Annotated in this window: 54 protein-coding genes and 6 tRNA genes (1 of these 60 cut by a window edge); 52 read left to right on the plus strand and 8 right to left on the minus strand. The window is 60.2% G+C overall.

Going from position 1 to position 55,813, the window contains the following annotated elements:
• Nucleotides 1-209 precede the first annotated feature (209 nt).
• Nucleotides 210-1,286 carry a M24 family metallopeptidase gene (locus ABVS03_RS05830; RefSeq protein WP_368018412.1) on the minus strand — a complete coding sequence of 359 codons (1,077 nt, stop codon included), beginning with the start codon at nt 1,284-1,286 and terminating at the stop codon, nt 210-212.
• A 207-nt stretch (nt 1,287-1,493) separates the two neighbouring features.
• Here ABVS03_RS05830 and ABVS03_RS05835 point away from each other — a divergent pair, with 207 nt between their 5' ends.
• The 3 genes from ABVS03_RS05835 (at nt 1,494) to ABVS03_RS05845 (ending at nt 2,878) form a co-directional block, all read left to right on the plus strand.
• On the plus strand, nt 1,494-1,784 hold the full coding sequence (locus ABVS03_RS05835; RefSeq protein WP_330972332.1) for a Veg family protein: 291 nt from the start codon (nt 1,494-1,496) through the stop codon (nt 1,782-1,784).
• 114 nt (nt 1,785-1,898) lie between these two features.
• Nucleotides 1,899-2,786: a 4-(cytidine 5'-diphospho)-2-C-methyl-D-erythritol kinase gene (locus ABVS03_RS05840; RefSeq protein WP_368018413.1), complete on the plus strand. Its 888-nt coding sequence runs from the start codon at nt 1,899-1,901 to the stop codon at nt 2,784-2,786.
• A 15-nt stretch (nt 2,787-2,801) separates the two neighbouring features.
• A tRNA-Pro gene (locus tag ABVS03_RS05845) sits at nt 2,802-2,878 on the plus strand.
• A gap of 165 nt (nt 2,879-3,043) precedes the next feature.
• Here ABVS03_RS05845 and ABVS03_RS05850 read toward each other — a convergent pair.
• The gene (locus ABVS03_RS05850; protein WP_368018414.1) at nt 3,044-3,742 is read right to left on the minus strand and encodes a hypothetical protein; all 699 of its coding nucleotides are present in this window, start codon (nt 3,740-3,742) and stop codon (nt 3,044-3,046) included.
• Between the two features lie 648 nt (nt 3,743-4,390).
• Here ABVS03_RS05850 and ABVS03_RS05855 point away from each other — a divergent pair.
• On the plus strand, nt 4,391-5,074 hold the full coding sequence (locus ABVS03_RS05855; protein ID WP_368018415.1) for a VanZ family protein: 684 nt from the start codon (nt 4,391-4,393) through the stop codon (nt 5,072-5,074).
• A gap of 45 nt (nt 5,075-5,119) precedes the next feature.
• On the opposite strand, the gene ABVS03_RS05860 is transcribed toward ABVS03_RS05855, so the two are convergent.
• Both ABVS03_RS05860 and ABVS03_RS05865 read right to left on the minus strand, forming a co-directional pair.
• Nucleotides 5,120-5,320: a hypothetical protein gene (locus ABVS03_RS05860; RefSeq protein ID WP_330972328.1), complete on the minus strand. Its 201-nt coding sequence runs from the start codon at nt 5,318-5,320 to the stop codon at nt 5,120-5,122.
• 23 nt (nt 5,321-5,343) lie between these two features.
• Nucleotides 5,344-5,700 carry a DUF1304 domain-containing protein gene (locus ABVS03_RS05865; protein ID WP_368018416.1) on the minus strand — a complete coding sequence of 119 codons (357 nt, stop codon included), beginning with the start codon at nt 5,698-5,700 and terminating at the stop codon, nt 5,344-5,346.
• A 222-nt stretch (nt 5,701-5,922) separates the two neighbouring features.
• Here ABVS03_RS05865 and ABVS03_RS05870 point away from each other — a divergent pair, with 222 nt between their 5' ends.
• From ABVS03_RS05870 to ABVS03_RS05880, 3 genes are all read left to right on the plus strand, one after another.
• The gene (locus ABVS03_RS05870) at nt 5,923-7,275 is read left to right on the plus strand and encodes an MATE family efflux transporter (protein ID WP_368018417.1); all 1,353 of its coding nucleotides are present in this window, start codon (nt 5,923-5,925) and stop codon (nt 7,273-7,275) included.
• Between the two features lie 111 nt (nt 7,276-7,386).
• Complete coding sequence (locus tag ABVS03_RS05875; protein WP_368018418.1) at nt 7,387-7,878, plus strand: DUF3955 domain-containing protein; 492 nt, start codon at nt 7,387-7,389, stop codon at nt 7,876-7,878.
• A gap of 14 nt (nt 7,879-7,892) precedes the next feature.
• Nucleotides 7,893-9,032, plus strand: coding sequence for a DUF3810 domain-containing protein (locus ABVS03_RS05880; RefSeq protein WP_368018419.1), 1,140 nt, complete (start codon nt 7,893-7,895; stop codon nt 9,030-9,032).
• Here ABVS03_RS05880 and ABVS03_RS05885 read toward each other — a convergent pair.
• Nucleotides 9,029-10,612: an alpha-amylase gene (locus ABVS03_RS05885; protein ID WP_368018420.1), complete on the minus strand. Its 1,584-nt coding sequence runs from the start codon at nt 10,610-10,612 to the stop codon at nt 9,029-9,031. The genes ABVS03_RS05880 and ABVS03_RS05885 overlap by 4 nt on opposite strands.
• A gap of 224 nt (nt 10,613-10,836) precedes the next feature.
• Here ABVS03_RS05885 and ABVS03_RS05890 point away from each other — a divergent pair, with 224 nt between their 5' ends.
• From ABVS03_RS05890 to ABVS03_RS05915, 6 genes are all read left to right on the plus strand, one after another.
• The gene (locus tag ABVS03_RS05890; protein ID WP_368018421.1) at nt 10,837-11,346 is read left to right on the plus strand and encodes a MarR family winged helix-turn-helix transcriptional regulator; all 510 of its coding nucleotides are present in this window, start codon (nt 10,837-10,839) and stop codon (nt 11,344-11,346) included.
• Nucleotides 11,324-13,099, plus strand: a complete 1,776-nt coding sequence (locus tag ABVS03_RS05895; protein ID WP_368018422.1) for an ABC transporter ATP-binding protein — start codon at nt 11,324-11,326, stop codon at nt 13,097-13,099. Before ABVS03_RS05890 ends, ABVS03_RS05895 begins: the two co-directional genes overlap by 23 nt.
• Complete coding sequence (locus ABVS03_RS05900; protein WP_368018423.1) at nt 13,086-14,948, plus strand: ABC transporter ATP-binding protein; 1,863 nt, start codon at nt 13,086-13,088, stop codon at nt 14,946-14,948. Before ABVS03_RS05895 ends, ABVS03_RS05900 begins: the two co-directional genes overlap by 14 nt.
• 389 nt (nt 14,949-15,337) lie before the next feature.
• Complete coding sequence (locus tag ABVS03_RS05905) at nt 15,338-16,807, plus strand: APC family permease (protein ID WP_330972319.1); 1,470 nt, start codon at nt 15,338-15,340, stop codon at nt 16,805-16,807.
• Between the two features lie 78 nt (nt 16,808-16,885).
• Complete coding sequence (locus ABVS03_RS05910; protein WP_330972318.1) at nt 16,886-18,133, plus strand: amidohydrolase family protein; 1,248 nt, start codon at nt 16,886-16,888, stop codon at nt 18,131-18,133.
• Between the two features lie 352 nt (nt 18,134-18,485).
• Nucleotides 18,486-19,340 (plus strand): LysR family transcriptional regulator, encoded by an 855-nt coding sequence (locus tag ABVS03_RS05915; RefSeq protein WP_330972317.1) that lies wholly within the window; start codon nt 18,486-18,488, stop codon nt 19,338-19,340.
• Between the two features lie 78 nt (nt 19,341-19,418).
• On the opposite strand, the gene ABVS03_RS05920 is transcribed toward ABVS03_RS05915, so the two are convergent.
• Complete coding sequence (locus tag ABVS03_RS05920) at nt 19,419-20,717, minus strand: alpha-amylase family glycosyl hydrolase (protein ID WP_368018424.1); 1,299 nt, start codon at nt 20,715-20,717, stop codon at nt 19,419-19,421.
• A gap of 249 nt (nt 20,718-20,966) precedes the next feature.
• Here ABVS03_RS05920 and ABVS03_RS05925 point away from each other — a divergent pair, with 249 nt between their 5' ends.
• The 6 genes from ABVS03_RS05925 to ABVS03_RS05950 all read left to right on the plus strand — a co-directional run bounded on the left by ABVS03_RS05925 (nt 20,967) and on the right by ABVS03_RS05950 (nt 27,922).
• A complete protein-coding gene (locus ABVS03_RS05925) occupies nt 20,967-21,977 on the plus strand; it encodes a LacI family DNA-binding transcriptional regulator (protein ID WP_330972315.1) in 1,011 nt (336 codons plus the stop codon).
• Nucleotides 21,978-22,022: 45 nt separating this feature from the next.
• Nucleotides 22,023-23,363 (plus strand): extracellular solute-binding protein, encoded by a 1,341-nt coding sequence (locus tag ABVS03_RS05930; RefSeq protein ID WP_330972314.1) that lies wholly within the window; start codon nt 22,023-22,025, stop codon nt 23,361-23,363.
• 106 nt (nt 23,364-23,469) lie between these two features.
• Nucleotides 23,470-24,357, plus strand: a complete 888-nt coding sequence (locus ABVS03_RS05935) for a sugar ABC transporter permease (RefSeq protein ID WP_330972313.1) — start codon at nt 23,470-23,472, stop codon at nt 24,355-24,357.
• Complete coding sequence (locus ABVS03_RS05940; protein WP_330972312.1) at nt 24,357-25,220, plus strand: carbohydrate ABC transporter permease; 864 nt, start codon at nt 24,357-24,359, stop codon at nt 25,218-25,220. Before ABVS03_RS05935 ends, ABVS03_RS05940 begins: the two co-directional genes overlap by 1 nt.
• A 10-nt stretch (nt 25,221-25,230) precedes the next feature.
• Nucleotides 25,231-26,721 carry a 4-alpha-glucanotransferase gene (gene malQ / locus ABVS03_RS05945; RefSeq protein ID WP_330972311.1) on the plus strand — a complete coding sequence of 497 codons (1,491 nt, stop codon included), beginning with the start codon at nt 25,231-25,233 and terminating at the stop codon, nt 26,719-26,721.
• 1 nt (nt 26,722) lies between these two features.
• On the plus strand, nt 26,723-27,922 hold the full coding sequence (locus tag ABVS03_RS05950) for an ABC transporter ATP-binding protein (RefSeq protein WP_330972310.1): 1,200 nt from the start codon (nt 26,723-26,725) through the stop codon (nt 27,920-27,922).
• Nucleotides 27,923-28,202: 280 nt separating this feature from the next.
• Here the strand turns inward: ABVS03_RS05950 and ABVS03_RS05955 are convergent, their stop codons facing one another.
• Complete coding sequence (locus tag ABVS03_RS05955; protein WP_368018425.1) at nt 28,203-28,658, minus strand: hypothetical protein; 456 nt, start codon at nt 28,656-28,658, stop codon at nt 28,203-28,205.
• Between the two features lie 266 nt (nt 28,659-28,924).
• Between ABVS03_RS05955 and ABVS03_RS05960 the strand changes: the two genes are divergently transcribed.
• The 8 genes from ABVS03_RS05960 (at nt 28,925) to ABVS03_RS05995 (ending at nt 35,639) form a co-directional block, all read left to right on the plus strand.
• A complete protein-coding gene (locus tag ABVS03_RS05960) occupies nt 28,925-29,632 on the plus strand; it encodes a TIGR00730 family Rossman fold protein (protein WP_368018453.1) in 708 nt (235 codons plus the stop codon).
• Nucleotides 29,633-29,931: 299 nt separating this feature from the next.
• A complete protein-coding gene (locus tag ABVS03_RS05965) occupies nt 29,932-31,014 on the plus strand; it encodes a hypothetical protein (RefSeq protein WP_368018426.1) in 1,083 nt (360 codons plus the stop codon).
• Between the two features lie 6 nt (nt 31,015-31,020).
• Nucleotides 31,021-31,716 carry an ATP-binding cassette domain-containing protein gene (locus ABVS03_RS05970; RefSeq protein WP_368018427.1) on the plus strand — a complete coding sequence of 232 codons (696 nt, stop codon included), beginning with the start codon at nt 31,021-31,023 and terminating at the stop codon, nt 31,714-31,716.
• A gap of 528 nt (nt 31,717-32,244) precedes the next feature.
• Nucleotides 32,245-33,111: a transporter substrate-binding domain-containing protein gene (locus ABVS03_RS05975; protein WP_368018428.1), complete on the plus strand. Its 867-nt coding sequence runs from the start codon at nt 32,245-32,247 to the stop codon at nt 33,109-33,111.
• Between the two features lie 68 nt (nt 33,112-33,179).
• Nucleotides 33,180-33,839 carry an amino acid ABC transporter permease gene (locus tag ABVS03_RS05980; protein WP_368018429.1) on the plus strand — a complete coding sequence of 220 codons (660 nt, stop codon included), beginning with the start codon at nt 33,180-33,182 and terminating at the stop codon, nt 33,837-33,839.
• Nucleotides 33,832-34,596 carry an amino acid ABC transporter ATP-binding protein gene (locus ABVS03_RS05985; RefSeq protein WP_368018430.1) on the plus strand — a complete coding sequence of 255 codons (765 nt, stop codon included), beginning with the start codon at nt 33,832-33,834 and terminating at the stop codon, nt 34,594-34,596. The genes ABVS03_RS05980 and ABVS03_RS05985 overlap by 8 nt, the downstream gene beginning before the upstream one ends.
• A 95-nt stretch (nt 34,597-34,691) precedes the next feature.
• A complete protein-coding gene (locus tag ABVS03_RS05990; RefSeq protein ID WP_368018454.1) occupies nt 34,692-35,231 on the plus strand; it encodes a GIY-YIG nuclease family protein in 540 nt (179 codons plus the stop codon).
• Between the two features lie 114 nt (nt 35,232-35,345).
• Complete coding sequence (locus tag ABVS03_RS05995) at nt 35,346-35,639, plus strand: DUF1292 domain-containing protein (RefSeq protein WP_330972298.1); 294 nt, start codon at nt 35,346-35,348, stop codon at nt 35,637-35,639.
• A gap of 65 nt (nt 35,640-35,704) precedes the next feature.
• Here the strand turns inward: ABVS03_RS05995 and ABVS03_RS06000 are convergent, their stop codons facing one another.
• Nucleotides 35,705-36,439 carry an HAD family hydrolase gene (locus tag ABVS03_RS06000; protein WP_368018431.1) on the minus strand — a complete coding sequence of 245 codons (735 nt, stop codon included), beginning with the start codon at nt 36,437-36,439 and terminating at the stop codon, nt 35,705-35,707.
• 250 nt (nt 36,440-36,689) lie between these two features.
• Between ABVS03_RS06000 and tatA the strand changes: the two genes are divergently transcribed.
• The 25 genes from tatA to ABVS03_RS06125 form a co-directional block, all read left to right on the plus strand.
• Nucleotides 36,690-36,992, plus strand: coding sequence for a twin-arginine translocase TatA/TatE family subunit (gene tatA, locus ABVS03_RS06005; protein WP_368018432.1), 303 nt, complete (start codon nt 36,690-36,692; stop codon nt 36,990-36,992).
• A 61-nt stretch (nt 36,993-37,053) separates the two neighbouring features.
• Nucleotides 37,054-37,521: a transcription elongation factor GreA gene (gene greA / locus ABVS03_RS06010; RefSeq protein ID WP_330972295.1), complete on the plus strand. Its 468-nt coding sequence runs from the start codon at nt 37,054-37,056 to the stop codon at nt 37,519-37,521.
• 87 nt (nt 37,522-37,608) lie between these two features.
• Entirely contained in the window at nt 37,609-39,963 is a 2,355-nt protein-coding gene (gene lysS, locus ABVS03_RS06015; protein ID WP_368018433.1) for a lysine--tRNA ligase, read from the plus strand.
• A gap of 78 nt (nt 39,964-40,041) precedes the next feature.
• Entirely contained in the window at nt 40,042-40,569 is a 528-nt protein-coding gene (locus ABVS03_RS06020) for a heme-binding protein (RefSeq protein WP_368018434.1), read from the plus strand.
• A 171-nt stretch (nt 40,570-40,740) separates the two neighbouring features.
• Nucleotides 40,741-43,329: an ATP-dependent Clp protease ATP-binding subunit gene (locus tag ABVS03_RS06025; RefSeq protein WP_368018435.1), complete on the plus strand. Its 2,589-nt coding sequence runs from the start codon at nt 40,741-40,743 to the stop codon at nt 43,327-43,329.
• Nucleotides 43,330-43,543: 214 nt separating this feature from the next.
• Nucleotides 43,544-44,584, plus strand: a complete 1,041-nt coding sequence (gene disA / locus ABVS03_RS06030; RefSeq protein WP_330972349.1) for a DNA integrity scanning diadenylate cyclase DisA — start codon at nt 43,544-43,546, stop codon at nt 44,582-44,584.
• Nucleotides 44,581-45,399 carry a 2-C-methyl-D-erythritol 4-phosphate cytidylyltransferase gene (ispD, locus tag ABVS03_RS06035; protein ID WP_368018436.1) on the plus strand — a complete coding sequence of 273 codons (819 nt, stop codon included), beginning with the start codon at nt 44,581-44,583 and terminating at the stop codon, nt 45,397-45,399. Before disA ends, ispD begins: the two co-directional genes overlap by 4 nt.
• A complete protein-coding gene (ispF, locus tag ABVS03_RS06040) occupies nt 45,399-45,902 on the plus strand; it encodes a 2-C-methyl-D-erythritol 2,4-cyclodiphosphate synthase (protein ID WP_368018437.1) in 504 nt (167 codons plus the stop codon). The genes ispD and ispF overlap by 1 nt, the downstream gene beginning before the upstream one ends.
• 80 nt (nt 45,903-45,982) lie before the next feature.
• The gene (gene cysS / locus ABVS03_RS06045; RefSeq protein WP_368018438.1) at nt 45,983-47,458 is read left to right on the plus strand and encodes a cysteine--tRNA ligase; all 1,476 of its coding nucleotides are present in this window, start codon (nt 45,983-45,985) and stop codon (nt 47,456-47,458) included.
• 3 nt (nt 47,459-47,461) lie between these two features.
• The gene (rlmB, locus tag ABVS03_RS06050) at nt 47,462-48,412 is read left to right on the plus strand and encodes a 23S rRNA (guanosine(2251)-2'-O)-methyltransferase RlmB (RefSeq protein ID WP_330972288.1); all 951 of its coding nucleotides are present in this window, start codon (nt 47,462-47,464) and stop codon (nt 48,410-48,412) included.
• Nucleotides 48,409-48,966 carry an NYN domain-containing protein gene (locus ABVS03_RS06055; protein ID WP_368018439.1) on the plus strand — a complete coding sequence of 186 codons (558 nt, stop codon included), beginning with the start codon at nt 48,409-48,411 and terminating at the stop codon, nt 48,964-48,966. Before rlmB ends, ABVS03_RS06055 begins: the two co-directional genes overlap by 4 nt.
• A gap of 18 nt (nt 48,967-48,984) precedes the next feature.
• Nucleotides 48,985-49,059: transfer RNA gene (locus ABVS03_RS06060), tRNA-Thr, on the plus strand.
• A gap of 554 nt (nt 49,060-49,613) precedes the next feature.
• Nucleotides 49,614-49,697, plus strand: a tRNA-Tyr gene (locus ABVS03_RS06065).
• A gap of 1 nt (nt 49,698) precedes the next feature.
• Nucleotides 49,699-49,774: transfer RNA gene (locus ABVS03_RS06070), tRNA-Thr, on the plus strand.
• Nucleotides 49,775-49,787: 13 nt separating this feature from the next.
• A tRNA-Met gene (locus tag ABVS03_RS06075) sits at nt 49,788-49,864 on the plus strand.
• A gap of 96 nt (nt 49,865-49,960) precedes the next feature.
• The gene (gene tuf, locus ABVS03_RS06080) at nt 49,961-51,151 is read left to right on the plus strand and encodes an elongation factor Tu (protein WP_330972286.1); all 1,191 of its coding nucleotides are present in this window, start codon (nt 49,961-49,963) and stop codon (nt 51,149-51,151) included.
• Nucleotides 51,152-51,359: 208 nt separating this feature from the next.
• Nucleotides 51,360-51,509, plus strand: a complete 150-nt coding sequence (rpmG, locus tag ABVS03_RS06085; protein ID WP_330972285.1) for a 50S ribosomal protein L33 — start codon at nt 51,360-51,362, stop codon at nt 51,507-51,509.
• Nucleotides 51,510-51,524: 15 nt separating this feature from the next.
• A tRNA-Trp gene (locus tag ABVS03_RS06090) sits at nt 51,525-51,600 on the plus strand.
• 76 nt (nt 51,601-51,676) lie between these two features.
• The gene (gene secE / locus ABVS03_RS06095) at nt 51,677-52,036 is read left to right on the plus strand and encodes a preprotein translocase subunit SecE (RefSeq protein ID WP_368018440.1); all 360 of its coding nucleotides are present in this window, start codon (nt 51,677-51,679) and stop codon (nt 52,034-52,036) included.
• Between the two features lie 2 nt (nt 52,037-52,038).
• Nucleotides 52,039-52,584, plus strand: a complete 546-nt coding sequence (gene nusG, locus ABVS03_RS06100; RefSeq protein WP_368018441.1) for a transcription termination/antitermination protein NusG — start codon at nt 52,039-52,041, stop codon at nt 52,582-52,584.
• Between the two features lie 91 nt (nt 52,585-52,675).
• Complete coding sequence (gene rplK, locus ABVS03_RS06105) at nt 52,676-53,107, plus strand: 50S ribosomal protein L11 (protein WP_330972282.1); 432 nt, start codon at nt 52,676-52,678, stop codon at nt 53,105-53,107.
• Nucleotides 53,108-53,226: 119 nt separating this feature from the next.
• Complete coding sequence (gene rplA / locus ABVS03_RS06110) at nt 53,227-53,931, plus strand: 50S ribosomal protein L1 (RefSeq protein WP_330972281.1); 705 nt, start codon at nt 53,227-53,229, stop codon at nt 53,929-53,931.
• A gap of 342 nt (nt 53,932-54,273) precedes the next feature.
• A complete protein-coding gene (rplJ, locus tag ABVS03_RS06115; protein WP_330972280.1) occupies nt 54,274-54,789 on the plus strand; it encodes a 50S ribosomal protein L10 in 516 nt (171 codons plus the stop codon).
• An 82-nt stretch (nt 54,790-54,871) separates the two neighbouring features.
• The gene (gene rplL, locus ABVS03_RS06120; protein WP_330972279.1) at nt 54,872-55,249 is read left to right on the plus strand and encodes a 50S ribosomal protein L7/L12; all 378 of its coding nucleotides are present in this window, start codon (nt 54,872-54,874) and stop codon (nt 55,247-55,249) included.
• Between the two features lie 276 nt (nt 55,250-55,525).
• Nucleotides 55,526-55,813 carry the start of a DNA-directed RNA polymerase subunit beta gene (locus tag ABVS03_RS06125; RefSeq protein ID WP_330972278.1) on the plus strand. 3,228 nt of this gene lie beyond the right edge of the window, so 288 of the gene's 3,516 nt are visible here — the first part of the coding sequence; its start codon is at nt 55,526-55,528; its stop codon lies off the right edge, out of view.

A 55,813-nucleotide genomic window follows, 5' to 3' on the forward strand; every position in this document is an offset into this window, starting at 1 on the left:
CCGCGCCAGGGATGATGCCCTGAGCTGCCATGGCATGGAGCGCCCTATGCTGCCCTGCAGAGGCTGGGACAGGGCGCGGAGGCAGCGCCTCCACATCGGGCGCTTGCGATGCCCTGGACATTTCCAGAAATCCGGTGCAGAGAATGCAGCCCCGTCCCGGAAAGATCCGGGACGGGGCTGCCCTGCTCTTTGGAAGGATGGACTGTCTCTCAGAGATCGACGACCTGGATTCCCTTCGGGTAGGAGTTCAGGACTTCGCAGCCGTCCTCGGTCACGATTACGAGATCCTCGATGCGGACGCCGATCCTGCCCGGGATATAGATGCCCGGCTCGATCGAGAAGCACTGGCCTGGACGCACTGCCTCATCGTGCGTTGCGGAGACATCTCCCGGCTCGTGGTCGTTGAGGCCGATCTGGTGTCCCAGACGGTGCGTGAAGTAGGGACCATACCCTGCGTCCTCGATGATGTGGCGAGCGCAGAGGTCGATCTCTGCAAACGTGACGCCTGGCTTCACGAGGGCCTCTGCCGCCTCGTTGGCATGACGCACGGTCTCGTAGACACGCTTCTCCTCTTCGGTCGGCTCTGCCGTGAAGAAGGTACGGGTCATATCGGAGCAGTAGGCATCCTTCCTGCAGCCCACATCGTAGAGCACCATGTCGCCACGCTTGAGGACGGTGCCATCCGGCTCGTGGTGAGGATCTGCCGCATTGGCGCCGAAGCTCACGATCGGGGCGAATGAGTGGTCCTGGGCACCAAGCGAGCGGTAGGTGCCAAGGAGGCCCTCTGCGATGCTCTGCTCGGTAACGCCCTCTTTGATCTGGCTCTTGAGCCACTCCATTGCCTTGTCGTTCACGCGCGAGGCTTCGCGCATGAGCTCCTGCTCTTCAGCGCTCTTGATAGAGCGTGCGTCGTCCACGGCTTTGGAGGCAAGAATGAAGGACGGAGCTGCCTTCGCATCGATCAGGGGCAGCACCCAGCGTGCCGGGAAGATCTTGTCGAGGCCGAGCGCGGAGGTGTGGTCGATGTGCTCGATCAGTGCCGGCAGCGGATCTTCCGTATCGTCGTGCACGACGACCTCGGGGCAGAAAGGCGTGGCGTCCGGGAAGAGGCGGTTCGCGAAGAGCACGCACTCCTTCGGGCTCACGTAGAGCGCAAGGAAGCGCTCGTAGGGCTCCGTGTAGTAGCCCGTGAGATAGAAGATGGATGTGGGGTCAGAGACCACGGCCTGATGGCAGCCCTGCTTCTCCAGGTTTGCCAGCACGGCCTGGATGCGTTCCTGATGCATAGGATGCACTCCTTCATACACTGTCTGTTTGCTAGACAAGGCGAGTGTACACCTCTTGTGCAATACGGTGAGACCTTTAAGCTTTGCAGCGCCTCTTCACGCTTCCGCCAAGGTCAGAGGCCCAGAATGTGAAGGGTCTATGGACAGGTGTAAGATAGCATCTTGCTGAATTTTGAACAGCCGTACAGAAAGTCAGGAGGCCGTTTCATGGATATCGATATGCCGCCCGTCAACCGTGTGGACGAGATTCACGACAAGCTCAAGTCACTCGAGGGCCAGCGCATCAAGGTGCGTGCCAACATGGGCCGTTCCCGTATTGTAGAGGGAACCGGCGTCCTTGTACAGGTGCATCCGTCGCTGTTCGTCGTCGAGATCGAGGAGCGCCGCGGCCGCAAGGACCGCCAGTCCTATCAGTATGTCGATGTGCTGACGGGCGGTGTGGAGGTCTTCGACGCCGATACCGGCGAGCGCCTCTTCGACTACGTCGCAGAAGAGTAGCCTGCATGTGCGCTGCAGCCCTCTAAGATAGAGGGAAGCAGCTGAGAACCCCTGATGCCCCGGAGCAGCTGTTCCGGGGCATCTCTTTTTGCATACATGAATCTCGGAGCGGAGGTGCGCAAGGTGGATATCCTCGCCGTGAAGGCGCCTGCCAAGATCAATCTCTATCTCGGTGTCCATACAGACAGGGACGAACGTGGCTATCACCGCGTCGATTCTGTCATGGCGGCCCTCGACTTCGGCGATGTGGTCACGCTCACGCCTGCTGAGGGACTGAGCGTCACCTGCGAGCCGGGCATCAGGGCGCATATGGACGATACGACGACCTATCGTGCCGTAGAGGCGCTTGGAAAGGCGTTTGGGCATGATCCTGCCTTTGCGGTCCATATCGAGCGCCATATCCCCGAAAGAAGCGGCATGGGAGGGTCCTCGACCGATGCGGGGGCAGCGCTGCGTGGCGCCTGCCAGCTCTGGGGCATAGACCCGGAAGATGCCCGTGTTGTGGATATCGCCCGAAGCATCGGAGCCGATGTCGCGTTCTTCCTGAAGCCCGACGTGAGCTATCTTGCCGGCGCGGGCGATGTGCTCCAGGAACAGTTCCCGACGCCTCAGCTCGCACTTGCGGTCGTACGTCCTCCTGTCATGGGATCCTGTGCCCAGGATGCCTATGCAGCCTTCGACCGCGACCCTCAGGCACTGCCGCCGCTTGTGCCCTATCTCGAGGCACTCAAGACAGGCAATCAGGATGCGATTGTGGAAAAGTCCACAAACAATCTTGCTGCCGCAGCGATTGCTCTCGAGCCGGAGCTCGGGCGTGCGCTTGCGTGGCTGAGATCTCGCCCTCATGTCCTGAATGCGCAGGTCAGCGGCTCAGGAGCCTGCCTTTTTGCTATCTGCGACAGTGCCTCTGCAGCCGAAAAAGTGGCCTGCGACGCAAAAGAAAACAGAAATTGGTGGGCAATTTCTTCAAAAGTGGTCGACTCGAGCCAGATTTTCTGTTAAAGTACCGTCTGCTGACGGGTTGTGGCTCAGCTTGGTAGAGCGCTCGGTTCGGGACCGAGAGGTCGCTGGTTCAAATCCAGTCAACCCGACCATTTGAAATGATAGCCGGAGGGAGCAATTCCTCCGGCTTCTTTCATAAGAAGGCGAGAAGGCCTTTGCAGATTCCGCCCCCTTCGAGCTTCTCCTCTATGAATGCCCGCCACCCTGGCAGCTCGAAGCTTGCCTTTCCGCGTCCGGACATGCCGATGACGCCCTCCTCAAGCAGGCGCCTGCGGTATTGGGAGGCATAGGCCGAGCTTTCCCATGCGTCTGGCAATCTCGGCGGTCGAGCTGGGCCCTTCGCCGGGAAGCATCGCCTCTATGAAAGCGATATCCATATCGGAAAGCTCCTGATAGGTGGTCTCCAGGATGTTCATGCGCATTTCCTGCTGCGCGGTCTCGATGCCACGTTCGGCTGCAGAAAGATCGATTGCATCTCCTTCAGCCTGGGTCCGCATGCGGTAGCCGACGAGCTGCATCATGAAAGGGAAGCCGCCTAAAGCATTCATGGCTGCTTCGAGGGCATATGCTTCGATTGTCCTGCCGCCGCTTTCGATGGTCCCTGCGGGAGCCTTCCGCATGTCCGCGTCGTCGATACGGCCAAGATGGTAGCGTGTGGCTCTGCGAAGGAAAGAGATTGGCTGGTCATTGAGGATGCGCGACACCTCAGAGGGAAGGCCCGCCATAAGGAGTGAAATCCTTCTGCCTGCAGATACAAGATGCTGATAGACCGATGCAAGCTGCACCATCTCATCAAAGTCGCGCACGTCGTCGACCATTATCAGGAGACCTGTGCCGGAAGCTTCAAGAGCATCGAGCAGGCTCTCAAGACGGGACCTCCAGTTGCGGCCGTCCTCTTCCTGTCCCAGCGTGCCGGCTTCCCTCGTGCCTATAGAGCTGATGCGTGCGCGAGACATCGTCAGAGCGCCCCTTTCCCGCCTGCACGAGGATGTCTTCCAGCGTGCCAGGAACAGCTGAAACACGTGCAGCAATCCAGCCGCGCTCTTCTGCTGCATCTGCAGGCAGCGTCAGAAGCGCTGTCTTGCCGGCTCCGCGTGCGCCGTCAAAGATGCCTGTCAGGTTTGGGTCCCCAGGGCCATTCCGGAAGGCATCTTCGATGCTCTCTATCGCATTGCCGTAGCCTGCCATGACAGGCGAGACCCGACCGGATCCAAGTGTGAAGGGATTGATGCGTGCTGCCACTGCATCCCTCCTCTCTGCCAACGCTTCCTTGATATCTTTTGCAATCTTAGGAAAACTATGCTTGCTAGAAATTTCAGGAAACCTGGCAAGCCGTCTAAGAGGCCAGCGGATGTGCCGTACGACTCTGTTGGGGAAAGCGACAAGGGGCAAGCGGAAGAGCAGGCGGCAAGCGGATAAGCGGCAATTGGAAAAGGTGGCCAGAACTGGGAATCCGGAATGCCGGAAACCTTGCGGTGTGGCGCAGAGCGATTATGGATATGGGCAGCCTGGTCACTTCCTGTGTGATAAGGATGCAGGCAGCCTCTCTGCTGCTATGCTTGCCTCTCCGAGAGCGAATCTGAAAGCGGAGGAGGCAGACATCCATGCGTGCAATCGTGGCACTTGGCTATGAGGCAGTATGCGCTCTTGTCCCTTACGCAATCGCTTCCGGCGTGAATGCGCACAGGAGCCATGTCTCCGCTCGCCGCAAGCAGACGTCCGCGTCCAAGCGGCCCAGCATGTGGGCGCATCGGCTGGCGGTCGCCCTCTTCGGTATCTGTCTCTTCTCCATTCTCTGGATCTGCGGGGTAGGGACCTTCGCAGATCTCTGGCGTGGCACATCGCTCCGGACGATGCTGAACATCAATCTCGTGCCCTTCGATGCCTATCTGAACTGGACGGCCTGGGCACTCAATGTCGTGCTCTTCGTGCCGCTCGGGCTCCTGCTTCCCTGCTGCTGGGAAGGCTTCGACCGGATCGGACATGCAGCGCTCTTCGGCTTTCTCTTCTCGCTTGCAATCGAGCTCTCGCAGCTCCTGAACTTCCGCGTCACGGACATCGACGACCTCATTGCCAATACCTTGGGCGCTGTCATCGGCTGCCTCATCTTTCTCGCTCTCAGGGCTGTCTTCCCGAGATGGTGGGGAAGGCACCTGGGACCTCAGACGCTCGAGCCCCGCAGCAATGCTGCCAAGGATGCGGCAGCGCTCTTCCTGGGAGTCTTTTTCCTCTATGCTTCGAGGCGACATGCCGAGATGGGCATTGTGAACTTCCTCGACAGGCTCTGAGCATGAAGAAGGAGGGCGGAGCCTGAGCTCCGCCCTCCTGTGCTCTTACGGCCTGTAGCGCAGAGAGACTTCCAGAAACTCTGCCTTGCCCTCTATGTAGTCTGAATAGGCTTCGGTCGGGTCCTGCCCATGGTAGGCAGCGCAGAAGCCGCACTGGTCGCAGTCTGCGATGCAGGGGAAGCGGTCCTTTATATACCAGAGCCTGTCAGACCGTGTGGACTCCTCGATGCTTGGCGCTGGCTTCATGGCATGACACTTCTTCCTGATGCTTAGAGGATGATGCAGCTCAGGAGGCAGAGAATGGCAAGGCCGCCCTGCTGGAGCAGGATCTTCGGATTCGAGCTCACAGCTCCGTAGGCTGCTACGCAGATGATATAGAGCATGAGGAAGATGAGCGCAAGGGGGCTCTGGAGGAGAAGCGCGCAGATTACAAGCACGGCAATGAGACCGTTGTAGACGCCCTGGTTCTTGAAGAGGGTGGAGACGGAGTCGCGCGAAAGCTCCTCTTGAGTCATGTTGAAGACCTTGGCGGTGCGGGCAGAGGTCGTGGCGATGGTCTCGAGATAGAAGATGAAGCAGAACTCCGCTGCGACAAGCACGGCGAGAATGATGGTGATGGGCGACATAGGTCCTCCTTGAGAGCTTGGCTTCTTTTCGAGGATAATATAGCGCAAAATATAATTGCGCACAATATAAAATTGAAGAAGCGAGGAAATGCGCCGACTTCTTGAAATCGGGACCCGTACTCTGGCAGAAACCTGATGCGCGTACCATGGGACACTATGAAGAACTTGAAGCAGATGCTCGTGGCACGTGCCGCCATGCGAGCAGAAGAGAGATACAGGGAGATGACGGAGAGGCCGGTCGGCCCCCTCGTCCTGTCGATGGCCTGGCCATCGATCCTCTCGAACCTCGTGACTGTGGTCTACAACCTCGCCGACACCTATTTCGTCGGCAGGATCAATACTTCGGCCTCTGGCGCCATAGGCATCGCCTTCGTCGCAATGACGGCTATCCAGGGCGTTGGCTTCTACTTCGGCCAGGGCACAGGCAATGCAATCTCGCGCGACCTCGGGGCCCACCGGGAAGAGGATGCCTGCGTGATGGCATCCACGGGCATTGTCTGCACGTTTGCCTGCGGCATCCTGATTGCGCTTCTGGGAAATCTCTTCCTCGGGCCCCTCTGCCGCGTCGCAGGAGCGACGCCCACGATACTTCCTTATGCCAAGTCCTTCATCGGCATCATCCTTCTCGGCGCTCCCTGGATGTGCAGCTCCCTCATGCTCAACATGCAGCTGCGCTTCGAGGGGGAGAGCCTCTTCTCGATGCTTGCGATCATGTGCGGCACCGTGCTCAACATCTTCCTCTCGCCTCTCCTCATCTTCGGGGCGGGCATGGGGATTGCGGGCTCTGCGCTTGCGAATATCATCTGCCAGTTCATAAGCTTCTGCCTCCTCGTCGCGGAGATGCAGAAGATCGGCACGACCCCGCTCTCGAGGAAATATGTCCGCTTCTCGAAGGCCCTCTTCCGGGAGATCAACAACGGCGGCGTGCCGTCGTTCGTCCGCCAGTGCATGCTCGGTGTCGCGACGACGCTCCTGAACGATGCGGCGGCCCCCTTCGGTGATGCGGCCGTTGCCGCTATGGCGGTCGTCCAGAGGATCACGGGCGTCGGCAACTATGTGCAGATCGGCATCGGCCAGGGCTACCAGCCAGTCCTTGGCTATAACATCGGCGCGAAGCGCTATGACCGCGTGCGCAAGGGGTACTTCTTCTCGCTCAAGGCAGCTTCCATCTCGGTCCTGGCCATAGGCATCGTCACCTGCATCTCCGCACCGAACCTCATCGGCTTCTTCCGGGACGACCCTGAGGTCGTCGCGGTAGGCACGCTGACGCTCCGGCTTGCGTCGTTCTCGATCGCGCTTACCGGTGCCTCCATGATCACGAACTTCATGCTCCAGACCTCTGGACATATGTGGAGCGCCACGATTCTCGGCGCCTGCCGCTTGGGGCTTGTCCTTGGTCCCGTCGTCACGATCCTCTCCCACACGCTTGGCCTCTTCGGTCTCCAGATCGCGCAGCCCGTCTCCGATCTCATCACCTTTGCCGTGACGATACCCATGGCAAGAGGGTGCCTGAAGAGCTTCGATGAGGCAGAGAAAGCGGCTGAGGCAGAAAGCGCTGCAGTGCATAAGGCCTGATACAAGGCAGAGCAAGCACGCCTTGCTGGGCTTAAGGCCGCATGCAGGGGATGCTTTCCTGTATGCTGGACTGAGCTTCTCCATGCTCATCCGAGGAGAGGAGGGAGTGCCATGGCAGAGATCATAGAAGCACTGAAGGAGCTGCGTGCAGAGCATCATCTGACACAGCAGGAGCTGGCAGATGCGCCCGGCGTGACGAGGCGGCCGGTCTCGAACTGGGAGCGGGGCAAGAACCTGCCCGATATCGAGGCGATCGTGTGCATCTCTGAGGCCTATGGCATCTCTCTCGACACCCTGATCCTCGGAAAGGATGGAAAGAGCGAGATGAAGGAAAAGCTTGTACGTGATGGAGCAGACGGTGCGAGGGAACAGCGTTTCGAGCTGGCAGCTGCCATGGGTGCCGTGCTCATGCTCGCAGGAATTGCGCTCTGGTTCGTGAAGGCGCATGCCGTGGAATATATCGATGCAGAGGGCATCCTGCATGAGAGCTTCTGGCTCATCCCGGCAGGTTGGCTCTTCGTCTTCCTGGGTGCCTCTGTCGTGCTGGTCTCTGTGATCGGATTCGTGCGTCTCAGGAAGCGCGGGAACAAAGAGGAAGACTAGCTGGAAAGGAAACGATGGGGAAGAAGAGGAAAGGCACGCGCAGACGTACCAAGAAGGAGGAGCGCCCGGTCTGGGCGCGTGTGCGTCTGGCTCTGGCCTGCGTCCTTCTTGCCTCCTGCCCCATCCTGATGCTTCTTTTTTCTAGTTCGCCGGACTCCTATTTCCCGGCCTACCGCGACTTCTCGAGGAGCCTTGCCTCCGTCCTTGCCGGGCTTACATCGTGGGCACCTTTCGCTCTCTGGGACTTCGGCCTTGTGGCAGCGGCCATCTGGATTGTCTTCACGCTCATACGGAGGCTCTGGAAGCGCGAGAAGCTCCTTCCGTGGGCATCCTGGACGCTTCTTTTCCTGGCGGCTGTCGCAGCGCTTGCCGTGGACGGGTGGGCGCTCAACCACTATGGGCCGACGCTTGCAGAAGAGATGGACCTGCCCGTGCATGAGTACTCGGAAGACGAGCTTGCAGAAGCTACAGGCTACTACCTGGGGCGTGCCGCCGATGCAGCTGCGTCTGTCTCCAGAAACGACGACGGATCGCTCGCAGAGCAGGACTTCTCCGAGCTGGGACAGATTGCCGGCTCCTCATACACTGTGCTCTCGGAGCAGTATCCCTTCCTCTCGGGCAGCACGGCGCCCGTGAAGGAGCTTGTGCTCTTCGGAGAGCCGCTCCTCTATAGCGGACATACCGGCATGTATTGGGCGGCAACAGGCGAGGCGAGCGTGCCTGCCGATGATGCAGCGGCAGAGCTGCCATTCACGATGTGCCATGAGGCGGCACATCGTCTCGGCATCGCAAGCGAGGAAGACGCCAATTTCGCAGCCTTCCTCGCATCCAGCACGAGCGAGGATGTCCGCTTCGTCTACTCGGGCTATTATGACGCCTTTGCCTACTGCCTGAATGCCCTCTACTCCCAGGATTCGGCACGTGCCCAGGACGTGGTCGCAGAGGCGCTTTCTGCCAATGAGAGCGGCACAAGGCTTGTCTTTGCGGACCGTGCCGCCACGCAGGAGCACTATGCGGCCTATGAGGGGACGTTCGAAGAGGTCGGAACCTCTGTCAACAACAGCTATCTCAAGAGCTTCGGCGAGACCGAAGGTGTCAAGTCCTACGGCCTCGTCGTGGACGATCTCATTGCGTGGTACGAGATGGGACTCTAGGCCTCAGTGCCGTCGTCCTCTGCCTTCTCCTCGAACTTCTCTGCGAGGTGGAGGGCTTCTTCAGGCGTCGGCAGCTCCTTCGTGAGGTCGCGGGGTGCATCGCGGCTGTAGCGGATCGTGTCGTTTGCCAGCACCTCTGCTGCACGTTCGGGCAGATAGACGCTCATGGATCCCGGTGCACAGGTACAGTCGATGCAACCATCGTCACCGACGATGGGGAAGTCTTCAGGGCCGATGACAGAGCACCAATGCTCGCCTGTGTGGTTCGGCCCGATATACATATGCTTCCTGCCGCCGTTCCTGTCCGTGAGGATGACGGCGAGGCCCGCCATGCCGTGGTCGGCGTCGCCTTCGCGTGTCCAGCCGATCGTGTCGGGATCGTCGAGGTAGTCATACTGCTGCCCATAGGCAAAGCGCTGCCTCAGCTCCATGAGAAGTGGCAGCTCGCGGACAGCCGGGATGTTGCCGTCGTTCGGCATGCCAAAGAGGTCGCCGTAGAAGACACAGGGATAGCCATCCTGGCGAAGGAGGATGAGCGCATAGGCAGCTGGCTTGAACCAGCTCTGCACGAAGGACTGGAGGGCCTGTCCCGGCTGCGTGTCATGGTTCTCGACGAATGTGACAGCGTGCCAGGAATCTGCCGAGACGAGCGTGCCTTCGAAGAGGGTCCTGAGGTCGAAATCGCCGAAGGAGCTCGAGGCGGCAAACAGGTGGTAGTGGAGCGGCACATCGAAGAGGCTCATGATCTTCTCCTGGCCAAGGTAGCTCTCGAGCTCGCCCACATCGGGAGACCAGTATTCGCCGACCGTGAAGAGCTCGCGGCCGAACTCGTAGCGAAGGGTCGGGAGCCAGTCGAGGTAGAACTGCCTGTCCATATGCTTGCAGGCATCGAGACGGAAGCCATCGAGGTCGCAGGCCGTGAGATACCATCTGCCCCACTTCAGGAGCTCGTTGTAGACCGGCTCATACATCTCGTCGACATCGGCACCCATGAGGTAGTCGTAGTTGCCGTTGTCGCGGTGGTCGACCTGCTCGCTCCAGTGCTTGCCGGAGAAGAGATAGATGCCGCTTCTCTTTGTGGCCTCGTCCCAGTCCACCGCGTGGAAGTCGTTCCAGTCCCATTGGAAGTCGGAGTACTTGCCGTGGCGTCCCGGGAATGTGAAGCGGGTCCACGCCTGGATCTGGCGGGGCGCTGCGATGGGGTTCTCGCGATTCCTCGAGTCCATCTCCTGGGCTGTGACCTCTTCAGTCGCATCTGCGCCGAGCCGGTGGTCCAGCACGATGTCGCCGAGCGCCTGGACACCTGCATCATGGAGGGCATTGATGGCAGCCTGGTATTCTTCCTTCGTGCCGTACTTCGTGCGGACAGATCCCTTCTGGTCGAACTCGCCCAGATCGTAGGTGTCGTAGACGCCGTAGCCGACATCCACCCCGCCGGCAGAGCCCTTGTAGGCCGGAGGCAGCCAGACGGCTGTGATGCCATTGTCGGCAAAGAGCTGCGCATCCTCGGCGATGCGGCGCCAGTGCGTGCCATCCGCATCGAGGTACCACGAGAATCCCTGCAGCATTGTTCCGTTCATGGTGCACCTCCAGCCGCAGCGGCGCTGCGGTATTGAAATCTTCTTCTGATGGATTACGTGCCCTCATTCGGGGTGCATATACCGAGGCCAGGGCAAGACACCGGAATCGGGATTTCTGGAGTTCGGAAGAACCTCAAGAAAGTTCCAGCAGCTCATTGACAATTGTCCGGATACGGATTAATGTACCTTCCGCATTGTCCGAAACCGGATGAAAATGAGGAACGATGGAGAGGGAAGACGGGCAGGAAACTGCCCACGCACCGACCGCACGAGATCTCGACGTGCTCTACCGCGAGTCGGACCGCCTCTACTATGAGCTGGCACGGGGCTGCGGGCTGTCTGATGCTGCCTACTGGATGCTCTATGAGATCGTCTACTGCGGCGGCAAGGCGACGCAGCGCTCGCTTGCGCAGTCCTTTGCCTACTCGCGGCAGACCGTCAATACGGCTATCAAGTCGCTCGAGGCAAAGGGGCTTGTGCGCCTCGAGTTCGAGGAGGGAAGCCGCAAGTGCAAGGTCGTGCTCCTGACCGAAGCGGGACGTGCCCTCTGCGAGGAGCGGCTCGTTCCTGCCATGGAGGCAGAGACGCGGGCATTTGCGGGCCTTTCGGCCCATGACCAGGAAGAGCTTGTCCGCCTCGTCGGGGCCTATGCGGAGGCAATCGACCGTCAGATCGATGCTCTGAGAGAGAAAAGGAAGGAGGAGACAGAAAATGGAAATGACGAAAGCCGCTGAGAGGAAGTCCTCATGGGCGCTTCTCGTGAAGCTGGCACGTCCCTACAGAGGGATGGCTGTAGCTGCGCTCGTGCTTCTGCTCTGCGATATCTGCGGCATGCTCTTCATTCCGACAGAGCTCTCTGCTCTCATGAATGCTGCCATTGAGGGGGCAGGAACGCCTGAGCTCATCCACCATGGCACAGCCATGCTGCTTGCTTCGGTCATAGGCTCGGGAGGATGCGTCGCCTCATACTGGATAGCCTCGCGCTTTGCTGCCAATGTGGGACGCGATCTGAGGGTGGCGGTCTATAAGAAGTCGCTCGACCTTTCCGGCACGGAGTTTGCCCAGATCGGCACGGGCTCCATGATCACGCGCACGCTCTCTGATGCCAACGTCGTGCAGCAGACGCTGCTCATGTCATTCGTGATGCTTGCCCCCTTCCCGGTGACCTGCGTCGTCGCAATCGTGCTTGCCTATTCGACAGACGCCGTGATGGGACAGCTCCTCCTTCTTGTGACGGCTGTGATCCTTGCAATCTCCGCCCTTGCCATCAAGAAGTCGGCACCGATCTTCCTTCGGCTCCAGGGCTTCATCGACCGCATGAACGCGCGCCTGCGCGAGGCCATCACCGGCACGCGCGTGATCCGTGCCTTCGGCAAGGAGGAACATGCCAAGAAGCGCCTCGACGAGACGTTCGAGGACTATGCCAGAAACGCCATCCGCGTGAACTTCATTTTCGCAATCACGGATGCCACCTGCTTCTGCTTCATGAACTTCGTCGAGTTCGCGATCTTCTGGCTCGGCGCCGATCGTGTCGGCGCCCATGCGATGCAGATTGGCTCGATCTCGGCGCTTGTGCAGTACGCGATCCTCATCCTCTGGTTCTCGATGATGGCGCAGTTCGCGCTTCTGCAGATGCCTCGAGCCATGGCATGCATGGCGCGTGCGCAGGAAGTGCTCACGGCTGTGCCTGCCATCCAGGACCCCGTAACGCCGGAAGAGCTCGATGGCACAGACGTCCAGGACGTCGCCTCCTTCGACCATGCCTCCTTCCGCTTTGCGGATGCCTCGGAGGATACGCTCAAGGACATGGACTTCACGATTCCGCGTGGTGCTGTCACTGCCATCATCGGCAATACGGGATCGGGCAAGTCGACGATTGCAAAGCTCCTGCTGCGCTTCCACGATGTGACGGAAGGCAAGGCGGAGTTCCTGGGCCACGATATCAGGAACATCAGGCAGAAGGATCTGAGGTCCCGCATCGCCTATGTGCCGCAGACAGCCTGGCTCTTCAGCGGCACCATTGCAGAGAACCTGCGTGACGGCGCACTCGAGGCCACACTCGACGAGCTCTGGCATGCGCTCGATATCGCGCAGGCCAGCTTCGTGCGAGAGCTTCCCGAAGGGCTCGCAGCTCCTGTCGCCCAGGGCGGCAAGAACTTCTCGGGCGGCCAGCGCCAGCGCCTGGCGATTGCACGTGCGCTCACAAGGAAGGCAGATCTCTATATCTTCGATGACTCGTTCTCGGCACTTGACTACAAGACCGATGCAGCTCTTCGGCATGCCCTTTCGCATGAGCTTTCCGATGCGGCGGTCCTGATCATTGCCCAGCGCGTCTCGACGATCCGCGATGCAGCGAAGATCGTGGTCTTGAAGGACGGCGAGATCTCCGGCATCGGCACGCACGACGAGCTCATGGAGAGCTGCCAGGACTATCGAGACATTGTCGAGTCCCAGGAGAGGGGAGGTGGCGCAGATGCAGCGCGCTGAGAAGAAGCATGAAGGCCGAAAGAATGAAGAGCAGAAGAAGGCCCTTTCCCTTTCCGACGAAGAGCTCGAAGAGGAGGTGCCCGAGCACCCCTGGGAGACCGCGAAGCGTCTCTGGGAGGTTGCAGGAGACCAGAGGTGGCGCCTTGTCGTGGCATCGATCTCTGCCATCTTCTATGTGGTGGGAACGCTCTGGGCGGTCGCCTACTCGGCGGGCCTTGTGGACCTCATCTGGAAGAACATCCAGGCTGCGTTTGCAGCAGGAGAGGTCTATGTCGTGAGGATCGGTGATGGCGGGGAGGAGATCTTGGCCTACCTTGGCATCTGGACCTTCGCCTGGGCTTTCTATGCCCTCCAGTCCCTGGTCATGCAGTCCTTCGCAGAGCGCCTCAACCTCAAGCTCCGCGAGCGCATTGCAGACAAGCTCGGGCGTCTTCCGCTTGCCTACTATGATGCACACCAGCCGGGAGATACGATCTCGCGTGCGACGAACGACCTCGACAAGATCTCCGAGGTCCTGCAGCGCGGGCTCCTCCAGCTCATCATCGCGGCCACGATGCTTGCAGGCTCCGTGATCATGATGCTCACCTACAACATCTTCCTGACGCTTGTCTTCGTCGCCTTTGCGGCAGCCACGTTCCTCGTGACAAAGATCGTGGCAGGACGCACGATCTATGTGGCAGCAAAGCGCCAGGCACTGCTCGGCACGCTCACGGGCTCTGTCGAGGAAGCCTATGCAGGACGTGCCGTCGTTGCCGCCTATGGCCTCGAGGCCAAGACCGAGGCTACGATCGAGGCGGAGGCAGAGGCGCTTGCCCGTGAGAGCGCGCATGCCGACTTCCTCACGAATGCGATCTCTCCTGCCATCCGCTTCATCGTGCGCCTGGCACAGGTCACGATCGGCATCATGGCAGGCGGCATGCTGCTTCAGGGGAGCATGACGATAGGCGTCTTCCAGGCCTTCTTCCAGTATGTGACGGAAGCTTCGGAACCCTTGACCGAGCTCTCGCTCACGGTCAACATGCTCCAGGGTGCCTTGGCGGCAGCGGAGCGCGTCTTCGACCTGCTTGATGAGGACGAGATCGTGCCTGACCCCGAGAAGCCCGCTGAGCTTCCCGAGCCGGTGCGTGGTCGCATCGAGTTCTCCCATGTGCGCTTCGGCTATCGTCCGGAGAAGACGCTCATGCACGACGTGTCGCTTGTCGCAGAGCCAGGGGAGAAGGTCGCCATCGTCGGCGCTACGGGTGCCGGCAAGACGACCCTCATCAATCTCCTCATGCGCTTCTATGAGATAGACGGCGGCACCATCACGCTCGACGGCGTCGATATCAGGGATATTCCGCGCCACGAGCTCAGACGCCAGTTCGGCATGGTGCTCCAGGACACCTGGCTCTTCGAGGGCACGATTGCAGAGAATATCGCCTACGGCAGGCCCGACGCCACGCACGAGGAGATCGAGGCGGCGGCGAAGGCAGCGCATGTGGACTTCTTCGTGAGGACGCTTCCCAAGGGCTATGACACGATGGTGACAGCAGACGGAGAAGGCATCTCGCAGGGACAGCGCCAGCTCCTGACGATTGCCCGCGCCATGCTCGCAGACCCTGCGATGCTCATCCTCGACGAGGCCACCTCGAGCGTCGACACGAGGACTGAGCAGGCCATCACCCGCGCTATGGAGGCCATCATGGAGAACAGGACGTCCTTCGTGATTGCGCACCGCCTCTCGACAATCGTCGATGCCGATCTCATCCTCGTCATGGACCACGGCACGATCGTGGAGCAGGGCACCCATGAGGAGCTGCTGAGGGCGCACGGCGTGTATGCAGAGCTCTACCGCTCCCAGTTCGCGTAGACCCGCGTCCCATATCGTAGTCACGGCCCCTTCCGGCAATCGTTTGCTCGGGAGGGGCCTCTGCTCATATTTCGGGCGTTCCTGTTCGCAATCTGAAAACCGTTTGCCGTTTTTTCAAAACGGATGAACGGCATCTCATATATAGGCATCTACCTGCGGTGATGTAGCATCCGAATGACCCCTAGCGTGCATTGCTATGTTAGCCTTTGCGAACATAATCCGCTCAGGGTCCGCATTCTCCCTCTCGGCCCTGCAGCATCCCCGAAACCTTTGCGAAATACAGGCGATTCTCCGAACATTGAATTGTGCCGAAGACAAGGCACCGGGCACATCTTGCCCGCAAACTGGATCTTCGCCTTCAGGGCGAGTGCATGCGAGGGGAGAGAGATATGGCAGAGACTGCACCGGCAGAAGGGGGCATGAAGAAGGAGCTGACGCTCTTCAACTTCTTCACGATCGGCTTCGGCGCCATCATCGGAACCGGATGGGTGCTGCTGGTAGGCGACTGGATGGTTCTGGGCGGCGGCCCGATTCCGGCCATGATCGCATTCGCGATCGGTGCCGTGTTCCTCGTGCCGATCGGCATGTGCTTCGGCGAGCTGACGGCAGCCATCCCGATTTCCGGCGGCATCATCGAGTATGTGGACCGCACGTTCGGCCGCAAGCTCGGCTTCTTCACCGGCTGGATGCTTCTGCTCGGCAATGCACCGCTGTGCCCCTGGGAGGCAATCGCGATCTCCACGCTCCTGACGGACCGCTTCGCCGAGTTCCCGGCCCTTGCATGGCTGCGTTCCGTGAAGCTCTACACGATTCTCGGCGCCGATGTCTATCTCTGGCCGACTGTCATCGCGCTCGCTGCTGCCATCCTCGTCATCTACCTCAACTTCCATGGTGCCGGCGCAGCCGCGAAGCTCTCGAGCTTCCTCACGAAGGCGCTTCTGTGCGGCATGGTGCTGGCCATGGTCATCTCGTTCATGACGGGATCCCCCTCGAATGCGCTTCCGGTGTTCTCGCAGGTGCATGACGCGGCAGGCGGCAGCTCCACCGAGGCGACCTCGCTTCTGGGCGGCATCGTCGCAGTCCTGGTCATGACGCCGTTCTTCTATGCAGGATTCGACACGATTCCGCAGCAGGCGGAGGAAGCCTCCGCGAACCTCGACTGGAAGAAGTTCGGCCTGATCCCGGCCATCGCGCTTCTTGCTTCGGGTGCCTTCTACCTCGTCTGCATCTACTCGTTCGGCACGATCATCGACTGGCATGAGTTCGTGAAGTCCTCCGTGCCTGCCCTGGCCGTCCTCGAGCGCATCAACATCTTCTTCTACATCGCGATGCTCATCATCGGCACGCTCGGCCCTCTCGGCCCCATGAACTCGTTCTTCGGTGCTTCTGCCCGCCTCATGCTCGCCATGGGCAGGAAGGAAATGATTCCCTCCTCGTTCGCAGAGCTCGATCCTGTCTCGGGCGCTCCGAAGAAGGCCAACACGGTCATGGCAGTGCTGACGCTCGTCGGCCCCTTCCTCGGCAGGAACATGCTCGTGCCGCTCACGAACGTCGCATCGCTCGGCTTCATCTTCGCCTGCACGATGGCCGGCTTCGCCTGCCTGAAGCTGCGCAAGACCGAGCCGGATCTGCCGAGGCCCTACAAGGTCAATGGCGGCAAGCCCATCATCGCCTGCGCCATCATCGCCGGCCTCATCATCATCGGCCTCATGGTCGTGCCTATGAGCCCTGCAGCCCTCGACACGGTCGAGTGGATTATCACGGGTGCCTGGATCCTCATCGGCGTCGTCATCCTCGTTGCCTTCGGCAACAAGCACATGGAAGCCGACACGCACCCCGCAGCAAAGCACGCTGCATAGCTCCAAACGTATGCATACGCCACAAGGCGACGCATAGCTGGTCAAGAAACGTGGTTGGAAAGATTGGGAGGATTTGCAATGGCAAAGTATGCTATCAAGGGCGGCAAGCTCGTCGACGGCACCGGCGCGTCTCCGGTCGAGGATTCCCTTGTCCTGGTGGACGACAAGAAGATCACGTATGCCGGCGAGGCCACGGAGATTCCTGAGGGGTACGAGATCATCGACGCGACCGGCAAGACGGTCATGCCGGGCATCATCGATACCCACATCCACTTCTCCGGCAACCTCACGGACAACGACAATGACTGGGTCATCGAGACGGTCGCACAGAAGCAGGCATGCGCCGTCAAGCAGGCCTACGACGCCGTCACCCACGGCCTCACGACGGTCTGCGAGATCGGCCGCAACGGCATCGCCATCCGTGACCTCGTCAACATGGGCGTCATGAAGGGCCCGCGCATCTTCGCAACCGGCCTCGGCTTCTGCCGCACGGCAGGACACGGCGACTGCCACAAGCTTCCGTTCGAGATGTCGAAGAACGGCCATCCTTGGGGTGACCAGGTAGATGGTCCGTGGGAGCTCCGCCACGCCATCCGCATGCGCCTGCGCGAGAACCCTGACGCAATCAAGATCTGGGCAACCGGCGGCGGCATCTGGCGCTGGGACTCGGGACGTGCCCAGCTCATGAGCACGGAAGAGATCAAGGCTGTCTGCGACGAGTGCGCAATGGTCGGCATCCCGGTCTGGTCTCACTCCTACAACTCGATCTCTGCCGCCTATGACTCCGTCCGCTTCGGCGCAGAGCAGCTGATCCACGGCTTCGAGCTCGACGACAAGACCATGGACCTCATGGCACAGCAGGGCACGTTCTTCACGCCGACGGTCGGCTTCCTGCCGTCCTGGTACGCGACGTATCCTCCCGAGTGGACGCCCGAGCTCGACAAGTGGCCTGGCAAGAACAATGCAGAGAAGGGCATTGCCCGCTCCTATGCAAACCTCAACCGCGCCTACAAGCTCGGCGTCACGCTGACGGTCGGCTCCGACTCCTTCAGCTTCTCCACGCCGTACGGCTACACGACGCTCGATGAGGTATACGCCTGGGTCGAGCACTGCGAGATCCCGAACATGGATGCCATCGTCGCAGCTACCCTCAACGGCGCCAAGATGGTGCACCACGAGAACGACTTCGGCTCCGTCGAGGCTGGCAAGCTCGCCGACATCCTCGTCGTCAACGGCGATCCTCTGAAGGAGATCCGCGACCTCGACCCGGACAAGATGGACGTCATCATGAAGGAAGGCGACATCATGATCAAGGGCGCCCTGTAAGGTGCCCCTGGGAATCTAGGTCCCGAAACAGATCGATGGTGTGGGCCGGGCCTCTTCGGAGGCCCGGCCTTTTTGCGTTGCTCCGATGTGGCAGATATATGCTCCAAAGAGACGGCTGTGTGAACCTTGTCTCCATAAGACTATGGGTTCTGCATCCCGGACGGTGGAAATTGTGCCGTGAACGGCAGCGGGAGACCCGTGCCAGAGATTGAAACTGCATGCCGGCCATTCCGTGGTAGAAGATAGACTCTTGGAAGACGCAGGAGTGCGGATGCGGCCTGTAGCCCATGGCGCTCTCAATGCGCAGCTGCGCTCCGGCATGCCGGAGCCGAAGCGGAATGAGAGGGATTGCATGGAGGCCAACATCCACAAGTTCCAGGCATTCGTGAAGGCAGCAGAATGCGGAAGCTTCACCCGTACGGCCCAGCAGCTTGGCTATACGCAGTCATCGGTGAGCCGCATGGTGCAGGGGCTTGAAGAGGACTGGGGCGTGCGCCTGTTCGAGAGGGCGGGAGGCACGGTAAGGCTCACGAAGGAAGGGGAAAGGCTCCTGCCCGAGGCACGCGCCGTCGTGCAGTCGTTCGAGTGCCTCACCATGAAGGTCGACGATATCAATGGCCTCGAGTCGGGAAACGTGAGCATCGCTGCCCCCTCCTCTATCGTGTCCTGGAAGCTTGCACGCCCGCTTGGCGCCTTTGCCGAGGACCATCCCAACATCGAGATCGATATCACGGAGTCGACGTACGGCGAGGCGGAGAAGCTCCTCACGGAGGGTGCGGTCGATGTGGCCTTCGTGCCGAAGAAGCTCGATCCTGCTTCCTTCTCCTCGAAGCTCTTCCACAAGGATGAGATCGTCGTCGTCTCGAAGCGCGGGCACTTCGGAGAGGGACGCAGCTCCATCCCCATCGACCTTCTGAAGGACGAGCGCTTCATCGCAGATACCGAGACGGCCCCTCTTCTCCAGAAGGAGCTCAGGCACGCGGTCGTGCGCTGCGAGACGTCTGACTTCAATGCGATACTTGCCCTCATCGATGCAGGCTTGGGCATCTCGCTTCTGCCGATGCTTGCCTTGGGAAAGCTCCCCGATACGCTCGAGATCCACCATCTCGAGATTCGTGCCTTCCGCACGATGTATATGGTGCACCGCCTGGGGCAGGGGCTCTCGCTTGCTGCCCTCACGTTCCTGAACTACCTGCGCGAGCAGTAAGAGCGACAGAGAGGCAAGAGAAGGCCCCGCACGCCTCTTTGTGGCGTGCGGGGCCTTCTGCGTAGCTCTATGGGATGCCTAGCGCTCGATGATGCAGGCGCAGCCCGGAAGGGAGACCGTGCCATCGGATACCGTCACAGGCTGGCCCGTGACGAGATTTCGATAGGTGCCGTCAGGAAGATCGACGGCAGCCACTGCGTCCCTTCCCCTGAGCGGGAAGATGCCAAGCGTCGGGTGCAAGCCGTCGCGGCGGCAGATCATGATGCCCCGCTCGTCGTCTGCAGCTGCCTGGAACGTGTCATCGCCGCCGAGGACTTCGTGTGCGATCTTCGACATGCGTGCCATAAGGTCGGAAAGGTCGCGTCCGTCGAGCTCTGCGCGCCTCCAGTCCCAGAGGACCGTGTCCTTATCGAAGAGGGAGGGGCGCAAGGTCGAGCCGATTTCCTGGCCGCCGTAGATCAAGGTCGTGCCCTTGAGATAGAAGACAAGAGCCGTGAAGACGGCAAGCGCCTTCGGGTCGTGCACGAAGGAAGCGATGCGCTCCGTATCGTGGTTCTCGAGGAAGCGGAGCTTGTCGTAGTTGGCAGGATAGCGCGTCTCCTGGCCATTGAGCGCTTCTGCCCAGGCAGAGAGCGGCTTTTTGCCCTTGAGCACGTCTTCGAAGAGCTCGCGGATATCGTATTCATACTCGATATCGAAGGCCTCGAAGTCCTCGTCGTCCGTGGCGCACCTGAGCCCCTTGCTCCTCATAAGGTCGCCGAAGGAGGCGTGTACCGTCTCGGCGAGCCAGATGCAGTCAGGACGGACCTTTGCGACCTCCTCGCGGGCGCGCTTCCAGAAATCCACGGGCACGAACGACGCCACGTCGCAGCGGAACCCGTCGACGTAGTGTGCCCACTGGCAGAGCGTCTCGATCTGGTAGTCCCAGAGCTCTGTGTGCGTGTAGTCGAGGTCGATGATGTCAGACCAGTCGCCGACATGGTTTCCGGGCGTGCCGTCTGGCTTGTGGTAGAACCACTCGGGATGTGTCTGCCAGAGCACGGAGTCGGGAGAGGTGTGGTTGTAGACCACATCGATCATGAGCTTCATGCCGAGGGCATGGACCGCGTCGGCGAAGGCGGCGAAGTCCTCGAGCGTGCCGTACTCGGGATTGATGGCACGGTAGTCAGAGATTGCGTAGGGGCTGCCGAGCGCTCCCTTGCGGGCAACCTTGCCGACGGGATGGATTGGCATGAGCCATATATAGTCTGTGCCGAGCGCCCGGATGCGACCGAGGTCGGCCTGGGCCGCCCTGAAGGTTCCCTCCTTCGTATGGTTTCTCACAAAGATGGAATAGATGGTCTTCTGCCTCAGGGCAGAAGGTGTGCTTTCAGCCATGCAGTCCTTCCTCTCTCTTGTGCTGCAGGGGCATGACCAGACCCTTGCAGACCGTTTGCAGAATCTTTTCCGAACGTTCGCCGCTCATAAAATACCGTTCGCCCCACATGCATTGACCGAATGAGGGGATGGTGGTTTTATGTAGACAACGGTTCCGGTAACGCTACCAGAAACGATACCAGAAACGGTTATGCGTACAGGAACAACCGTTCACGAATCGGTGGACGTAACGGATGGAAGGGGAGAGCAATGACCATCAAGGATGTCGCAGCCTACTGCGGCGTTTCGGTCTCTACGGTCTCCCGTGTCCTCAACAACCATCCCGACGTCTCCGACGAGGTCAGAAACAAGGTCATGAAGGCTGTGTCCGACCTGCACTACACGCCGAACAGCACAGCCAGAGACCTTGCCCGCACCCAGGTCAATGCCATTGGCCTTGTGGTCCGCGGCATCTCGAATCCCTTCTTCACGCCCATCATCCGCACGATCGAGCATGGGTGCGAGGCAGCGGGCTACACGATGGTGCTGCACCAGGTCTCCACGACCGACGACGAGGTCAGGGCTGCCACGGAGCTCGTGCAGTCCAAGCGCCTGAACGGCGTCATCTTCCTCGGCGGCCGCTACGACTATACGAAGGCAGAGATGCAGGGGCTCACGGTTCCGTATGTGTGCTGCACGTATACGAACCATTTCGGCAACCTCGATCGCTCGAGCTACTCCTCCGTCGCAATCGACGACAAGGCAGAGGCCGAGCGTGCCGTGAAGTACCTGGTCTCGAGGGGACACAGAAGGATTGCGATCCTTCTGGACAACCCGGAAGATCACTCCATCTCCGAGCGCCGCTATGCAGGCTACTGCAAGGCGCTGCGCGAGGAGGGCATCGAGCCCGATCCCGATCTCGTCCTGGAGGCGGCAGACTTCGATCTCGCTTCCTCCTATAGGTGCGTGAAGGACTTCGCCGACAGGCGCGAGGATTTCACCGCACTCTTCGCGGTCGCAGATACGCTCGCGATCGCAGCTATCAAGGCCCTCTACGATGCCGGAAAGCGCGTGCCCGATGACGTCTCGGTCATCGCAATCGACGGCATCGAGATATCCAATTACCTCATCCCGACACTGACGACCTTGTGCCAGCCCAAGGATCGTCTGGGAGAGGAAGCAGTTCGCATTCTGGTGGATGTGCTTGAGGGACGTGCTGGCAACCGTCATATCCGGTTGGAGACGACTCCGCGGCTTGGTGGAACCGTTAAGTCGTTGTAGGGCATCCGCCCAGGGAGGGCGGACAAAGAAAGGGGAGTAGTTCCTATGAAGTCGATTACACGTAGGTCGTTCGTCGGTGGCGCCGGCGCAGGTCTCGCAGCTCTTGGTCTTGCTGCCTGCGGCAACTCCAGCTCTTCCGATTCTTCGAGCTCGAGCTCTTCCAGCTCCAACTCCGACGACCGTTCCGGCAACGTCTATTGGCTGAACTTCAAGCCTGAGCTCGATACCGCAGCTCAGAAGCTCGCCTCCGACTACATGGAGAAGTATCCTAACGTCAAGGTCAAGGTCCAGACCGCAGCTTCCGGCACCTACGAGCAGACGCTCACGTCCGAGATGGACAAGTCCGAGGCTCCGACCCTCTTCGTCATCGGCAACCAGGCCGGCGTCAAGGAGTGGGCAGACTACGCAATGGACCTCTCCGACACCCCCATCGCAAACGAGCTCACGACGAATGACTACAACCTCTACGACGAGTCCGGCAAGCTCGTCTCCATCGGCTACTGCTACGAGTGCTACGGCATCGTCGTGAACAAGGACCTCGTCGAGAAGGCAGGCCACAGCGTCGACGACATCAAGGACTTCGACTCCCTCAAGACCGTCGTCGAGGACATCCACAAGAACGCTTCCAAGCTCGGCTTCGACGCCTTCGTCGCAACCGACCTGGACTCCTCCGCTTCCTGGCGTGTCACTGGCCACCTTGCCAACCTCGAGTACTTCTATGAGGAGAAGAAGGCTGGCACGAAGTGGACGTCTGCTCCTGCAACGATCACCGGCGACTATCTGCCGAACTACAAGAAGCTCTTCGACCTCGCCATCAACAACTCCCTCGTCGAGCCGAACACGCTCGCCACGGGCGGCCACGATCCTTCGACCGAGTTCGCAGAGGGCAAGGCAGCCTTCATCTTCACCGGCTCCTTCGGCTACAAGGACTTCAAGGGCAAGGTTGCAAACTCCTGCTGCATCCCGTACTACTGCGGCGTTGACGGCGAGGAGAACGCCGGCCTGAACTGCGGCACCGAGAACTGCTGGGCCATCAACGACAACGCCTCCGACGAGGACAAGAAGGCCACGATGGACTTCATGGTCTGGCTGGTCTCCGATCCTGACGCTTCCAAGACCATGGTCGAGAACCTCGGCATCCTCCCGTACAAGAACTCTCCGGAAGGCGACAACCCGTACCTCAACAATGCCAAGGAGTACCAGGACAAGGGCTGCTACACGATGGACTGGGCAACGAACTTCCAGCCGAACGTCGATGCCTACCGTGCTGCTCTCGTCTCTGCTCTGAACTCCTACACGGCAGATCCTTCCGATTCGACCTGGGCTGACGTCAAGACCGCCTTCGTCGATGGTTGGGCTTCCAACTACAAGAAGGTCAATGGCTAAGGCCAGCTGAATCAGTCTCAGCAAGGGCGGGAGCCGGACGCGTCCGCGCCTGGTTCCCGCCCCTCTTACGTTCCAAGCAAAGGAGTGAGATATGAAAAGCAAGGCTTTGGCCGAGAATTCGCAGATCCGTGCCACGAAGAAGTGGTCATGGCTCTTCATCCTCCCGGTCACCGTTGCCTTCGTGATCGGCTTCGTCTGGCCGTTCATCCAGGGCATCTACCTGTCGTTCTGCTCGTTCAAGACGACGAACAATGCAAAGTTCGTCGGTCTCAGCAACTACGCTGCAGCGCTTACCGACCAGTCCTTCCAGCATTCGTTCTGGTACACGGCGCTCACGGCAGTCGTCCTTCTCGTCCTCATCAACGTGATCGCCTTCTTCGTTGCCTATGTGCTCACGCAGGGCATCAAGGGATCGACGCTCTTCCGCACGATCTTCTTCATGCCTAACCTGATCGGCGGCATCGTCCTCGGCTACATCTGGTCCATGATCTTCGACGGCATCCTGCAGCAGTACGGCACCTCGATCCTCCTGGAGACGAAGTACGGCTTCTGGGGCCTCATCATCCTCATGTGCTGGCAGCAGATCGGCTACATGATGATCATCTACATCGCAGGCCTCCAGGCTGTCCCTGAGGACATGATCGAGGCAGCGAAGATCGACGGCGCCAGCAAGGCGCAGACCCTCTTCAAGGTCATCATCCCGAATGTCATGCCGTCCATCACGATCTGCACGTTCCTGACCCTCACGAACGGCTTCAAGCTCTTCGATCAGAACCTCGCGCTCACGGGCGGCCTGCCGTACACGCAGCTCGCCGACGGCTCGACGATCAACACGACCGAAATGATGGCTCTGAACATCTACAACACGTTCTACACGGCAGGCGCTGCGAACCGTGGCGTGGCACAGGCCAAGGCTGTGATCTTCTTCATCCTTGTTGCCGCCATGGGCCTGGCGCAGCTCAAGTACACCCGCTCCAGGGAGGTGCAGCAGTAATGAAGCAAGCACAGCAGACGCTCACGTCCGAAAAGCACGGAAAGACAGCCCTCGCGGTCATCTTCGCCATCATCTGCTTCATCTGGGTGCTCCCGGTCGTCGCTGTCGTCATCAACTCGTTCAAGCTCAACACCTACGTCAAGACCGAGACGTTCGCCCTGCCGACGGCAGAGTCCTTCGCAGGCTGGCAGAACTTCATCACCGGCGTCACGTTCGGCAACTACAACTTCTGGATGGCTGCAGGCTACTCTGCGCTCATCACCGTGCTCTCCACGTTCCTGATCCTCTTCTTCTGCTCGATGGCAGCATGGTACATTGCCCGCGTGAATTCGAAGTTCTGCAAGATCATCTACTACCTCTGCATCTTCTCGATGGTCGTCCCCTTCCAGATGGTCATGTTCACCCTCTCGAAGACGGCAGACACCCTGCAGCTCAACACCCCTTGGACCATTCCTGTCATCTACCTCGGCTTCGGCGCAGGCCTTGCCATCTTCATGTTCACAGGCTTCGTCAAGTCCATCCCGCTCGAGATCGAGGAAGCTGCCGCCATTGACGGCTGCGGACCCGTCCGTACGTTCTTCTGCGTGGTGCTCCCGATGCTCAAGCCGACGCTCATCTCGGTCGGCATCCTCGAGATCATGTGGGTCTGGAACGACTACCTTCTGCCGTACTTGGTGCTCGACATCAACAAGTACCGCACGATCCCTATCCAGATCCAGTATCTGAAGGGCTCCTACGGCACAGTCGATCTCGGCGCCACGATGGCACTGATCCTCATGTCCATCATTCCTGTCATCATCTTCTACTTCGCATGCCAGAAGTACATCATCAAGGGTGTCGCAGCTGGCGCAGTCAAGGGATAGGCTTCATCTCATGAAACGTGCAAGCGGCATCATCCTTCCGATATCGTCGCTCCCTTCTCCTCATGGCATCGGCACCTTGGGCGAGGCAGCCTATGAGTTCGTGGACTTCCTCGCCGACGCCAAGCAGTCCTGGTGGCAGATCCTTCCCGTCGGGCCGACGAGCTACGGCGACTCCCCTTACCAGAGTCCGTCGGCCTTCGCAGGAAACCCCTACTTCGTCGATCTCGACCTGCTCGTCGCAGACGGGCTCCTCGAGAAAGACGAGGTGGAGGGCATCTCCTGGGGAGAGGATCCGGCGCGCGTCGACTATGCTCTGCTCTATGAGATGAGGCCGAAGCTCCTCCGGAAGGCAGCTAAGCGCGGACTTTCCCGCGACGCTGCCGAGGTCAAGGAGTTCCGCGAGGCCAATTCCACCTGGCTCGAGGACTATGCCCTCTTCATGAGCATCAAGGAGCACTTCGGCATGGTCGCCTGGAACGAGTGGCCGGACGAGGATGCAAGGCTGAGGAAGCCCGAAGCGCTCAAGCGCTACGCTTCTGAGCTCAAGGACGATATCGATTACTACATCTATGTGCAGTACCTCTTCTTCAAGCAGTGGGAAGCGCTCCGCGCCTACGCGCATGCCAAGGGCGTGAAGATCCTGGGCGACATGCCAATCTATGTCGCAATGGATTCTGCCGACGTCTGGGCAAACCCCCAGTGCTTCCAGCTCGACGAGAAGAACGTGCCCTACGAGGTGGCAGGAGTTCCTCCTGACTACTTCAGCGCCGACGGCCAGCTCTGGGGCAACCCCCTCTACGACTACGACGCAATGGAGAAGGACGGCTTCGCCTGGTGGATCCAGCGCGTCGCAGGCGCAGGCAGGCTCTACGATGCCCTGCGCATCGACCACTTCCGCGGCTTCGAGTCGTACTGGGCTGTGCCTTACGGCGAGAAGACGGCACGCAACGGACATTGGGTCAAGGGTCCGGGCATGAAGCTCGTGGGACTCTTGAAGGAGCAGTTCCCCGGCATCACGTTCATCGCCGAGGACCTGGGCTATCCCACGCCTGAAGTGCGCCAGCTTCTCCTCGATTCCGGCTTCCCGGGCATGAAGGTGCTCGAGTTTGCCTTCGATTCGCGCGATGGGGGATCGGACTACATGCCCCATTGCCATATCTGGAACTGCGTGTGCTATACCGGCACGCACGACAATCCACCGCTCATCGCCTGGAAGCACGAGGCGGCACCGGAAGATGTCGCAATGGCGTGCGACTACCTGGGCATCAAGTCCGACGAGGACTTCGTCTGGGGATTCATCCGCGGCGGCATGAGCAGCATTGCCAATCTCTTTGTGGCTCAGATGCAGGACTACCTCGAGCTTGGTTCTGAGTCACGCATGAATATTCCTGGTGTTCTGGGCGGCAATTGGCAATGGCGGCTGCTCCCGGGCCAGGCAAGCCCCGAGCTCATCCAGCGCCTCGCTGCGATGACTCACCTCTATGGAAGGGACGGTAAGTAGCATGTCCGATGTGAGCCTCAGGCACATCACCAAGATCTATCCGAATACGGAGCCTGCCAAGAAGAAGCACTTCGGCAAGAAGGAGCCGGAGAAGAAGCACAACGCGAACCTCAAGGTCACGGACGAGGGCGTCGTCGCGGTCGAGGACTTCAACCTCGAGATCAAGGACCGCGAGTTCATCGTGCTCGTCGGACCTTCCGGCTGCGGCAAGTCCACGACCCTGCGCATGGTTGCAGGCCTTGAGTCCATCTCCGGCGGCGAGCTCTACATCGACGGCAAGCTCATGAACGACGTGGCGCCGAAGGACCGCGATATCGCAATGGTCTTCCAGTCCTACGCCCTCTACCCGCACATGACCGTCTACGACAACATGGCATTCCCGCTGAAGCTGAGGAAGCTTCCGAAGGACGAGATCGACAAGAAGGTCCGCGAGGCTGCAGAGACCCTGGGCATCACCCAGTACCTCGACCGCAAGCCGAAGGCACTCTCCGGCGGCCAGCGCCAGCGTGTCGCTATCGGCCGCGCCATCGTGCGTGAGCCGAAGGTCCTCCTCATGGACGAGCCGCTCTCGAACCTCGACGCAAAGCTCAGGAACCAGATGCGCGCAGAGATCATCAAGCTGCGCCAGAAGATCGATACGACCTTCATGTACGTCACGCACGACCAGACCGAGGCAATGACCTTGGGCGACCGCATTGTCGTCATGAAGGACGGCGAGGTCCAGCAGATCGGTACCCCGCAGGAGGTCTTCGAGACGCCGGCCAACCTCTTCGTCGCAGGCTTCATCGGCGTGCCGCAGATGAACTTCTTCGACGCCGACCTCGTCCGCTCCGGCGCTGACTACGCCGTCAAGCTCGGCGATGTCACGATCAAGGTGCCGAAGGACAAGGCTGCCAACCTCGCTTCCCACGACGTGCAGTCCCAGACCATCACGCTCGGCGTCCGTCCTGAGCATCTCACGCTCGGCGTCACGGATGGCCCGCGCCTCGAGGGCACGGTCGATGTGTCCGAGATGATGGGCTCCACGGTGCACCTGCACATGACGAGCCTCGGCCAGGATGTCATCGCTGTCGTCAACATGATGGAGGAGGGCAACGGCCACGCTGCCAACTACCGTCTCGGCGACAAGGTCGAATACACGTTCCCGACCTCTGTCATCCACATGTTCAGCAAGGAGACATCCAAGAACCTCGAGCTCTAATCTCCCGAATCGATTCCCCCCAATTATCTCCCCTGGGACAGCCCCTGCTTCGCGCGGGGGCTGTCCCTGTATAGGCAGGCAGCACGCTCTATGCCGGCGCATATGCTCCGGACCGAATAGCGCATATGCGCTAAACGTTTCAGCGTGTTAGCGCGTTTTCAACGCATTGCGTTATGCGAGCTAGTTAACCTATCAGGCCGTGGCATGGTTTCGCAAAGAAAAAGAGTGGAAAGACTCTTCAAGGCGTCTTTCCACTCTTCACCAGATGTGCCGTGCTGTCCTAAGCGTTCTTCTGGCAGCCACAGCCCTTCATGCCTGCATCCTTCGGCAGGATGCCTTCCTGCTGGGCATGGCGGATAGCATCCTCCATATGGAGAAGCACCGGTGCTGGCTCATGGCCGAGCTCGGTCGCGCAGAGGGACTCCTGCGAGAAGTCGGGGTCGGGCAGGGGATTGCCGTTCCTGTCCACGCCGAAGAGGGCCGCGATGAGATCGGGAAGCGGGGAGTCGGCTGCACCTTCATCGTCCTTGGGGTCATAGCCCTCGACCGTGTATCCGGAAGCCTCGAGCGCCATTGCGATGATGGGGAGACCGACGTCGAGCCTCTTTGCAAGCTGGGGGATGGTCTCGGTAGGGTCTTCCACCTCGATATCGAGCTCATGCAGGTCTTCCTTGAGAGAAGGATGGGTATCCATAAGCTCAGAGAGCGGGCGAGTGAAGTCGAGCGTTTCTGCCATGTTCTGGGTGTCCTTTCCGTTGTGGTGGAGCCATTGTACCCCGGCTCACGCATTGCGTACGGGACCCTTACAGGAATTGGAAAGAGCGCTGCTACCCTGAAAAGAACTGCGCTGAATAATGAACAAGGAGAGATATGGCAGCAAAGAAGAAGTCGAAGAAGGCTGCGGAGAAGAAGGACGCTCTGAAGGACAAGCTGGTCGCGGTCCACACGAGCGTGGCTACGCACAGGGAGCGTCCTGAGGAAGAGAACCCTGACACGTCGTACATGAAGGGCCCGATCCTTCTGCGCGGCAAGATGGTGCCGGCACATACGACATCCGGCAACCTTCTGGCACCCGAGCACGATACCAATTGGCTCCACGAGGATCCATGGCGGGTGCTGAGGATCCAGGCAGAGTTCGTGGATGGCTTTGGTGCGCTTGCAGAGCTGGGGCCTGCCATTGCGGTCTTCGGATCTGCACGTACGCCAGAAGACGACCCGATGTACCAGAAGGCACAGGAGATTGGCAAGGGCATCGCGAAGACAGGCTTTGCCGTGATCACCGGTGGCGGCCCGGGCATCATGGAGGCTGCAAACCGCGGTGCCTATGAGGCAGGCGGCACCTCGGTTGGCCTCGGCATCGAGCTTCCTCATGAAGAGGGGCTCAACCAGTGGGTCAATATCGGCATGGTCTTCCGCTACTTCTTCGTGAGGAAGACGATGTTCGTGAAGTACTCTTCTGGCGCTATCGTCTGCCCGGGAGGATTCGGCACGCTCGATGAGCTCTTCGAGCTCGTGACCTTGATCCAGACTCACAAGACGGGCTACGCGCCGCTCGTGCTTCTGGGGACAGACTACTGGGAGGGCCTCATCTCCTGGCTTCGGACCTCTGTGCTCGAAGCCGGAAACATCTCGTCTGAAGACCTTGACCGCCTTGTCGTCACGGACGATGTGGAAGAGGCTGTGCGTGTCGCGACGGGAAGCAGGAAGTAAGCCTGTGCCATAGCATGAACCTTCGGATGCCCTTTCTGCTGCAAGCGGGGAGGGTACCTCCGTCCCTGCGGCTTGACGGACCTCCATCGGGGGCGATCCTGCCGCTGGGCGCCGAGGGGGGTGCTTCGCCGGAGATGAAGCGGGCTTCCAACTGAAAGACATCTGAATCACCTATGCTTCGAGCTGAAGCTGAAACGTTTCCTGTCGGATTTTTAGCCGAGACCAGGTGATGCACTGTGCGGTATGGTAGACGGCTTGTCCAGATTCTGGTAGCGGAGCGCGGCCTCTGGGCTGTCTGCATGGCCTCTGCACTGCTTATGGCAGCACCCCTGCTCATCTCCTTCCCGACCTTCGGAGAAAAGACGCTCCGGGACGAGGCGCGCATCAACCTCGATATCGCGGGACAGACGACACCTTCTGCGGAAGACCTTGCATCCATGCCAGAAGATATGAGAGAGCTCATGGCAGTAAGCAGAGAGGCGCTTTCAGATGCTGGGACTGCAGAAGATGCTGGCAGCTTCTACGATGCAGTCATCAGAAGGTGCAATGCCGAGCTCGGGATGATCGACAAAGGATATCTCTCGGGAGACCGGGATACGGACGAGCTGCGCCTGCGCTTTGCTGAGCTGATGCGGGACCTCGATGATCCTGACTATCTCGGCACGTCGCTCGATGCTTCGGCTCTGGATGCCATCTCGCTTGCTCCTGCATCCATGCCGGCACTTCTGGCGCTTCTGCCCTCGCTTGCCATTGCCTTCTTGGTGCAGCGTGTGGTGGGGCAGCAAAGGCTCATGGGCCGGGCGGCAGATCCGGCCATCCGCATCGTATCATCGTCCGTGTGCAGCATGCTCTGTGCTGCAGCGGCAATCCTGCTCACGCTTGTGCCTGCTGCAGCAATAGCTCTTGTGCGGAATGGCTTGGGAGATCCGGGTTATCCGGTGCTCTATAGCCAAGTGGGCCAGACCATCGTCTGGAGCGCTGCTGGATGTGCGGCATGGACAGCTGCTCTCCTGGTGCTTGCAAGCTGCTTTGTGGCTGCCGCTGCGAGCGCTATCTCCCTGATTTTCGGGAAGGCATTTGCCGGCCCTGCGGCCCTTGCGATCCTTGCGCTGTTGTCTGGGATGCCGCAGTACTATCTGGCAAGCTCTCCCCTGAGCGGAATCGTGCCGTTCCTTCCCATGAGCTATGCCTGTCCCTCCAAGGTCGTCGGCTATGCCGGCATCTTTCCCTATATGGATCTTGCAGACAGCGTCGCCCTTTCGCCTGCTTTCGGATGCCTCGTTCTTGCTGTGGGCGCTGCCATCTGTGTCCTATGCGCTGTCGCCCTGGATGCTGCCATGCGCTGGCACAGGGCAGCGCGTCTTGCGTCTCAGGGAGCGTGACGGAAGATGCTCAGCCTTCAGCATGCCACCATCGGGTATGGCCGCAATATCATCCTGGAGGACGCCAGTTTCGAGCTCAGGCCCAAGAGCATCTGCGGGCTTGTGGCGCCGAACGGCTTTGGCAAGACGACGCTTCTTCGTGCTCTTTCGGGCACGGCCTCGCTCATGAAGCATGGCAGCGTCGTTCTGGACGGAGAGAGCGTCTATGCGCGGCAGGACGTGCGGACGAAACTCTTTTTCGGGCCTTCTGACGAATCCCTTCTCTATCCGCAGAAGACGGGGACCTTCCATCTGAAGCTCGTGCAGGAGCTCTGGGAGTCGGATGCGGAGAGCGGGACGGCAGCAGCTCTTCTCGGCATTGAAGGCTTTGCGGGACGTCCGGTCCGTACCTATTCGCAGGGTATGAAGCGGCAGCTCCTTCTGGCGATGGCCTATGCGTCGCAGGCGAGCTATATCCTTCTGGACGAGCCACTCAATGCACTCGACCCGGACAAGGCGGAGCGGGGATGTGCCGCTCTGTTCAGGATGGCAGAAGAAGGTGCATCCATCCTTGTGGCATCCCACCAGCCCGAGGAGCTGGACCGCATCTGTGACTCCTACATGGTTTTCAAGGGAACGAAGCTCGCGGTCGTGCCGAAGCAGGGCAGCTGCAGGGAGCTCTTCCATAGATGCTACGGGAAAGATGCCGAGAGGCAAGGCTGAAGAATTGGCAGGGCTGGCAGCGGGGGGGATGGCCTGGATTCTGCCATGTGCAGCCACAAGGCGCAATGCGTCAATGCATACCCAGCTCCTGCAGGGCCTGCTCAGGGGAATAGCGCGTTCTGTCATCCTGGGCAAGCGCCTCGCGAAGCGCAGCCAGATTTTTGTCGCATTCGATTCTCTCGAGGACGGTATCCCGCATGGAGCCCGACGCCGATCTGCCATCGTGCTCTGCACATCTCTAGATGGCAGCCACCTCATCGTCAGGCAGTTCTGCCTTCATCTCTGCCATCAGCTCCTCCTTCCGGATGGCGGGACGAGCGGGTCCATGATGAAGCAGCGCAGAGCTGCGCCCTCTGGCAATCTGGGCAACGATCCGGGGCGGCTGCAGCCGGCCTTCCTGTGCCTTTAGGCTCCGTGTCACATTTCATATAGGTGAACTGATACGGTCCTGTGGGCTGCAGGCACTTTACTGTGCTAAAGTGTTCCGCACGGGTCGGCAGGCTGCTGCCGCATATGAAAGGGGAGACCATGTCCACCATGAACCGCCGCCAGTTCCTTGGCCTTGCAGGAAGCTGCGCTTCGTTTGCAGCGCTCGCATCTCTTGCTGCCTGCGGAAACAGCTCTTCGTCCTCGTCTTCTTCTTCGAGCTCGAGCTCCAGCTCTTCGAGCTTCACGGGACCCTTTGTCCTGGGCTTCGATCAGGAGTTCCCGCCGTATGGCTACATCGGCGACGACGGCAACGCGACCGGCTTCGATATCGATCTTGCTCAGGCAGTCTGCGATATGGAGGGCTGGGAGTTCAAGCCCACGCCCATCAACTGGGACTCCAAGGACGCAATGCTCAATGCTGGCCAGATCACCTGCATCTGGAACGGCTTCACGATCGAGGGGCGCGAGGACGACTACGCCTTCACCGATCCCTATATGGAGAACCGCCAGGTCGTGGTCGTTCGCGCCGACTCCGGCATCGAGAGCCTCGCCGACCTTGCAGGCAAGAATGTCGCGACGCAGACGGACTCTGCTGCCTACTACCTCCTCGTCGACGGCGGCGACCAGGCGGACCTCGGCAAGACGTTTGCAAAGCTCGATACGATTGGCGAGTACAACACGGCCTTCATGATGCTCCAGCAGGGCACCTATGATGCACTGGCCGTCGACTATCCGGTCGCTGTCTACAACATAGGCGACGACACGAGCTACAAGATCCTCGACGAGGCGCTGAACTCCGAGCACTTCGCTGTTGGCTTCAAGAAGGACGATGCTGGCGAGGCTCTTGCCAAGACCGTCGAGGCCGACCTCCAGAAGCTCGACAGCGAAGGCAAGGTCGAGGAGGTCTGCGAGAAGTACGCAGACCAGGGCGTCTCCTATACGGCCTGGTGCCTGCCGAAGGCATAGGCATATCTGTTTCTGTCAGCTGGTAGCCGCATGCAGCATGCGCTGCATGCGGCCTTGTGTGCAAGGTGATGATCTTGGATCTCTCTACGATGGTGGGGCTTCTGGGGACGGGCTATGTCACGTCGCTCGAGATATTTGCCCTGACGCTTCTGGGTTCCATCCCTCTTGGCATCATTGTGGCCCTGGGCAGGCTCTCCCACATAAAGCCGCTCTCCTTCATCGTGAAGCTCTACATCTCGCTCATGCGCGGCACCCCGCTCATGCTCCAGATGTTTGCGGTCTTCTTCCTGCCCTATTACGGCTTCGGCCTCTCGACGGGCACGGACTACATGTTCACAGCCTGCATGATTGCCTTCATCGTGAACTATGCGGCCTACTTCGCAGAGATCTACCGTGCCGGCATCCAGTCCATTCCGCGCGGACAGTATGAGGCAGCAGAGGTCCTGGGCTACACGCACTCCCAGACCTTCTTCCGCATCATCCTGCCGCAGATGTTCAAGCGCATCCTTCCTGCCATGGGCAACGAGGTCGTCACGCTCGTGAAGGATACGTCCCTTGCCTTCTCCATCGGCGTGGCGGAGATGTTCACGCAGAGCCGCGCCCTCGTCGCGAGCCAGAGGAGCATGGTACCCTTTGCCATTGCGGCACTCTTCTACTGGGTCACCTGCCTCCTCATCGAGTTCGTGATGCGCCGCATCGAGAAGAAGATGGACTACTACCATGACTAGAAGCGATATCGCAGTGAGCTTCTCCGGAGCCTGCAAGGCCTTCGGAGACAAGGAGGTCCTGCACGGCGTCGATTTCGAGATCGGCCGTGGCGAGGTCGTGTCACTCATCGGCCCTTCCGGTGCCGGCAAGTCCACGATGCTTCGCTGCCTCACGCTCTTGGAGACCCTCGATGCAGGACGCATCGCCTACGGGGATGCCGTGGTCTGCGAAGGAGCGGAGAAGGCGGTCTACAACAAGGCAGCCATGCGTGAGGCGAGGATGCGCTTCGGACTTGTCTTCCAGGACTACAACCTCTTCCCGCACCGCACTGTCCTCCAGAATGTAATGGATGCCCCTTTGATCGTGCAGCACAGAAAAGAGGACGAGGTCAGGCGGGAAGCGGAAGACCTTCTGGGAAGGCTTGGCCTCGAAGGCAGGGAAGGTGCCGTGCCGTGCGAGCTTTCGGGCGGCCAGCAGCAGCGCGTTGCCATTGCCCGCGCCCTCTGCATGAACCCCGAGGTCATGTACTTCGATGAGGCAACAAGCGCCCTCGATCCGAAGCTCACGAAGGACATGCACGACCTCATCCGCCAGCTTGCGGGAGAGGGCATGGCGGTAGGGATCGTCACGCACGAGATGGGCTTTGCCGAGACGGTCTCCGACAGGATCTGCCTTCTTTTCGATGGGCAGATTGTCGAGGATGGCACGCCCCACGAGGTCATGGAGCATCCGAAAGATCCCCGCACGAGGGCTTTCCTGGACCTCGCGTGCGACTGATGGGAAGACGTCAGAAACGCTCTTTCGCAATGCGTGTCCTTGTGCTCCTGCTCGTCCTCTGGGCGGCAGGAGCATTTCTTGCATTCGTGCAGCTGATGGAAAGCTATCCCAAAGCAGCGGATGCGGAGACGTGGCTTGCCGAGGCGGAGGTTGCGACAGACGTGCTGGCAAAGCCCTGCCTTCTTGCGCTTGCCCTCGTGCTCCTCGTCTGGGCGGCAGGGACCGTGCTCTTCCGCACACGGGCAAAGCGGAAGATAAAGCGGCTCTCGCGGGGTGCCAAAGCCTTGACGCCCGAGCAGTTCCTCCATATGCGCAATGGAGGAGGCACGCGGGGCAGAAGCGATGTGCTTTCCCATGACTTTGCCGGCATCTACATCTTCACGAACATGGATGACGGGAGATGCTATGTCGGGCAGGCCCACAACGTGATCTCGCGCGTGAACCAGCATCTCACGGGCAAGGGCAATGGCGATGTCTATGCCGACTATGTCCACGGGGCGCATTTCGAGATCAGGATGATCGCCCTCAAGGGCTCGGGCTACCACACGCTCGACGATCTCGAACGCACGGCAATCGCAGCCACCGGTGCCTATGAGCGGGGCTACAACAAGACGCGCGGCAACCGTCCGTCGTGAGAGGGTGCCGTTCAAGGGATAGGACCTTTCGTACAGAAGTGCTGCGGCTACACTTGATATGTCCCGAAGGGGCTGCCTAGCTGCCCTTCATGCAGCCGAGCGAAAGGATAGTCCATGGCTGACGAAGATGAGGTCGAGTTCATCACGCTTGACTACGAAGACGGAACCTCCGAAGAGTGCGAGGTCCTGGGCGTATTCGAGAGCGGCGACGGCGAGTATGTGGCGCTCTCTCCCGAGACGCACCCTGAAGATGTCTACCTCTACGTCTACAACGAGACGGACGACGGAGACTTCTATGTGACAGAGATCCCGGATGCGGACTACGACCAGGTCTCGAGCGACTTCGACGATCTGTGGTTCGCTGACGCGGACGAAGACGACGACTTCGACGCAGAGGATTCCGAGTAGGAATCCCGAGCAGGGGAGATATGGGGAGACGGGGACCGGAAGGCTTGGCTTTCCGGTCCCCGTCGCTATGGCACGATTCTTTTCACAAGCTCCTCGAGCTCTTGTACCGTGTGTACCTCATGCTCTGCCGGGAATTGGTCTGAGGGTGCGCGGCGCAGCCTGTGGTTGAACCAGATGACCGGCATATGCACGGAGTGGGCGCCGAGCACATCGATCGGGAAGGCGTCTCCTATATAGAGCGAGTGTGTGGGGTCGGCACCTGCATGTGCAAGGGCCATCTCGAAGATCTCAGGCGAAGGCTTGGCCGTGCCTACAGCGTCGGAGATGAAGACGTTGTCGGATGAGATCCAGCGGGAAAGGCCCAAGATCTCGATCTTCTGGCGCTGCGGCGCCTCGCGGCCGTTTGTGATGATGCCAAGAGCGCATCTGACATGGACGGCACACCAGTCGAGCGTGCGCTCCATCTCGGGGGCAAGCTTCATGGCAGCCTTGCTCTGTGTCCCATAGACATGCTGGAGGGCAAGCGCTGTCTTCTCGTCGATCGTGACGCCGTAGGTCGCAAGCGTCCTCTGCATGCGGCGGATATACATCTCGCGGGTCGGGTGCTGATCGTTTCGGAGTGCCGAGAAGATTTCCTGGGAGTAGCGCCTGCTCGTATCGAAGAGGTCTGCAGCCGTGGCATGGGGAATGGGCCCTACGACCTTTTCCACGGCATATGCGAAGGGCTGCGCCTGGTCATAGAGCGTATCGTCCAGGTCGAAGAACACGGCATCGCGCTTGCCTGCGGCCTCTTGTCCCATTGCGTCAGCTCCTGCTCTGTGGTATCCAAACTATAGATGGCATGATAGGTTTCTTGTATCGGTCGCTCAATTGCGAGCGTGCTACATTGAGCCTGTCCTGCAACATGAATAGTACCAATTCGTGCAGAATGTTTCTGTGCGTATAATGACTCGGAGCCGCTTTCTGGTGCGGATATGCAGCTTCGTGGCTATACTATGGTGCTTGTAGCAATGTCTCCGGAAGAGCCGGAGCGTGAAAGAGAGGGAACGCATGAGCCTCGGACCTTTGGAAATCATCGTTATTCTGGTCGTTGCCCTGCTCATCTTCGGACCCAAGAACCTTCCGAAGCTTGGCAGCGCCCTGGGCAAGACCGTCAAGAATGTCCGTGAGGGCATGGAGGGCGACGAAGGCAAGGACGACGAGAAGAAGGCTACCGAGACCGAGGCCTCGATCGAGGATGCCGATGCTGACGCCGATGCCGCTGACGAGAACGTGAAGTTCTGCCCGAAGTGCGGTACCAAGAACCCGGCAGACAACGCCTTCTGCTCCAAGTGCGGCGCAAAGCTCGAGTAATCCCTTTTCGCCCCAGGTCCCGCCGGACCAGTCCTTGCACCAGGTCGTGAGAAAGCAGAGCATGGAAAACACAATCACCTTGACCCCTGAGGGCCGTCAGAAGCTTGTCGACGAGCTTGCCTACCGTGAAGGCGAGAAGCACGACGAAATCGTCGAGCGCATCAAAGTTGCGCGCGATTTCGGCGACCTTTCCGAGAACTCGGAGTTCGACGATGCAAAGGAAGAGGAGGCAAAGAACGCCTCCCGCATCAACGAGATTCGTACCATTCTTGCAACTGCCAAGGTGATCGACGCTGCCAACGGCCTTGAAGTCTCCATTGGCTGCACGGTCGAGCTCACGGATGCCAAGGGCAAGAAGACGACCTTCACGATCGTGGGCACGACGGAGACCAACTCGCTCGAGCACAAGATCTCGAACGAGTCCCCTGCAGGAGCTGCCGTCATTGGCCATGAGGTGGGAGACCATGTCTCCTTCTCTTCGCCTTCCGGCAAGGTGCGCGAGTACACGATCACGAACGTCACGCGCTAAGGCATGCACAGATAGGATTCGCTGCGCCCCGAACCCATGGGACACCATGGGGCCGGGGTGCTTCATGTTGAAGGAGATATACACACCATGCAGGAAGAAGAGGCACGCACGCAGGATGCACCGCTCTTGGATGAGCGCGCACAGAGAAGGGCACGCCGCCAGGAGCTGATTGCAGCCGGCATCAACCCCTACCCGATCAAAAGCCACGTCGATGCCCATGCAAAGGACATCGAGGAGAAGTATGCAGGCCTCGCTGCAGGCGAGGACACGACAGACGTCGTGACCGTCGCCGGCCGCATCCGTGCGCTCAGGAACCAGGGCAAGATCGCCTTCATCGTGCTCGAGGATGTCACGGGCCAGATCCAGCTCTTCTGCCGCGTGAACACGCTCGGCGAGTCCTGGTCGCTCGTGGGCGAGCTCGACCTCGGCGACATCGTCGAGGCGACGGGTGCCGTCGTCCGCACGAAGAGGGGACAGCTCTCCGTCGCGCCGACGAAGCTCACGCTCCTCTCCAAGAGCCTGCGCCCGCTTCCCGAGAAGTTCCACGGCCTCACCGACCGCGAGGTCCGCTACCGCCAGCGCTATGTCGACCTCATCATGAACCCCGAGGTACGCGAGGTCTTCCGCAGGCGCTCTGCCATCATCTCCCTCATCCGCCGCTACATGGAGGCAGATGGCTACCTCGAGGTCGAGACGCCTGTCATGCACTCGATTCTGGGCGGTGCGAACGCAAAGCCGTTCGTCACGCACTTCAACGCGCTCGACCGTGACTTCTACCTGCGCATCGCGACGGAGCTGCCGCTAAAGCGCCTCATCGTCGGCGGCATGGAGCGTGTCTTCGAGATCGGACGCCAGTTCAGGAACGAAGGCATGGACCTCACGCACAATCCCGAGTTCACCTCCATGGAGGCCTACTGCGCCTACTCCGACCTCGAAGGCATGAAGGAGCTCACGCAGGGCCTCTTCAAGACCATTGCCCGCGAGATCCTGGGCTGCGAAGAGGGCGAGGAGATCATCACCTATCAGGGGCAGAAGATCGACATGTCCGGCACCTGGAAATCCATCCCGCTGGCAGAGGTGGCCTCCTCGGTCGTGGGCGAGCACATCGATATGGATACGCCCGTCGAGCATCTGCGCGAGATCCTCGACGCCCATGGCATCGAATGGCAGAAGGACTGGGGCGCCGGCAAGCTCCTCTTCGAGATCTACGACGAGCTCGGCGAGGCGACGCTCGTGAACCCGACGTTTGTCTGTGACTACCCTGAAGAGGTGAGCCCGCTCTCGAAGCGCAAGGACGAGGACAAGCGCCTGACGGACCGCTTCGAGCTCGTTATCTGCGGCCATGAGTACGCCAACGCCTTCTCCGAGCTCAACGACCCGGTCGACCAGGCAGGCCGCTTCGCCGAGCAGGTCGCTGCCAAGGACTTCGGCGACGACGAGGCCATGGGCTATGACTACGACTACGTGCGTGCTCTCGAGTACGGCATGCCTCCTGCAGGCGGCATCGGCTACGGTATCGACCGCATGATCATGCTGTTCTGCGATCAGCCGGCCATCCGCGATGTCCTCCTCTTCCCGCAGATGAAGCCCGAGACGATCACGAAGGAAGACATCGCCTCGCAGCTGCCTGACAAGACGGACAACGCTGCCGCCTCTGTCGATGCCCTTGCCAGGAACGCCGAGGACGGCGCCACGGCAGACCGCAAGGCAGACGAAGCAGCTCATGCTGAGGCTCAGGAAAAGGCAGAGGAAGCACCTGCAGAAGAGTCTGCAGAGGAGCCGGAGGGCCTCTCTGAGGCCGCCAAGGCTGCCATCGCGGCCGATATGTCCGGCACGCTTACGGCGGGCATCACGCGCGATGAGGCGCTCGACCTTCTGAAGCGCTACAACGACGACGCCTTCCACATCGAACACGGCGAGACGCTTGAGGGGCTCATGCGCCACTTTGCCGAGCAGTACGACCCGGAGAATGTGGACTTCTGGGGCATCGTGGGCCTTCTCCACGATCTTGACTGGGAGAAGTTCCCGTCTGTCACCAACCACACGGTCAAGACGGCTGAGCTCCTGGCCGAAGCTGGCGCCACGCCGCAGCTTGCGCATGCGATCATGACGCACAACGCAGACAACAACGACGAGCTGCCCCAGCCTGAGCTCAAGATGGAGCGCGTGCTCTTCGCGACCGACGAGCTCTCCGGCCTCATCCAGGCTGCTGCCAAGATGCGTCCCTCCGGCTCTGTCGCAGACATGCCGCTCAAGTCGCTCAAGAAGAAGTTCAAGGACAAGCGCTTCGCTGCCGGCTGCGACCGTGCTGTCATGGAGCGCGGCGCCGAGCTCAACGGCGAGGACATGAATGCCTGCATGGAGTCCGTCCTCGAGGCGATGAAGGCCATCGCCCCTGTCGGCGACATCTATGCAAAGCCCGCCGAGGACACTGAGGCATAGGCTCTAAGGCCATATGAGAATGGAAGCGCGGCAGGTGGTTGGCTACCTGCCGCGCTTTTGTCTTTCGAGGAGGAAACGATGGGGAAGATGCCTGAGGTGGCGCCTCGCGAGGCAGCCGCATGCGAGGAGGTGCTCCTCGAGCAGGAGCAGGTGCTCCGCTACAAGGAGAGCTTCGATTCGGCTGCTGCCTTGGAGCTTGGATGTGCGCTGGCTGGGCTCGAGAAGGAGTTCTCGGAGACCTATGTCGTGCAGATCGTGCGCGCAGCGGATGCGGAGGTCGTCTTCCAGTGGCTGCCCGACGACAAAGGGACAAGGAACCTCGATTTCGCGGCAGGAAAGATTGCAGAGACGCTCGCCACGGGACATGCAAGCTGCTTCCGGCAGATCGAGGCGCTGAAAGAAGGGGAGGGCTTGGATGCGCTCTTTGCAGAGGCGCCTGAGCGCCTCGTCTCGGCAGGGGCCTTCCCGATCTATGCGGACGGCGAGCTGACTGCCGTCATCGGCGTGAGCGGGCTTCACCAGGGCCTCGACCATGAGGCAATCGTGCGGGCCTTGGAGCAGGTTCTGGGAAAGAGCGTGAGGCGCTTCCCGGTCGCTCTGGCATAGCTTCTCCTTCCCTCTCCTCATAAATGCCATATGCGGGCTAGGAATTTTCTGAGGAGAAGGCATGCGCGATTGAGCATTCGCGCTCGTGGGTACAGAAAGGACAATCAAACGGCGCCCTGCAGGAGAGAGCCTTCTGCAGGGCCTTATGCACAAGGGGTGGTTGGACCCAACATGTTCGAGAAATTCACCGACAAGGCGCGGAAGGTGATGTCGCTTGCCCAGGACGAGGCAAAGAGCCTCGGCCAGATGTATGTCGGCACCGAGCATCTGCTCCTTGCCCTCATCAAGGAAGGCGATGGCATAGCCGCGCAGGCGCTCGCGCAGCTCGATGTGAGCTACGAGGAGACGCTCGAGACCGTGAAGGAGATCACGAAGGATGACTCCGAGCCCATCCCTGGCGGCCACATCCCGTTCACGCCGCGTGCGAAGCGCGTGCTCGAGGATGCCTACCGCGAGACAATGAGCCACGGCCAGACGTATATCGATACGCAGCACCTGCTTCTCGGCATCGTCTCCGAAGGCAACGGCGTCGCAATGGAGGCGCTCTCCCGCATGGGCATCTCAGGGGATGCCGTGAGGAATGCCGTGGACGAGCTCATGAAGGACGCAGAGCCGCAGTCGCAGCAGGCTGCAGAAGCTGCAGGCGTACGCATCGGGCCTGAGCTCTTCGGAGGAGGCGCACAGCAGCAGGAAGGCTCGCTTCTCAAGGAGTACGGCCGCAACCTCACGCAGCTTGCCGCTGATGGCAAGCTCGATCCTGTCATCGGCCGCGACCGCGAGATCGAGCGCGTCATGCAGGTGCTCGCACGCCGCCAGAAGAACAACCCGATGATCCTGGGCGACCCGGGCGTCGGCAAGACCGCTATCGCCGAAGGCCTGGCGCAGCTCATCTGCGCAGGCAACGTGCCTGATATCCTGCGCAACAAGCAGATCTGGACGCTCGATGTCGCAGCGCTCGTCGCAGGCTCCAAGTACCGTGGCGAGTTCGAGGACCGCCTGAAGAAGGTCATCAACGAGGTCGAGGAGTCGAAGCAGGACATTCTCTTCATCGACGAGATCCATACCCTCATCGGTGCCGGCTCCGCTGAGGGCTCCATCGATGCCGCCTCGATCCTGAAGCCGCCGCTGTCCCGTGGCGAGATCCAGGTCATCGGTGCCACGACGGTCGACGAGTACCGCAAGCACATCGAGAAGGATTCCGCCTTCGAGCGCCGCTTCCAGCCGGTCTTCGTGGGCGAGCCTTCGCCTGAGGACACGCTCAAGATCTTGAAGGGACTGCAGTCCCGCTACGAGAAGCACCACCACGTCCACTATACGGACGAGGCGCTCGAGGCAGCGGTGCAGCTCTCGATCCGCTATGTCCAGGACCGCTATCTTCCGGACAAGGCGATCGATGTGATCGACGAGGCGGGTGCGCGCACCCGCGTGCACAAGATGGTGCTGCCGCCTGAGGTCGCGAAGGTCGACGAGGAGCTTGCCCGCGTCAAGCAGGAGAAGGCGAAGGCTGCCGCAACCCAGGAGTACGAGGAAGCAGCACGCTACCGCGACCAGGAGAAGGAGCTCACGCAGAAGCGCGACGAGCTCGAGGAGACCTGGCACAAGCAGCTCGAAGAGCATGTCGTGACCGTCGAGGCGAAGGACATTGCCGACGTGGTCTCCGATATCACGGGCGTCCCCGTCTCGAACCTCACGGAGGCAGAGGCCTCGAAGCTCCTGCGCTGCGAGGATGCACTCCACGAGCGTGTCATCGGCCAGGACGAGGCAGTCTCTGCTGTTGCCCGCGCCATCAGGAGGAGCAGGAGCCCGCTCAAGGACCCGAGGCGCCCTGGCGGCTCGTTCATCTTCCTCGGCCCCTCCGGCGTCGGCAAGACCGAGCTTGCCAAGGCGCTCGCCGAGTTCCTGTTCGGCTCCGAGGATGCCCTCATCAGCTTCGACATGTCCGAGTTCATGGAGAAGCATGAGGTATCGAAGCTTGTCGGTGCCCCTCCAGGATATGTGGGCTACGACGAGGGCGGCGAGCTCACGAAGGCCGTGCGCAGGCGTCCGTACTCCGTCGTGCTCTTCGACGAGATCGAGAAGGCGCATCCCGATGTCTTCAATATCCTGCTCCAGATCCTCGATGAAGGCAGGCTGACGGATGGGCAGGGCCGCAAGGTCGACTTCTCGAACACCGTGATAATCATGACGTCAAACATCGGCGCCAGGGATATCGCGCAGACGACGACGCTCGGCTTCGCGGGAGACTCCAATGGCCTTTCCGACAAGGAGATCCACTCCCGCGTCATGGGCGAGCTCAAGAAGCTCTTCCGTCCCGAGTTCCTGAACCGTGTGGACGAGATCGTCGTCTTCAAGTCGCTCACGACCCCGCAGCTGCGTGGCATCGTCGACCTCATGGTCTCCGACCTCAGGAACCGCCTCATTGCGAACGGCATGTCGATCGAGCTCACCGATGCAGCGCGCGACCTTGTGGCCAAGCGCGGTACGGACAAGATCTACGGTGCACGTCCTCTCCGTCGTGCCATCCAGACCATGATCGAGGATCCTCTTGCAGAGGAGCTCCTCGAAGGCAAGTGGGCTGCCGGCGACATCGTGAAGGTGGATGCTGCGGGAGATGAGCTCACATTCACGAAGACCCAGGGGGAGATTCCTGCACCGATGGAGCGCGTCCACATGGACGGCCCGCAGGCACACGAGAGCTGGTCTCTGCCCGAGTCGGCTCCGACAGATGCAGGGAGCGGCCTCGAGACAGCAGGTGCATAAGAGGGCCGCTGTCCTGAATAAGGCGCAAATGTTTCGATGCGGACCGAAGCTCCGAGTTCTGGGGGCTTCGGTCCGCTTCGGTCATATACACTGAAGATGATGTAGCGGACGAAAGAGTCGGGTCCGCACTTCAAGCGAAGGGGTCGATGCAATGGAAGCCGAGGGAACCGAACCAAGCCGTCCGGAGGCCCAGCCCCAGACAGGCGCAAAGAGCATGGATGAGCGCATCAAGGAGGCTGTGAAGGCCACAGCCCCTGGCACCTCCCTGCGACTTGCTCTCGATATGATCATCGCCGGCAATCTCGGCGCCCTCATCTGCGTGGGCGACACGGATGCCGTGCTTGCAGCAGGAAACGATGGCTTCCCGCTCAATATCTCGTTCACGGCAAACCGCGTGTTCGAGCTCGCGAAGATGGATGGCGCCATCGTCGTCGACAAGGGGCTCACGCAGATCTACCGCGCAAACTTCCATCTCGACCCCGATCCGTCGCTTCCGACGTCCGAGACCGGCATGCGCCACCGCACGGCGGCACGCATGAGCCTGCTCACGAAGGCTGTCGTGATTTCCGTCTCCGAGCGCAGGCATGTGGTCTCCGTCTTCGTGAACGGCTATCGCTTCCAGCTCAGGACCGTGACAGAGATCATGAGCACGGTGAACCAGCTGCTCGTGACGCTCCAGAACACGCGCCAGCAGCTCGACCATTCGCTCCTGCGTCTCACGACGCTCGAGCTTGACAACTATGTGACGCTCGGCGACATCACGGAGGTCTTCTACCAGTTCGAGGTGCTCATGACCGCTGCAGGGCAGCTGCAGAAGTGCATCGACGAGCTTGGCTCCGAAGGCAAGACCGTCGACATGCAGCGCGACGAGTTCGTGGGCGACATGGATGAGGAATATGACCTCATGATCCGCGACTATGCGCTCGACTCCTCCGAAGAGAACGCAAAGGCGATCCGTGCCAAGTTCCATGCGATGAACAACAAGGACCTGCGCTCGCCGAAGCGCATCGCCTCGATCTTGGGCTACGACGACCGTGGCGAGGATTCGATCATGACACCATTGGGACTCAGGACCCTCTCGCGCGTCTCTGTCGTGCATGAAGGCATGGCAGACAAGATCGTCGATGAGTTCGGTTCTCTCCAGGAGCTCATGGACGATATCGAGGAAGACCCCTCGAGGCTCGACAGCATCGGCGTCAAGAACCCGACGATCCTTGCGGACAGCCTCTACAGGATGTGGGGCAAGCGCGCATGAGCGGCGATTGCTTCGTTCTCGACACCCAGGTGGGCACGAAGGCGTCCTTCATCGGCACGGCGGCAGCCGGCCATGACTGCGCGGCCGTGATCGTGGCCGCAGGCTCGGGCACCCGCTTCGGCGCTTCAGAGGGCAAGCAGTTCGTGAAGCTCTGCGGCCTCCCGCTTGTCGCCTGGTCGGTCCTTGCCTTCGATGAGGCGCCTTCCTGCGCACAGATTGTCGTCGTGTGCCCGCCAGGCAGGAAAGACGAGATGGCCGATGCAATCTTGGGCAAGGTCCATATCGCGACATCCTTGAAGATTGTCGAGGGCGGTGCCACCCGCCAGGAATCGAGCAGGCTCGGCGTGCTTGCACAGGACCCGAAGCTTGCCTATACCGCAATACATGACGGCGCGCGTCCCCTGATCACGGGGGCGACGATTGAGAATGCGCTTGCGCATCTTCGGTGCGCACCTGAGCTTGCAGGCGTCGTCTGCGCCCATCCTGCGACCGATACGCTCAAGATCGTGGACCACGAGATGGTCATGAGCACGCCTGACCGCTCGCTCTTCTGGGCTGTGCAGACGCCCCAGATCTTCCGCCGCCAGCGCATCATCATGTACCACGAGGCGGCAGCCAAGGAAGGATACGTCGGCACAGACGACGCAAGCCTGGCCGAGCACTATGGCGGAGCCATCCGTTGCGTCAAGTCGCCGCGCTCGAACCTCAAGGTCACAGTGCCGGAAGACCTCTCGCTCGCAGAGGCCATCCTCGACCAGCGTCTCTGCTCCTGGCAGGACGAGAGGCGGCAGAGTTCCTCGAAGGGGGAAGCCTGATGCTTCGTATAGGACACGGATACGATGTGCACCGCTTCAAGGAAGGCAGGAAGCTCATCCTGGGTGGCGTGGACATCCCGAGCACACGTGGGCTCGATGGACATTCGGATGCCGATGTGCTCGTGCATGCCCTGATGGACGCCATCCTCGGTGCCATGCGCGCAGGCGATATCGGCCAGCTCTTCCCGGACTCAGACCCGGCCTATGAGGGAGCAGATTCGATAAAGCTTCTGGAGCGGGTCGCTCAGCTCATGCGCGACGAGGGCTTCGAGCTTGTGGATGCCGACACGACCATTGCAGCGCAGGCACCGAAGCTTGCTCCCTACAAGGACGAGATGCGCCGATGTATGGCTTCTGCCCTGGGCGTCTCGCCTGGCCATGTCGGCGTGAAGGCGACGACGACGGAGCGCCTCGGCTTTGTCGGCCGCGAGGAAGGCATGGAAGCTTGGGCGGTCGTGCTGCTCGAGGGCAGCGAGAATGAGCGGCCTTGTACGCAGGAGTAGCCGCACCTACAATATCCTGACACGCAGGAACCTCGGCCAAGGTGCATGAGGAGCCTGGATCCAGCAGAGGAGAAGCGCAGATGCTTATCTATAACAGCCAGATGCACAAGAAGCAGGAGTTCAAGCCGATTGAGCCGGGCAAGGTCCGCATGTATGTCTGCGGCCCCACGGTCTACGACCAGATCCATATCGGCAATGCACGCACGTTCCTCTGCTTCGACGTGATCAGGCGCTATCTGACCTACAAGGGCTACGCCGTGACGTTCGCCCAGAACCTGACCGACGTCGACGACAAGATCATCAACCGTGCCAATGAGCAGGGCAGGACCGCTGCCGAGGTGGCAGAGGAGTGCTCCCAGGCCTTCATCGAGCAGATGCATCGCTTCGGCATCCTGGATCCTGACATCCGTCCGCGCGCCACGCGCGAGATCGCTGCGATGCAGGAGATGATTCAGGGCTTGATCGACCAGGGCTATGCCTACGCCGTGCCTTCGGGAGACGTCTACTTCAGCGTCCGTTCCGACACGAACTACGGCATCGTCTCCGGCAGGAATGTCGACGAGCTCATGAGCGGCGCCCGCATCGAGGAGAACGAGCAGAAGAGGGATCCCCTCGACTTCGCGCTCTGGAAGGCAGCGAAGCCGGGCGAGCCGAGCTGGCCGAGCCCCTGGGGCAATGGCCGTCCTGGCTGGCATACCGAGTGCGTCGCTATGATCCACCGCTATCTCGGCGTCCCCATCGATATCCACGGCGGCGGCTCCGACCTCATCTTCCCGCATCATGAGAATGAGACGGCACAGTGCATGTGCAACTGGCACACACCGCTTGCAAACGTCTGGATGCATACCGGCATGCTCACGATCGACGGCGAGAAGATGTCGAAGTCGCTTGGCAACTTCTACACGCTCAAGGAAGTGCTCGACAAGTATCCTGCAGACGCGCTTCGTCTCCTCATGCTCCAGACCCACTACCGCTCGCCTCTCGACTTCTCGTTCGAGCGTCTCGAGGGCTCGGTCGGCACGCTCGACCGTCTTAAGAGCTGCGTCAAGAACCTCAGGTGGGCTGCCAAGGCAGCGCCGGAAGACGGCGAGCTCAATGATGCAGACCACGAGCTGACGCGCGCCGTGCGCGAGGCACAGGCCGAGTTCACGGCCCAGATGGATGACGACTTCAATACCGCAGGCGGCCTTGCTGCCATCTTCGGCCTCGTGACCGCAGCCAATACCTACCTCACGAAGGCAGGAGAGGACATCTCGACGGCAGCGACGCTTCGTGCAGCTGATGCGCTCGAGGAGCTCTCGGGCGTCCTCGGCATCAACCTTGCTGCAGATGAGGAGGAGGGCCTGCCGGCAGAGCTTGTCGACCTTGCAAAGAAGGAAGCAGGATATGCGGGCACAAGCCCCGAGGAGGCTGCTGACGCCCTGATCAAGGCCCGTGCCGCTGCCCGCAAGGCAAAGAACTGGGCCGTCGCCGATGCCATCCGTGACGGCATCACGTCGCTCGGCCTCGTTCTCGAAGACACCGCGGCAGGCACGCGCCTGACAAAGAAGGACTAGCACATGGCAGACAGAAGATACCAGGGCTCCTCTTCCCGCCGAGGCGCAAAGGGCCAGGGCGGATACCGAGGACAGGGCGGCTATATCGGAAAGATGTCCCAGGACAGAAGCCCCAAGAGCCGCAATTCCCGCGGCGGGCAGAAGGGTGGCCGTGGCAGAGGCGCAGGAAGGCCGCAGCGTCCGGCTCCTGTGCGCTCCGACATGCTGATGATCGAGGGCAGGCGCGCTGTCGCCGAGGCGCTCGATACCGGCGTCAAGCTTACACGTGCCTATGTGTCTGCCCCTGACGGCGATGCTTCGCTCCAGGAGCTCATGAGCAGGCTCGAGGCAGCCAATGTCCCCATCGAGGAGGTCTCGCACCGCGAGCTCGATGCAAGGTCGTCCCATGGGGCACACCAGGGAATCATGGTGAAGTGCGCACCGTTTGCCTATGCAAGCGTCCGTGACATCATCAATCGCGCAGGCGAGGGGCCGGCGCTCGTCGTCCTCCTCGACCACGTGACGGACGAAGGCAACTTCGGCGCCATCGTCCGCTCTGCCGAGGTCGCAGGTGCTGCCGGCGTGATCATCGCCAATGCCCGTGCCGCCCAGGTCGGTGTCGGTGCCATGAAGACATCGGCAGGAGCCCTGCTCCATATCCCGGTCGCTCAGGTGCCGAATCTCGTCCAGGCCATGCAAGAGCTCAAGGACGCAGGGTTCTGGTGCTGCGCTGCGACAGAGCATGCGGAAGAGGACGTGTGGCATGCCCCGCTCGAGGGTCGCATCTGCCTTGTCATGGGATCGGAGGGCTCTGGCATCTCCCATCTCGTGCTCTCGAAGTGCGACTTCGCCGTAAGGCTTCCCCAGAGAGGACATGTGGAGTCGCTCAATGTCGCGCAGGCAGCAACCGTGCTCTGCTACGAGTGGCTGCGCCGCGATATGGAGCGTACGGAAGAGCCAGGTGGCAACGCGTGAGCTCCCGTTCCCATCATGAGCTCCTCATCGTCGATGGCTACAACGTGCTCGGGGCAACCCCTCGCTATGAAGGGCTGATCGACGAACATACCGATCCTGAGCACTTTGACACCGATCCCTTTGTGCGGGCACGCGAGGCCCTGATCACGGATGTCGCAGCTTTTGCCCAGGGACGCTATGACGCGGTCGTCGTCTTCGACGGAGCGCAGAATCCCGATCCCACGAGGAATGCGACGCATGAGGCAGGCATAGAGATCATGTTCTCCCGCGCAGGGGAGAGCGCCGATACCGTGATAGAGCGCCTCGTCACCGAGGCGCGTGTCGCAGGACGTCCGGTGAGTCTCGTCACCTCGGACAATACGATTCGGGCGACCGCAGGATTCGGCCCGGGCGAGGTCACGCGCATCTCGTCGGCTTTGCTTGTGCATGAGATCGAGCGGGTGGACCGCGAGGTAGAGACGGTCCGTGGCGAGCTCAAGCCCCAGAAGATGACGGTAGAGGACCGGATTTCTCCGGAAATGCGCGCGAAGCTCTGGAAAATGCTGAGCCATTAGGGGTAATATCATTCCCACGCCGGTATGGCTCAATGGCAGAGCAACAGTTTTGTAAACTGTGGGTTGTGGGTTCGACTCCCTCTACCGGCTCCACGATAAAGCAGCAGGCCACGATATGAATTCGTGGCCTGCTTTTTTAATCTCTGAACGATTGGAAGATGCTGATCCACGTAGGCTGTTAGCAGTTTTGCAGCAGGATCCCGCCGAAATCGAAGCCGGCTCTGCAAGAACAGGCGCCAGCAAGAACAGGCGCCAGCGCCAGAGCGCGTGGACATACTGCCGATTGCAAGTTTACAAATCTTTTGAAGGAATTCTGCATTGAGAGGCCGCTGCCAGAGCACCGCTGACGGATTTGGCGAGCGGTTCTGTGTGGTCAATGGAATGGGTGCCGTCAGCAGAGAAGAGACGAAAAGCATAGGCCGCTATAGGCGTATCCCGAAAAAACAGCAGGTCAGATGGGGCGGCAAGCAACGGCACGTCTGCTCTGGAGATCACTCCGCTCGTACAGGGATCTCTCGCAGTTGTGCAGGAATCGTGGGGGAGTTACGCCCGGCTGGGTGGATTATGTTGACATGAATTTGGGGACGTCGTACTATCTTTTCCGCTGACGGGGAGCACAGGCTCGCAGCAACGCTTGAAAACGGTATGGGGATGTGGCACAGCGGCAACTGCGGCGGACTGTAAATCCGCTCTCTCTGAGTTCCTTGGTTCGAGTCCAAGCATCCCCACCATGCCCGTGTAGCTCAGTCGGTAGAGCACTTCGTTGGTAACGAAGAGGTCACCGGTTCAAATCCGGTCGCGGGCTCCAGATTCAGGCATATGGCGGTGTAGCTCAGCTGGTTAGAGCACGCGGCTCATACCCGCGATGTCACCGGTTCGAATCCAGTCACCGCTACCAGAGCTTCCGCGGCGCCCTTGGGCGCCGCTAAGCATATAAGAGGGTATTATCAGGTAAGACCGACCAACAAGTGGTCGATTTTGAAGGAGGACGGCAATGGCCAAGGAAAAGTTCGAGCGCACTAAGCCCCATGTAAACATTGGTACCATCGGCCACGTTGACCATGGTAAGACGACCCTGACCGCAGCAATCACCAAGGTCCTTTCTGAGACCCCGGGCTGCAAGGCAAACTACACGGCCTTCGAGAACATCGACAAGGCTCCCGAGGAGCGTCAGCGCGGCATTACCATTACCGTCGCTCACGTCGAGTATGAGACCGAGAAGCGTCACTACGCACACGTTGACTGCCCGGGCCACGCTGACTACGTCAAGAACATGATTTCCGGCGCAGCTCAGATGGACGGCGCAATCCTCGTCATCGCTGCAACCGACGGCCCGATGGCTCAGACGCGTGAGCACATCCTCCTTGCCCGTCAGGTCGGCGTCAAGTACATCGTCGTCTTCCTGAACAAGTGCGACATGGTCGACGATGAGGAGCTCATCGACCTCGTCGAGATGGAGACCCGTGACCTTCTCTCCGAGTACGACTACCCCGGAGACGACATTCCTATCATCCGTGGCTCTGCACTCGGCGCCCTCAACGGCGATCCGAAGTGGGTCGAGTCCATCCGCGAGCTCATGCGCACCGTCGATGAGTACATCCCGACGCCGCAGCGCGACAACGAGAAGCCGTTCCTCATGGCTATCGAGGACGTCATGACCATCTCTGGCCGTGGTACCGTCGCAACCGGCCGTGTCGAGCGTGGCGAGCTCAAGCTCAACGAGCCGGTCGAGATCGTCGGCATCAAGCCGACCCAGAAGTCGACCGCAACCGGCATCGAGATGTTCCGTAAGACCATGGACTTCTGCGAGGCTGGCGACAACGTGGGCATCCTGCTCCGCGGTATCAAGCGCGAGGACATCGAGCGTGGCCAGGTCATCTGCAAGCCGGGCTCCGTCCAGCCGCACTCCAAGTTCTCTGCTGAGGTCTACGTTCTGACCAAGGACGAGGGCGGCCGTCACACGCCGTTCTTCTCCAACTATCGTCCGCAGTTCTACTTCCGTACGACTGACATCACGGGCACCATCACGCTCCCCGAGGGCGTCGAGATGGCTATGCCGGGTGACCACACGACGATCAACGTCGAGCTCATCCACCACATCGCAATGGAGGAGGGCGACCGCTTCGCAGTCCGCGAGGGTGGCCACACCGTTGCCGATGGCCGTGTCGTCAAGATCGTTGAGTAGATCTAACTGACGAGGCTTTCTGACCCGGTGCCCCTCGGGGTGCCGGGTCTTTTCATGCAAGCACCATCAGACCCAGTTATATGCACATTCTGTGCAGCGGTCTGAGAGTTCCTATCGGTAGTTGACAGAATCGACCTAGGGATGGTAACGTAGTCCACCGCGTCATGGTCGAGGGCGTCTCGGCTATGACAAGTATTCAGGAGGATCAATGCGTACTTTGGTTACCCTTGCATGCACTGAGTGCAAGCGCCGCAACTACACCACGAAGAAGAACAAGTCGAACAACCCTGATCGACTTGAGATGAAGAAATATTGCCCGTGGTGCCGCAAGCACACGCTGCACAAGGAAACCCGCTAAAATAGGGTTAGTCATAGGCCAGTAGCTCCAATGGTAGAGCGGCGGTCTCCAAAACCGTTTGTTGAGGGTTCGAGTCCTTCCTGGCCTGCCAGCAATTCCACCGACTATCCCTTACGGGGTAGTCGGTTTCCATGTAATAAGGTTCTTTTGATCTGAAGGGTTAGCGCATGGCTAAGAAGGAGCGCCAGAAGAGGTCCGCACGCCAGGCCCGTGCACAGAAGCGTGCAGAGCTTGAGGCGGCGCACGCCACATCCGTCGCTTCCACAGGCGATGCAAAGAAGGCTGATGCTTCTGCCAAGTCGCAGGAGACGAAGCCGGCAAAGGCTGCAAAGAAGCCGGGACGCGTCCGTTCCTACTTCCAGGCAGTCAAGGCTGAAATGCATCGTGTCGTGTGGCCGTCCCGCGAGGAGCTCAAGAACTACACTGTCGACGTCACGGTCTTCCTGATCGTCTTCGGCTTCTGCATCTGGCTCGTCGATACGGGCGTCGTCGCTCTGATGGTCGGCTTCACGGGCCTGAGGGGGTAGAGATGGCAAAGCACTGGTATGTCGTGCATACCTACTCGGGATACGAGAACAAGGTAAAGACCGATCTCGAGCACCGTGTCGAGACCTTCGGCATGACGGACAGGATTACGGATATCCAGATTCCTGTCGAGGAAGTCACTGAGGTCAAGGAAGGCGGCAAGCGCGAGACCAAGGAATCCAAGGTCTTCCCGGGCTATGTCCTTGTCCGCATGGAGATGGACGACAATACCTGGACTGTCGTCAGGAACACGCCTGGCGTAACCGGCTTCGTCGGTCTTGATGGCTCCAAGCCGGCACCTCTTCGCCGCTCCGAGTACAACAAGATCATGCGCCGCACGCCGAACGCACCGACCGAGGTCGTTCCGAAGCGTGTAGCCTTGTCCTTCGAGGTCGGCCAGTCCGTCAAGGTCATCTCCGGTCCTCTTGCAGACTTCGATGGCCAGATTTCCGAGATCGATGCAGACGCGAGCAAGGTCAAGGTCATGCTCACGATCTTCGGTCGCGAAACCCCGGTGGAGCTCACGCTCGACCAGATTGCAAGCATCTAAGGCATCGCTGCGCGGCACCGTTCGGTGAGGAAGCTTCTCGGCAGCTGCGTTGTGAAATAGCACGTATCCGTTTCTGAATCAGGAGACTAGCATGGCGAAGAAGCAAGTCACGCACTTCATCAAGCTCCAGATTCCTGCTGGCAAGGCAAACCCTGCTCCTCCAGTAGGACCCGCTCTGGGCGCAGCACAGGTCAACATCATGCAGTTCTGCCAGGCATTCAATGCTGCCACGCAGGACAAGATGGGTGACATCATCCCGGTCGAGATCACGGTCTACGAGGACCGTTCCTTCGACTTCATCTGCAAGACCCCGCCCGCAGCCCAGCTCATCAAGAAGGAGCTTGGCATCAAGAGCGGCTCTGGCGTTCCTCAGCGCGACAAGGTCGGCCAGCTCACGCAGGAGCAGCTCACCAAGATCGCCGAGATCAAGATGCCGGACCTCAATGCCAATGACATCGAGGCTGCCAAGAAGATCGTTGCCGGCACGGCACGTTCCATGGGCGTCACGGTCGCAGCAGAGTAGCTTCATTGCTGTATCTGAGAGCGTGTGCCTCGGCGGTGCACGCTCTTTGAATGAGAAGGCGGGAAACCGCCGCTATGTGGGAGGGCATCACGCCCGCTGACCACAGGAGGTAAGAAAGAATGCCGAAGCACGGAAAGCAGTACCGCGAGAACGCGGCCAAGGTCGAGAGCAAGCTCTACACGCCGAAGGAGGCTCTCGAGCTTCTCAAGGAGGTATCCTTCGCGAAGTTCGATGAGACCGTCGAGGTCTCCATCCGCCTGGGTGTCGATACCCGCAAGGCTGACCAGAACATCCGTGGCTCCATCTCCCTTCCTAACGGCACCGGCAAGACCGTGCGTGTCGCCGTCTTCGCCGAGGGCGAGAAGGCACGCGAGGCAGAGGCTGCAGGCGCTGACATCGTCGGCTCCGACGATCTCGTCGCCGAGATCCAGAAGGGCAACCTCGACTTCGATGCTGCCATCGCAACCCCGAACATGATGAGCAAGGTCGGTCGCCTCGGCCGTATCCTCGGCCCCCGTGGCCTCATGCCGAACCCCAAGCTCGGCACCGTCACGATGGACGTCGAGAAGATGGTCAAGGAGCTCAAGGCTGGCCGTGTCGAGTATCGTGCAGACCGCTATGGCATCTGCCATGTGCCCCTGGGCAAGAAGTCCTTCGACACGAAGGCTCTGCTCGAGAACTACCAGGCTCTGATCTCCGAGATCGTCCGCGTCAAGCCGGCAACCGCGAAGGGCAAGTACATCAAGTCCGTCGCAGTCTCCACGACTATGGGCCCTGGCATCAAGGTCGATCCGACCATGGTGAGGAACCTGCTCGCCGAGTAGTGCGGATACTGCTGAATGCAGAAGAGGGAAGGGGCAAAAGCTCCTTCCCTCTTTTTTGTGGTTCAGGGAGCTCTGCGCTGTGTGAGGAACGTGGAGAGCATGCCAAGTCCAGACGTTGCCTTGACGCGAAATTGCCCATCTGCGATACTTCCAAGCTGCAATGCATATAGCACGTCCGCTGCCAGAGACAGCCGGTGCCGAAAGGCTCAAAGGGTTCGCCCGCCAGCCTAGGTGGTCCAACAAAGACTTCCTGGACCCTGTCTGGCATGGCCGGGCAGGGTCTTCGTTTGACCCGCCGCGTCGGTGGTTCGTGCCAAACGAAGCAACAAGGAGGTGTACATCATGCCGAATCAGAAAAATACTGCCATGCTCGAGAAGGTCAAGGCCTCTCTCGATGCATCCAAGGGACTCTTCGTGGTCGACTATCGTGGCCTGACCGTGAAGGAGACGCAGCAGCTTCGCCGCGACCTGCGCGAGGCCGGTGCAGAGATGAAGGTCTACAAGAACAACATCGTTCGCATCGCTCTCAAGGACGCCGAGATGCCTGAGCTCGATTGCCAGGGCACCTGCGCCTACATCTTCTTCGAGAAGGATCCTGTCGAGGCTGCCAAGGTCGTCAAGAAGACCGCCGAGAAGCTCAACAAGCTTGAGTTCGTCGGTGGCATCGCCGATGGCCAGGCACTCTCCCCTGAGGATGCAAAGGCATACGCCGACCTGCCGAGCCGCGAGGAGCTCATGGCCCAGCTCGTCTACGTCGTTGCCAGCCCGCTGCGTGGCATCGCTTCCGTCTGCGCTGGCCCTGCACGCGGTCTCGTCACCGCTCTCGACGCTATCGCCGACCAGAAGAACGCCGCATAGGCACGCACGTCTGCACTACCTGCTAGATCAGAAAACATCAGAGGCGCTATAGAGAGCGCCCCGAACAAGAAGGAGTCATACCATGGCTGTCACCAAGGAAGAGATCGTTGAGGCCCTCAAGGAGATGCCCGCACTCGAGCTTTCTGAGCTCGTTCATGAGCTGGAGGACGTCTTCGGCGTCTCCGCTGCTGCTCCCGTCGCTGTCGCTGCTGCTCCTGCAGCAGGCGCTGCTGCTCCTGAGGAGGAGAAGACGAACTTCGACGTCGTCCTCGAGGGCTTCGGCGAGAACAAGATCGCTGTCATCAAGGTTGTCCGCAAGCTCACCAACCTTGGCCTGAAGGAGGCCAAGGAGGTCGTCGAGTCCGCTCCGAAGGCCATCCTCGAGGGTGCCAAGAAGGAGGACGCCGAGGCTGCCAAGAAGGAGCTCGAGGACGCCGGCGCAGCTGTCTCCCTCAAGTAACTTCTGCCTCACGGCATAAGCTCACCTTGTACAGAAGGGACCGGGGTTTACACCCGGTCCCTTCTTTGCTATCCTTTCTGGTGTTGAGTCAGAGGGTGTCCACAGCCCCTCCACAATTCTGCTCGATGTTTCTGCAGCTTAAACGATGGTCGGGCCTAAATAAACGATTATGCGGTATAAGTCAAGACTTCAATCTTGACTAAAGCAGTATCCTTCTGTAGATTACTAGTTTGCGGCATAATGCCGCATACGTCTGTATGAAGGAGGAAATGCCTGGTGCATACCGCAAAGTCTTCCGCCGTCAAATTCCAGAAGCGCGATCGTGTCAGCTTCAGCAAGATTCCTGAGGTAATGGAGCTCCCTAACCTCATCTCTGTACAGAAGGAATCGTACGACCGCTTCATGACGGACGGCCTCGCTGAATCGTTTGCAGAGTTCTCTCCGATCGAAAATAATGCCGGCACCATGGAAGTCACGTTCGGCGATTTCCAGTTCGGCGATCCTGCCCACACGATGGCCGAGTGCCGCGCCAAGGACATCACCTATCAGGCTCCGCTGCTTGTC

Source organism: Olsenella sp. AGMB03486, assembly GCF_040884255.1.
In the GTDB taxonomy this organism is placed as follows: Bacteria; Actinomycetota; Coriobacteriia; order Coriobacteriales; family Atopobiaceae; genus Olsenella_L; species Olsenella_L kribbiana.

Excerpts from the sequence above, each read along its gene's own strand:
- ABVS03_RS05830 (WP_368018412.1), bottom strand. The coding sequence starts at position 1,286 with ATGCATCAGGAACGCATCCAGGCCGTGCTGGCAAACCTGGAGAAGCAG.
- ABVS03_RS05835 (WP_330972332.1), top strand. The coding sequence starts at position 1,494 with ATGGATATCGATATGCCGCCCGTCAACCGTGTGGACGAGATTCACGAC.
- ABVS03_RS05850 (WP_368018414.1), bottom strand. The coding sequence starts at position 3,742 with ATGTCTCGCGCACGCATCAGCTCTATAGGCACGAGGGAAGCCGGCACG.
- ABVS03_RS05855 (WP_368018415.1), top strand. The coding sequence starts at position 4,391 with ATGCGTGCAATCGTGGCACTTGGCTATGAGGCAGTATGCGCTCTTGTC.
- ABVS03_RS05860 (WP_330972328.1), bottom strand. The coding sequence starts at position 5,320 with ATGAAGCCAGCGCCAAGCATCGAGGAGTCCACACGGTCTGACAGGCTC.
- ABVS03_RS05865 (WP_368018416.1), bottom strand. The coding sequence starts at position 5,700 with ATGTCGCCCATCACCATCATTCTCGCCGTGCTTGTCGCAGCGGAGTTC.
- ABVS03_RS05870 (WP_368018417.1), top strand. The coding sequence starts at position 5,923 with ATGACGGAGAGGCCGGTCGGCCCCCTCGTCCTGTCGATGGCCTGGCCA.
- ABVS03_RS05875 (WP_368018418.1), top strand. The coding sequence starts at position 7,387 with ATGGCAGAGATCATAGAAGCACTGAAGGAGCTGCGTGCAGAGCATCAT.
- ABVS03_RS05880 (WP_368018419.1), top strand. The coding sequence starts at position 7,893 with ATGGGGAAGAAGAGGAAAGGCACGCGCAGACGTACCAAGAAGGAGGAG.
- ABVS03_RS05885 (WP_368018420.1), bottom strand. The coding sequence starts at position 10,612 with ATGAACGGAACAATGCTGCAGGGATTCTCGTGGTACCTCGATGCGGAT.
- ABVS03_RS05890 (WP_368018421.1), top strand. The coding sequence starts at position 10,837 with ATGGAGAGGGAAGACGGGCAGGAAACTGCCCACGCACCGACCGCACGA.
- ABVS03_RS05895 (WP_368018422.1), top strand. The coding sequence starts at position 11,324 with ATGGAAATGACGAAAGCCGCTGAGAGGAAGTCCTCATGGGCGCTTCTC.
- ABVS03_RS05900 (WP_368018423.1), top strand. The coding sequence starts at position 13,086 with ATGCAGCGCGCTGAGAAGAAGCATGAAGGCCGAAAGAATGAAGAGCAG.
- ABVS03_RS05905 (WP_330972319.1), top strand. The coding sequence starts at position 15,338 with ATGGCAGAGACTGCACCGGCAGAAGGGGGCATGAAGAAGGAGCTGACG.
- ABVS03_RS05910 (WP_330972318.1), top strand. The coding sequence starts at position 16,886 with ATGGCAAAGTATGCTATCAAGGGCGGCAAGCTCGTCGACGGCACCGGC.
- ABVS03_RS05915 (WP_330972317.1), top strand. The coding sequence starts at position 18,486 with ATGGAGGCCAACATCCACAAGTTCCAGGCATTCGTGAAGGCAGCAGAA.
- ABVS03_RS05920 (WP_368018424.1), bottom strand. The coding sequence starts at position 20,717 with ATGGCTGAAAGCACACCTTCTGCCCTGAGGCAGAAGACCATCTATTCC.
- ABVS03_RS05925 (WP_330972315.1), top strand. The coding sequence starts at position 20,967 with ATGACCATCAAGGATGTCGCAGCCTACTGCGGCGTTTCGGTCTCTACG.
- ABVS03_RS05930 (WP_330972314.1), top strand. The coding sequence starts at position 22,023 with ATGAAGTCGATTACACGTAGGTCGTTCGTCGGTGGCGCCGGCGCAGGT.
- ABVS03_RS05940 (WP_330972312.1), top strand. The coding sequence starts at position 24,357 with ATGAAGCAAGCACAGCAGACGCTCACGTCCGAAAAGCACGGAAAGACA.
- malQ (WP_330972311.1), top strand. The coding sequence starts at position 25,231 with ATGAAACGTGCAAGCGGCATCATCCTTCCGATATCGTCGCTCCCTTCT.
- ABVS03_RS05950 (WP_330972310.1), top strand. The coding sequence starts at position 26,723 with ATGTCCGATGTGAGCCTCAGGCACATCACCAAGATCTATCCGAATACG.
- ABVS03_RS05955 (WP_368018425.1), bottom strand. The coding sequence starts at position 28,658 with ATGGCAGAAACGCTCGACTTCACTCGCCCGCTCTCTGAGCTTATGGAT.
- ABVS03_RS05960 (WP_368018453.1), top strand. The coding sequence starts at position 28,925 with ATGAAGGGCCCGATCCTTCTGCGCGGCAAGATGGTGCCGGCACATACG.
- ABVS03_RS05965 (WP_368018426.1), top strand. The coding sequence starts at position 29,932 with ATGGCCTCTGCACTGCTTATGGCAGCACCCCTGCTCATCTCCTTCCCG.
- ABVS03_RS05970 (WP_368018427.1), top strand. The coding sequence starts at position 31,021 with ATGCTCAGCCTTCAGCATGCCACCATCGGGTATGGCCGCAATATCATC.
- ABVS03_RS05975 (WP_368018428.1), top strand. The coding sequence starts at position 32,245 with ATGTCCACCATGAACCGCCGCCAGTTCCTTGGCCTTGCAGGAAGCTGC.
- ABVS03_RS05980 (WP_368018429.1), top strand. The coding sequence starts at position 33,180 with ATGATCTTGGATCTCTCTACGATGGTGGGGCTTCTGGGGACGGGCTAT.
- ABVS03_RS05985 (WP_368018430.1), top strand. The coding sequence starts at position 33,832 with ATGACTAGAAGCGATATCGCAGTGAGCTTCTCCGGAGCCTGCAAGGCC.
- ABVS03_RS05990 (WP_368018454.1), top strand. The coding sequence starts at position 34,692 with ATGGAAAGCTATCCCAAAGCAGCGGATGCGGAGACGTGGCTTGCCGAG.
- ABVS03_RS05995 (WP_330972298.1), top strand. The coding sequence starts at position 35,346 with ATGGCTGACGAAGATGAGGTCGAGTTCATCACGCTTGACTACGAAGAC.
- ABVS03_RS06000 (WP_368018431.1), bottom strand. The coding sequence starts at position 36,439 with ATGGGACAAGAGGCCGCAGGCAAGCGCGATGCCGTGTTCTTCGACCTG.
- tatA (WP_368018432.1), top strand. The coding sequence starts at position 36,690 with ATGAGCCTCGGACCTTTGGAAATCATCGTTATTCTGGTCGTTGCCCTG.
- greA (WP_330972295.1), top strand. The coding sequence starts at position 37,054 with ATGGAAAACACAATCACCTTGACCCCTGAGGGCCGTCAGAAGCTTGTC.
- lysS (WP_368018433.1), top strand. The coding sequence starts at position 37,609 with ATGCAGGAAGAAGAGGCACGCACGCAGGATGCACCGCTCTTGGATGAG.
- ABVS03_RS06020 (WP_368018434.1), top strand. The coding sequence starts at position 40,042 with ATGGGGAAGATGCCTGAGGTGGCGCCTCGCGAGGCAGCCGCATGCGAG.
- ABVS03_RS06025 (WP_368018435.1), top strand. The coding sequence starts at position 40,741 with ATGTTCGAGAAATTCACCGACAAGGCGCGGAAGGTGATGTCGCTTGCC.
- disA (WP_330972349.1), top strand. The coding sequence starts at position 43,544 with ATGGATGAGCGCATCAAGGAGGCTGTGAAGGCCACAGCCCCTGGCACC.
- ispD (WP_368018436.1), top strand. The coding sequence starts at position 44,581 with ATGAGCGGCGATTGCTTCGTTCTCGACACCCAGGTGGGCACGAAGGCG.
- ispF (WP_368018437.1), top strand. The coding sequence starts at position 45,399 with ATGCTTCGTATAGGACACGGATACGATGTGCACCGCTTCAAGGAAGGC.
- cysS (WP_368018438.1), top strand. The coding sequence starts at position 45,983 with ATGCTTATCTATAACAGCCAGATGCACAAGAAGCAGGAGTTCAAGCCG.
- rlmB (WP_330972288.1), top strand. The coding sequence starts at position 47,462 with ATGGCAGACAGAAGATACCAGGGCTCCTCTTCCCGCCGAGGCGCAAAG.
- tuf (WP_330972286.1), top strand. The coding sequence starts at position 49,961 with ATGGCCAAGGAAAAGTTCGAGCGCACTAAGCCCCATGTAAACATTGGT.
- rpmG (WP_330972285.1), top strand. The coding sequence starts at position 51,360 with ATGCGTACTTTGGTTACCCTTGCATGCACTGAGTGCAAGCGCCGCAAC.
- secE (WP_368018440.1), top strand. The coding sequence starts at position 51,677 with ATGGCTAAGAAGGAGCGCCAGAAGAGGTCCGCACGCCAGGCCCGTGCA.
- nusG (WP_368018441.1), top strand. The coding sequence starts at position 52,039 with ATGGCAAAGCACTGGTATGTCGTGCATACCTACTCGGGATACGAGAAC.
- rplK (WP_330972282.1), top strand. The coding sequence starts at position 52,676 with ATGGCGAAGAAGCAAGTCACGCACTTCATCAAGCTCCAGATTCCTGCT.
- rplA (WP_330972281.1), top strand. The coding sequence starts at position 53,227 with ATGCCGAAGCACGGAAAGCAGTACCGCGAGAACGCGGCCAAGGTCGAG.
- rplJ (WP_330972280.1), top strand. The coding sequence starts at position 54,274 with ATGCCGAATCAGAAAAATACTGCCATGCTCGAGAAGGTCAAGGCCTCT.
- rplL (WP_330972279.1), top strand. The coding sequence starts at position 54,872 with ATGGCTGTCACCAAGGAAGAGATCGTTGAGGCCCTCAAGGAGATGCCC.